The organism is Mitsuaria sp. RG (assembly GCF_028369275.1).
Lineage (GTDB): Bacteria > Pseudomonadota > Gammaproteobacteria > Pseudomonadales > Pseudomonadaceae > Aquipseudomonas > Aquipseudomonas peradeniyensis.
The window spans coordinates 1-57671 of sequence record NZ_JAQMYQ010000004.1; the positions used below are offsets into that span (position 1 = coordinate 1).

42 protein-coding genes (1 of these 42 running past the window's edge) are annotated in these 57671 nt (G+C 66.4%); 21 read left to right on the forward strand and 21 right to left on the reverse strand.

Annotation, left to right across the window (positions count from 1 at the left end; translation table 11 throughout):
- Nucleotides 1-31: 31 nt before the first annotated feature.
- The 4 genes from POF53_RS03490 to POF53_RS03505 form a co-directional block, all read right to left on the reverse strand.
- Nucleotides 32-2425: a TonB-dependent siderophore receptor gene (locus POF53_RS03490; protein ID WP_254465092.1), complete on the reverse strand. Its 2394-nt coding sequence runs from the start codon at nt 2423-2425 to the stop codon at nt 32-34.
- Nucleotides 2426-2548: 123 nt separating this feature from the next.
- On the reverse strand, nt 2549-3532 hold the full coding sequence (locus POF53_RS03495; protein ID WP_232854865.1) for a FecR family protein: 984 nt from the start codon (nt 3530-3532) through the stop codon (nt 2549-2551).
- Complete coding sequence (locus POF53_RS03500; protein ID WP_232854864.1) at nt 3529-4062, reverse strand: RNA polymerase sigma factor; 534 nt, start codon at nt 4060-4062, stop codon at nt 3529-3531. The genes POF53_RS03495 and POF53_RS03500 overlap by 4 nt, the downstream gene beginning before the upstream one ends.
- Nucleotides 4063-4216: 154 nt before the next feature.
- Complete coding sequence (locus tag POF53_RS03505; RefSeq protein ID WP_110735414.1) at nt 4217-4735, reverse strand: dihydrofolate reductase; 519 nt, start codon at nt 4733-4735, stop codon at nt 4217-4219.
- Nucleotides 4736-4801: 66 nt separating this feature from the next.
- Between POF53_RS03505 and POF53_RS03510 the strand changes: the two genes are divergently transcribed.
- Both POF53_RS03510 and POF53_RS03515 read left to right on the forward strand, forming a co-directional pair.
- Complete coding sequence (locus POF53_RS03510; RefSeq protein WP_498966384.1) at nt 4802-6181, forward strand: DUF2868 domain-containing protein; 1380 nt, start codon at nt 4802-4804, stop codon at nt 6179-6181.
- Complete coding sequence (locus POF53_RS03515; protein WP_498966386.1) at nt 6174-7538, forward strand: GTPase/DUF3482 domain-containing protein; 1365 nt, start codon at nt 6174-6176, stop codon at nt 7536-7538. Before POF53_RS03510 ends, POF53_RS03515 begins: the two co-directional genes overlap by 8 nt.
- 144 nt (nt 7539-7682) lie before the next feature.
- Here POF53_RS03515 and POF53_RS03520 read toward each other — a convergent pair whose 3' ends face one another.
- From POF53_RS03520 to tagH, 14 genes are all read right to left on the reverse strand, one after another.
- A complete protein-coding gene (locus tag POF53_RS03520; RefSeq protein WP_498966389.1) occupies nt 7683-8096 on the reverse strand; it encodes a hypothetical protein in 414 nt (137 codons plus the stop codon).
- A gap of 2 nt (nt 8097-8098) precedes the next feature.
- Nucleotides 8099-9001, reverse strand: coding sequence for an Ssp4 family T6SS effector (gene ssp4 / locus POF53_RS03525; RefSeq protein WP_110735424.1), 903 nt, complete (start codon nt 8999-9001; stop codon nt 8099-8101).
- Between the two features lie 140 nt (nt 9002-9141).
- Nucleotides 9142-10071, reverse strand: a complete 930-nt coding sequence (gene tagQ, locus POF53_RS03530; RefSeq protein ID WP_198742332.1) for a type VI secretion system-associated lipoprotein TagQ — start codon at nt 10069-10071, stop codon at nt 9142-9144.
- 78 nt (nt 10072-10149) lie between these two features.
- A complete protein-coding gene (locus POF53_RS03535; RefSeq protein WP_498966392.1) occupies nt 10150-11916 on the reverse strand; it encodes a formylglycine-generating enzyme family protein in 1767 nt (588 codons plus the stop codon).
- Nucleotides 11909-13111: an FtsX-like permease family protein gene (locus tag POF53_RS03540; protein ID WP_498966394.1), complete on the reverse strand. Its 1203-nt coding sequence runs from the start codon at nt 13109-13111 to the stop codon at nt 11909-11911. Before POF53_RS03540 ends, POF53_RS03535 begins: the two co-directional genes overlap by 8 nt.
- On the reverse strand, nt 13111-13815 hold the full coding sequence (locus POF53_RS03545; RefSeq protein ID WP_475860379.1) for an ABC transporter ATP-binding protein: 705 nt from the start codon (nt 13813-13815) through the stop codon (nt 13111-13113). Before POF53_RS03545 ends, POF53_RS03540 begins: the two co-directional genes overlap by 1 nt.
- On the reverse strand, nt 13815-16811 hold the full coding sequence (locus POF53_RS03550) for a serine/threonine-protein kinase (protein ID WP_498966397.1): 2997 nt from the start codon (nt 16809-16811) through the stop codon (nt 13815-13817). The genes POF53_RS03545 and POF53_RS03550 overlap by 1 nt, the downstream gene beginning before the upstream one ends.
- A 7-nt stretch (nt 16812-16818) precedes the next feature.
- Nucleotides 16819-17538, reverse strand: coding sequence for a PP2C family protein-serine/threonine phosphatase (locus POF53_RS03555; RefSeq protein WP_050703375.1), 720 nt, complete (start codon nt 17536-17538; stop codon nt 16819-16821).
- Complete coding sequence (gene tagF / locus POF53_RS03560) at nt 17535-18191, reverse strand: type VI secretion system-associated protein TagF (protein ID WP_232854856.1); 657 nt, start codon at nt 18189-18191, stop codon at nt 17535-17537. Before tagF ends, POF53_RS03555 begins: the two co-directional genes overlap by 4 nt.
- Nucleotides 18188-21694 (reverse strand): type VI secretion system membrane subunit TssM, encoded by a 3507-nt coding sequence (tssM, locus tag POF53_RS03565; RefSeq protein ID WP_498966400.1) that lies wholly within the window; start codon nt 21692-21694, stop codon nt 18188-18190. Before tssM ends, tagF begins: the two co-directional genes overlap by 4 nt.
- On the reverse strand, nt 21691-23007 hold the full coding sequence (locus POF53_RS03570) for a DotU family type VI secretion system protein (RefSeq protein WP_498966402.1): 1317 nt from the start codon (nt 23005-23007) through the stop codon (nt 21691-21693). The genes tssM and POF53_RS03570 overlap by 4 nt, the downstream gene beginning before the upstream one ends.
- Before the next feature lie 178 nt (nt 23008-23185).
- Nucleotides 23186-24520, reverse strand: coding sequence for a type VI secretion system baseplate subunit TssK (gene tssK / locus POF53_RS03575; protein ID WP_203648699.1), 1335 nt, complete (start codon nt 24518-24520; stop codon nt 23186-23188).
- Between the two features lie 15 nt (nt 24521-24535).
- Complete coding sequence (tssJ, locus tag POF53_RS03580; RefSeq protein ID WP_186712079.1) at nt 24536-25036, reverse strand: type VI secretion system lipoprotein TssJ; 501 nt, start codon at nt 25034-25036, stop codon at nt 24536-24538.
- Between the two features lie 49 nt (nt 25037-25085).
- Complete coding sequence (gene tagH / locus POF53_RS03585; RefSeq protein ID WP_498966405.1) at nt 25086-26459, reverse strand: type VI secretion system-associated FHA domain protein TagH; 1374 nt, start codon at nt 26457-26459, stop codon at nt 25086-25088.
- Nucleotides 26460-26856: 397 nt separating this feature from the next.
- Between tagH and tssA the strand changes: the two genes are divergently transcribed.
- The 18 genes from tssA (at nt 26857) to POF53_RS03675 (ending at nt 49650) form a co-directional block, all read left to right on the forward strand.
- Nucleotides 26857-27897: a type VI secretion system protein TssA gene (tssA, locus tag POF53_RS03590; RefSeq protein ID WP_232854850.1), complete on the forward strand. Its 1041-nt coding sequence runs from the start codon at nt 26857-26859 to the stop codon at nt 27895-27897.
- A gap of 73 nt (nt 27898-27970) precedes the next feature.
- Entirely contained in the window at nt 27971-28486 is a 516-nt protein-coding gene (gene tssB / locus POF53_RS03595) for a type VI secretion system contractile sheath small subunit (RefSeq protein ID WP_023632506.1), read from the forward strand.
- 11 nt (nt 28487-28497) lie between these two features.
- Nucleotides 28498-29991 (forward strand): type VI secretion system contractile sheath large subunit, encoded by a 1494-nt coding sequence (gene tssC, locus POF53_RS03600; protein ID WP_046857484.1) that lies wholly within the window; start codon nt 28498-28500, stop codon nt 29989-29991.
- 148 nt (nt 29992-30139) lie between these two features.
- Nucleotides 30140-30628, forward strand: coding sequence for an Hcp family type VI secretion system effector (locus POF53_RS03605; protein WP_023632508.1), 489 nt, complete (start codon nt 30140-30142; stop codon nt 30626-30628).
- Between the two features lie 72 nt (nt 30629-30700).
- Complete coding sequence (locus POF53_RS03610) at nt 30701-31135, forward strand: type VI secretion system amidase effector protein Tae4 (protein WP_280080608.1); 435 nt, start codon at nt 30701-30703, stop codon at nt 31133-31135.
- On the forward strand, nt 31132-31542 hold the full coding sequence (locus POF53_RS03615) for a hypothetical protein (RefSeq protein ID WP_498966410.1): 411 nt from the start codon (nt 31132-31134) through the stop codon (nt 31540-31542). The genes POF53_RS03610 and POF53_RS03615 overlap by 4 nt, the downstream gene beginning before the upstream one ends.
- Nucleotides 31536-32051, forward strand: a complete 516-nt coding sequence (tssE, locus tag POF53_RS03620; protein WP_038707176.1) for a type VI secretion system baseplate subunit TssE — start codon at nt 31536-31538, stop codon at nt 32049-32051. The genes POF53_RS03615 and tssE overlap by 7 nt, the downstream gene beginning before the upstream one ends.
- On the forward strand, nt 32048-33910 hold the full coding sequence (tssF, locus tag POF53_RS03625; protein WP_234561217.1) for a type VI secretion system baseplate subunit TssF: 1863 nt from the start codon (nt 32048-32050) through the stop codon (nt 33908-33910). Before tssE ends, tssF begins: the two co-directional genes overlap by 4 nt.
- The gene (tssG, locus tag POF53_RS03630) at nt 33907-34923 is read left to right on the forward strand and encodes a type VI secretion system baseplate subunit TssG (protein ID WP_498966413.1); all 1017 of its coding nucleotides are present in this window, start codon (nt 33907-33909) and stop codon (nt 34921-34923) included. Before tssF ends, tssG begins: the two co-directional genes overlap by 4 nt.
- Complete coding sequence (gene tssH / locus POF53_RS03635) at nt 34916-37591, forward strand: type VI secretion system ATPase TssH (protein WP_498966415.1); 2676 nt, start codon at nt 34916-34918, stop codon at nt 37589-37591. The genes tssG and tssH overlap by 8 nt, the downstream gene beginning before the upstream one ends.
- Nucleotides 37592-37602: 11 nt before the next feature.
- Nucleotides 37603-39540 carry a type VI secretion system Vgr family protein gene (locus POF53_RS03640; RefSeq protein ID WP_498966417.1) on the forward strand — a complete coding sequence of 646 codons (1938 nt, stop codon included), beginning with the start codon at nt 37603-37605 and terminating at the stop codon, nt 39538-39540.
- A gap of 12 nt (nt 39541-39552) precedes the next feature.
- Complete coding sequence (locus POF53_RS03645; RefSeq protein ID WP_498966419.1) at nt 39553-39987, forward strand: DcrB-related protein; 435 nt, start codon at nt 39553-39555, stop codon at nt 39985-39987.
- Between the two features lie 9 nt (nt 39988-39996).
- Nucleotides 39997-44403, forward strand: a complete 4407-nt coding sequence (locus POF53_RS03650) for an RHS repeat-associated core domain-containing protein (protein WP_498966421.1) — start codon at nt 39997-39999, stop codon at nt 44401-44403.
- A gap of 2 nt (nt 44404-44405) precedes the next feature.
- Entirely contained in the window at nt 44406-45191 is a 786-nt protein-coding gene (locus tag POF53_RS03655; protein ID WP_203648742.1) for a hypothetical protein, read from the forward strand.
- Between the two features lie 124 nt (nt 45192-45315).
- A complete protein-coding gene (locus tag POF53_RS03660; RefSeq protein ID WP_203648744.1) occupies nt 45316-45918 on the forward strand; it encodes a hypothetical protein in 603 nt (200 codons plus the stop codon).
- A 69-nt stretch (nt 45919-45987) separates the two neighbouring features.
- A complete protein-coding gene (locus POF53_RS03665) occupies nt 45988-47130 on the forward strand; it encodes an ankyrin repeat domain-containing protein (protein ID WP_203648746.1) in 1143 nt (380 codons plus the stop codon).
- Between the two features lie 39 nt (nt 47131-47169).
- Nucleotides 47170-47835 (forward strand): hypothetical protein, encoded by a 666-nt coding sequence (locus tag POF53_RS03670; RefSeq protein WP_050703356.1) that lies wholly within the window; start codon nt 47170-47172, stop codon nt 47833-47835.
- 150 nt (nt 47836-47985) lie between these two features.
- Nucleotides 47986-49650 (forward strand): FMN-binding glutamate synthase family protein, encoded by a 1665-nt coding sequence (locus POF53_RS03675; RefSeq protein ID WP_232854840.1) that lies wholly within the window; start codon nt 47986-47988, stop codon nt 49648-49650.
- 30 nt (nt 49651-49680) lie between these two features.
- Here POF53_RS03675 and POF53_RS03680 read toward each other — a convergent pair whose 3' ends face one another.
- Nucleotides 49681-51003, reverse strand: a complete 1323-nt coding sequence (locus tag POF53_RS03680) for an OprD family porin (RefSeq protein WP_232854839.1) — start codon at nt 51001-51003, stop codon at nt 49681-49683.
- Nucleotides 51004-51657: 654 nt separating this feature from the next.
- Here POF53_RS03680 and POF53_RS03685 point away from each other — a divergent pair.
- Nucleotides 51658-53748, forward strand: a complete 2091-nt coding sequence (locus POF53_RS03685; protein ID WP_498966426.1) for a TonB-dependent receptor — start codon at nt 51658-51660, stop codon at nt 53746-53748.
- Nucleotides 53749-54352: 604 nt separating this feature from the next.
- On the opposite strand, the gene aguA is transcribed toward POF53_RS03685, so the two are convergent.
- Together aguA and POF53_RS03695 are read right to left on the reverse strand one after the other, a co-directional pair.
- Nucleotides 54353-55459: an agmatine deiminase gene (gene aguA, locus POF53_RS03690; protein ID WP_254465337.1), complete on the reverse strand. Its 1107-nt coding sequence runs from the start codon at nt 55457-55459 to the stop codon at nt 54353-54355.
- Between the two features lie 244 nt (nt 55460-55703).
- Nucleotides 55704-57671 carry the 3' portion of an aminotransferase gene (locus tag POF53_RS03695; protein WP_498966429.1) on the reverse strand. Its footprint extends 933 nt past the window's final position, so the window shows 1968 of its 2901 coding nt (coding positions 934-2901); its start codon lies beyond the right edge, outside the window; it ends in the stop codon at nt 55704-55706.

Consider the following 57671-nt stretch of genomic DNA (forward strand, 5'->3'; position numbering starts at 1 on the left):
AGGGCTGCAAAGCAGCCCCGGCGATCCAGGCTCAGTACGCCGCCCGCAACGACAACGTGAAGTTGCGCGGCTCGCCATAGAAGTTCGAGCCCCACGCACTGTCCACACGCTCGTAGTACACCCGGTCGAACAGGTTGTTGGCGGTCAGCGTCGCCGACAGATGCTTGTTGAAGCGATACCCCACCTGCGCCGTGGCCACGCTGTAGCCGCCCTGGACGAAGTCCACGCCATTGCGCGTGTAGTAGGTGGAACTGACCACCCGCACGCCGCCACCGACACTGAACCCTTCCAGCGGCCCATCGGCGAACGCATAGCGCGTCCACACGTTGAAGTTGTGCTTGGGCGTGATGCTGATGCCCTGATAGTCGGCCTGGCGCCCCGACTCCAGCCGCGTGAAGGCGTAGCCGGTGCTGACGCTCCAGTTGTCGGTCAGGTTGCCGGACAGCTCGGTTTCCCAACCCTGGCTGCGCACCTTGGCCTGGGCCTCGTAGAACGGCGTCTGGCCGATCTGCTGGGCGCGATTCTCGTCGTAGATGCGAAACACCGACATGCTGCCGTTCAGGCGACCGTCGAAGAACTCGCGCTTCAGGCCCAGCTCGTACTGCTTGCCCTCGCGCGGCTCCACCGTGCTGTTGCCGCCGGCCATCTGCGTCTGCGGCTTGTAGACGGTCGTGTAGCTGGCATACGCCGACAGCTCTGGGGTGAGCTTGGCGACCAGCGCACCGTAGGGGATCACCTTGCGCCGAACGCTACTGTGTGGGTCGGAGAATTCGTTGAAGAACGGGTTGGCGTTGTGGCCATCGCTGTCGAACCAGATCACCCGGCTGCCGAGGATCACGTCCAGCCAGTCGTTGGCACTGACCTTGGTACGAGCATACAGCCCGTACTGGTTCGACTTGGACGAGTTGCCGTTGTCCATCACGTAATCGATCCTGGGGATGTCGATGCTGCCCGGGTCGAACACGTTGATGTCGAACCACTCCCGGCCACCGTAGCGGAAATCCTTGTCCACATGCTGGTAGTCGGCACCCACCGTCAGCTCGTGGGTGCGCCCGAACGCCTCGAACGGTCGCGTCACGAAGCTGTCCAGGCCCAGGGTCTTGATGTGGGTGTAGTAGTTGTAGGCCACCGCCGAGCTGGCACCGGTCTCGGGGTTCACCGAACCATCGGTCCAGGTGAAGTCGCGCGTTGGCGTCTCGGCGTCGCGGTAGGTCAACGAAGTCTTGAACTGGCCGCCGTCGTCCAGCGCATGATCGACCTCGAAGAAGCTTTCCCAGACCCGCTCGTCCAGTTCGTTCCACTTGGCGTCGACGAAGGTCGAGCGCTTGACGTCGAGCAGCTTGCCGCTGTCGTAGGCCGGCAGGCCGAACGCGGGCACCGACTTGTTGCGCTGGTAGGCGCCGCCCAGGGTCAGGGTGGTGGCCGGCGACAGGTCGTATTCCAGGCGCCCGTACATCATCGGGCGCTCGTTCTGGGCGTAGTCGACGAAGGCCTGGTTGTTCTCGTAGGCGGTGATGAAGCGCCCGCGCAGGCTGCCGTCGCTGTTCAGCGGCCCGGTGACATCCACCGTGGAGTGGTAGCGGTCATAGGTGCCCGCCGACAGCTCGCCGGACAGGGCGAACTGCCCCAGCGCGCGCTTGCGCACCAGGTTGATGGTGCCGCCGGGCTCGCCCGCGCCCTGATACAGGCCGGACGGCCCGCGCAGCACTTCGACGCGGTCGTACATCGCCAGGTCGAAGGCCGTGGCCATGTCGCCCTGCCCGGTGGGCTGGGTGACACCATCGACCTGCACCATGTCGACCGGGAAGCCGCGCATGTACACGTCATTGAGGTTGGAGCCGGTGTTGTAGCTCTTGATCGTGGTGCCGGTCACCTGCCGCATGGCATCTTGCAGGCTGTTCATGTTCTGGTCGTCCAGGCGTTGGCGGGTCATCACCGAGACCGACTGCGGGATATCCTTGAGCTTCTGCTCGCCCTTGCCGATGGTCAGCGCACCCGTGGTGTAGGAACCCGAACCTTCGGTGGTGGCGCCCAGCTGGCTGCTGTCGATCTTCACCGCACCCAGTTGCAGTGGGTTGTCGCCCGAGGTGCGCTGGCGCTCCAGGGTGACGCTGTCACCGTCGATGTAGGCGGCGCTCAGGCCGGTGCCCTGAAGCAGGCGGGCCAGCGCCTGGTCCTGTGGATAACTGCCGCTCAGCCCCGATGAGCGCAGACCCTGGGTGAATTCGCCCGGTACCAGGACCTGGATCCGTGTGACCGCACTGAAGGCCGCCAGGGCCGAGTCCAGCGACTGCGCCGGAATGTCGAAACGGTAGACCTGCGCCTGGGCGGCGGCCTGGGCCTGGGCCTGTCCAGGTCCGGGCAGCGCGGTGCTGCCAAGCGCGATGGCAAGGCCGAGCACGGCCCGAGTGGCGGTGGTTTTCATCAGTGAGGCTCCCCGAGATCATTCAAGTCATCGACTGGCGCGGCACTGTCTGAGAGTGCTTATTATTTGCGCCTACGAAATCAAGGACGTCGGTCGAGCGGGAATCCCCGAAAATATTTTCAGTCAGCCTTCACGAAGGATGCGCAGGTAGGCCGTGTACTGTTCGGCGCGCACGCCCAAGGTGTGGGTCAGGGCCTTGAGCACGGCATCCGGCTTGTCGATGTCGAACACCCCGGAAACCTTGCGCTGGCGCAGGCCGTCGCCCAGCACCAGGGTCTGCCCGGGCCAGTAGCGGTTGAGCTCGGCAACCACTGCGCCCAAAGGCTGCTGGCTGAACACCAGTTGCCGCTCACGCCAGGCGAAAGCCCGTCCAGGCTCGAAGCCATGCACCACACCCGGCCCGCTGGCCGTGTACTCCACCGCCTGCCCGGGCTCGAGGAACACGCCCTGGCCGGCGCCGGCACGGACCTCGACCTTGCCCTGGGCCAGTTGCACACGGGTCTGTCCATCCGCCTCGGCGACGCTGAAACGCGTGCCGACCACCCGCACCCAGCCCTCGCCGGCCCGCACCACGAACGGCCGGGCCGGGTCGCGGGTCACCTCGAACCAGGCCTCGCCGCGCAACAAACGGACACGCCGCTCGTCCGCAGCCAGCTCGACCTGCAGGGCGCTGTCGGTGTTGAGCTGGATCCGCGAGCCGTCCTCCAGCTGCAAGCTGCGCGTCTCGCCAGTGGTGGTGGCGTAATCGGCGCGCCAGCGGTCTGGCCAGGGTGTTTGGACGACCAGAACTCCCAGCAGCAGCACGGCCGCGGCAGCACTCGCCAGCTTGGGCCAAGTGCGCCGCCGGGGAGCACGCCAGGCGGTCTGCTGCTGCTCGCGCAGGCGCCTGGCCGGGGCTTGCAGGGCGCCCAGCAGGTCGAGCACTTCCTCCCAGGCCTTGGCATGAGCCTGCCCCTGCGCCCGCCAGACGGCGAACGCCTGGCGTTCGGCCAGGGTGACGTCCTCGGCGTGCAGGCGGTAATACCAGGCCGTGGCTTCGGCGAACAGGCGCTCGCTTTCGGGCAGGTCGCTCATGGGATCGGTCGCACTCTCGGGATGACGGCTCATGGACGTTGCCCCCTCGCGTCACCGGCCAGCCGAGCCTGGATGAAGGCACGGCAGTCGAGCAACGCCCGCCGCAGCTGGTACTCGACGCTGCGTGGCGTGACCTGCAGGCGCTCGCCGATCTCGCGGTAGGTGCAACCGTCAACATGATAGAGCAGGAAGATGTGCCGGGTCGCCTCGGGTAGTGCCTGGATCGCCGCCTGCATCAGCGCCTGTTCCTGCTGCGCGGCCAGCTGGTCTTCGGCACCGGGTGTGTCACTGGCCAGCTCCTCGCTGGGCTCGCCGCCATCCAGGCGCTCGCGGCGAATGGCCTGGCGCTGATGATCGCGCACCAGGTTGCTGGCAATCGTGAAGAGGAAGGCCGGCAGGTTGTCGATCTGCTTGTCGGCGGGCAGCCGCGCCAGACGCAGGAAGGACTCCTGGGTCAGGTCGGCGGCCACCTGGGTGCTGCCGGTGCGCCGTGCAACGAACGCCTCGAGGGCCTTCTTGTGCTCGGTGAACAACCGGGCGATCTGCTTGTTCCACGAAGACACGGCACATCCTGGCTCTGAGTCTCAAGAGGAGCGAACGCTAGCAGAAGATGATATTTGTTCGCAATTGTAACTACCGCGCTTCACCACGGCCGCCCAGCGCAAACCTGTAGGAGCGGGCTTGCCCCGCGATGGGCTGCGCAGCAGCCCCAGGTTTTCAGACCTTGTCCCAGACTTCGAAGTGATAAACCGGCCCCTGCCCCTCGGCAGGTTGCGGCTCACTCGAGCTCAGTTGCCACTGTCCGCGATCGAACGCTGGGAACCAGGCATCGCCCTCCGGCGACAGCTCCACCCGGGTCAGGTACATCCGGCTCACCAGCCCTTTATCCAGCGCCTGCCCATACAGCTGCGCGCCACCGATCAGCATCAGCTCGCCGACGCCCTGCTCCCGCGCCCACTGCTCGGCACGCACCAGGGCTTCCTCCAGCGAAGCGAACACCTCGGCACCTTCCAGTTGCAGCCCGGACTGACGGCTGACGACGATATTCAACCGCCCCGGCAGCGGCCGGCCCAGCGAATCCCAGGTCTTGCGCCCCATGATGATCGGCTTGCCCAGGGTGGTGGCCTTGAAGTACTTGAAATCCCCCGGCAGGTGCCAGGGCATGGAGTTGTCGATGCCGATCACACGGTTCTCGGCGAGCGCCGCGATCAGGCTGAGGGGGAGTGATGTGTTCATGCCGGCGAGGATAGCACCGGGCGCGTGGGTTATGCTTCTCCCCTGACCTGTGCAATGGAAGAGCTTGTGACGGCACCGACTCCACTCGACAAGCGCTGGCTCACCGAAGCGGTGCGCCTGCGCGAGGAACACGCCGGTCCCCTGGAGGACCAGGAAGCCAACCGTCGCGCCCGCCAGCAAGGCGGCGACCTGGCCACGCGCATCGAGGCCCGCGCCCTGTGGCTGGCCGAACGCGACGGCATGGACACGGCACTGCGCCACTGGAAGCAGGGCGCGCGCCTGGCGTTGCTGGCGCTGATGGTCCTGGCCGTGCTCAGCGGCGCCGGCCTGGGCCTGGCGGCCCTGGGCGACGGGCAGCGCCCGGTGAACGTATTCTGGGCCCTGGGCAGCTTGCTTGGGCTTAACCTCATACTGCTCTTCGGCTGGACCGTGGGCTTCTTTTTCGCCGGCGAGCAAGGCGCAGCGCTGGGCCGCCTGTGGCTGTGGCTGAGCGAGCGCCTGGCCCGTGACGCCAAGGCCGCGCAACTGGCCCCGGCGCTGCTGGTGCTGTTGCAGCGCCAGCGCCTGAACCGCTGGTTGCTCGGTTTGCTGGTACATGGCTTGTGGCTGCTGGCGATGCTCGCCGCGCTGGGCATGCTCCTGGCCCTGCTGGCGACCCGGCGCTACGGGTTCGTCTGGGAAACCACGCTGCTCGCCGCAGAACCGTTCATCACCCTGACCCAGGCCCTTGGCGCCCTGCCCTCGCTGCTCGGTTTCGCCGTGCCGGACGAGGCGATGATCCGCGCCAGCGGCGACACCCTGCCGGCACTCGACCTGGCCCGCCAGGCCTGGGCCAGCTGGCTGCTCGGCGTGGTGCTGGTCTTCGGCCTGCTGCCGCGCCTGGCGCTGGCCGCGCTGTGCCTGTGGCGCTGGCGCCAGGGCCGCGAGCGGCTGGCGCTGGACCTCAACCTGCCCGGCTACGCCCAGCTGCGCGACGCGCTGATGCCGCGCAGCGAACGCATCGGCGTGCAAGACCCCGCCCCCGACACCCTGCCGCGCTTCGAAGCAGGCCAGCTGGAAAGCGGCAGTAGCGGCGCCTTGCTGGTCGGCCTGGAGCTGGACGACCAGCGCCCATGGCCACCCACCCTGCCCCGGTCGGTCACCCACGCCGGCGTGCTCGACAGCCGCGAATCACGCAACAAACTGCTCGAGCAACTGAGCCGCTTCCCTCCGGCGCGCCTGGCCATCGCCTGCGACCCGCGCCGCTCGCCGGATCGCGGCAGCCTGGCGTTGCTCGCCGAGCTGGCGCGCAATGCCGGCGCCACCCGCATCTGGCTGCTGCAGGCACAACCGGGCCAGGCCCTGGACGCGGCACGCCTGGGCGACTGGCACGAAGCCCTCGACCGTCTGGGCCTGGCCCACGCCGACACTTCGCCCGTGACCTGGCTGGAGCATGGCCATGACTGAGCCGCTGAAACTGGCCGTGGTCGGCCACACCAACGTCGGCAAGACCTCGCTGCTGCGCACCCTGACCCGCGACGTCGGCTTCGGCGAGGTCTCGCACCGACCCAGCACCACCCGCCATGTGGAAGGCGCACGCCTGTCGGTGGACGGTGAGCCGTTGCTGGAGCTGTACGACACCCCTGGTCTGGAAGACGCCATCGCCCTGCTCGACTACCTGGAGCGCCTCGAGCGTCCGGGCGAGCGCCTGGACGGCCCAGCCTGCCTGGAGCGTTTTCTCCAGGGTAGCGAGGCGCGCCAGCGCTTCGAACAGGAAGCCAAGGTGCTGCGCCAGCTGCTGGCGAGCAACGCCGGCCTCTATGTGATCGACGCCCGCGAACCGGTGCTGGCCAAGTACCGCGACGAACTGGAAGTGCTGGCCGGTTGCGGCAAGCCGCTGCTGCCGGTGCTCAACTTCGTCGCCAGCAGCCAGCACCGCGAGCCCGAATGGCGCGAGGCCTTGGCGCGCCTGGGCCTGCATGCGCTGGTGCGTTTCGACAGCGTGGCCCCACCCGAGGACGGCGAGCGCCGCCTCTACGAAAGCCTGGCACTGCTGCTGGAAGATGCCCGCCCGGCGCTGCAACGGCTGATCGACGACCAACAGGCCCAACGCCTGGCCCGCCGCCACAGCAGCAAGCGCCTGGTCGCCGAGCTGCTGCTCGATTGCGCCGCCTGCCGGCGCAGCGTCGAGGCGGAGCCTGCCGCCGAGGCGCGGGCCATCGAAGCCCTGCGCCAGGATGTGCGCCAGCGCGAACAGCGCTGTGTCGAGGCGCTGCTCAAGCTCTATGCGTTCCGCCGCGAGGACGCCAATGCCGGTGACCTGCCGCTGCTTGACGGCCGCTGGGGCGACGACCTGTTCAACCCGGAGACCCTGAAGCTGCTCGGCGTGCGCCTGGGCAGCGGCGTGGCGGCCGGTGCCGCGGCGGGCGCGGGCGTGGACCTGTTGGTGGGCGGCCTGACCCTGGGCGCCGCCGCGCTCGCGGGCGCCATCGCCGGCGGCGCCTTGCAGACCGCGCGCAACTACGGCTCGCGCCTGATGGGCAAGCTCAAGGGCCAGCGTGAGTTGACGGTGGATGACGCCGTGCTGCGCCTGCTGGCGTTGCGTCAGCAGCAGTTGATCACCGCCCTGGAAGGGCGAGGCCACGCAGCGCAGGACAGCATTCGCCTGGCGCCCGCGGACGACAAGGGCTGGCGCGAGGGCAAGCTGCCCGAGGCGCTGCGCAAGGCCCGGGCGCATCCGCAGTGGTCCACGCTCAATACCGGGGCGCGAGTCAGCCAAACCGAGCGACAGGAGCAACTGGAAGCCCTGGTGGCGGACTTGTAATCCGATCACAGGGCCAGCCCGCTCCCACCAGATCAGTACAGGACCGTCCTTGTAGGAGATTACCCAGCCCTTCAAGCTGCGCTGTCGCGCAGGGAACAACGTTATAAGCATCACCCGCGTGGGAGCGGGCTTGCCCCGCGATAGCTAGCGCCGCGCCATGCGCAACGCCACCAATTGCCGCCGCATCTCCCGATGCCGCTGGCTGTTGAACACCAGCAGCGCGAGTAATGGCAGCGCCAGCAGGATTGCCAGCAAGACAGCATTCACACCACTACCGAGCAAGCTCAACGCCATCAGCAAAGCGACAGTCGGCACAGGGAGCACCACCCATACAGCCCAAGTGAAGCCCCGGACCATCGCGAAATGCCCGGCGCACAGCAGCAAGACCAGCACTGCGCTGGATATCATGGTGAACGACGGATTGTCCGGATGATTGCGCCAGTGACTGTCAATCCACAGGGTCGCTGACAACGCCGTCGACATGAGGCAAATGAAAAAGCCCAGCAAGAACGTCGGAAAGTAACGGCGCATGAAGGTCTGGAACGCTGCAGGTTTCATCGTTACTCGACCTCCTCGTAAAGCCCCACGGCGATGCTCTGTACCGTGGCACTGCCAGCCAGGCCGAAGGTAGCGCCGAGCGAGTCACGCATCAGGGTCTTCGTGGCGTGGCTGATCTCGGTCGGGGTGTAGCGCTTGGTCATGGTCCCTGCCGCCTGCCGCAACTTGATCTGCTTGGCCGTCAGGCTCGGATGCCTGATAGACAGCAGCTCGTCGGTCAGCGCCTTGCGCTGCTGACGGCTGAGACTCCTGGACAACTCCAGCCAGCTACGCCCGGTCGCGGCCTTGTGCACCTGCAGATACTTCAACGTGCTCAGGCCCGACGCGCCGACACCCAGCAGCGAGACGCCATCAAGCACCTTCGAGGCGGCCTGGTACCACTCGCTTTCATCGAGGGCATCGTTGGCCGCCGGATTGGTCACTTCGCGTACCGTGCGCATCACACCGATACCGCACTGAATGCTGCTGGCGGTGGCTGCGGCGCCACCGATGTAGGTCAGCACCAGGCTGGTGCCACCGGAAAAGGGCGCGGCAATAGTGCCACTGAACACCACGAACCAGCCGATCACCGCGCCTGCACAAGAGAGGGTCGTGTTGACCGCCTCCTTGACCACCCGCGACTCGCGCGGATTGTGCTGCAATTGCTGGGTGTACTGGTCAGGGGTCTGGTATTTCTTGATCTCGCGCAGGATCACGCGCTTGGGACGGATACTGCAGATCGGCTGGAACTCACGCAGGGTGACGACGTTGTAGTCGGCGTCGATGTACACCACACCAGCACCGACGATACGCGGATCAGCGTCGATGGCCGCGAACATCTGCGGCAGGTTGATCCGCCCCTGGATGCGCTGGCGTGCGAGGAACTGGGAGTTGTTGGCCAGGGAGTTGACCAGAAGATCTGTCACGGGGTGGTTTCCTTACACAAACAGCAGCTGTATCGCGTTCTCTGTGGGAGTGGGCTTGCCCGCGATTGCGCCGGTACATTCACCATCGCAATCGCGGGGCAAGCCCGCTCCTACACAGGTCGGCGAGCGGCTTTAACGGATCACACGTTCGGGCACGGCACCGGCGCCCAGTCACCCATGTCCGGGTTGCGGCACATGGCGTTAACCTGGTCGGTACCGGCCTTGGCCACCTGCTGGGCCTCGGCTTTCTTGCCGTTGGCGTTCTGCAGGGTCTTCTCGGTGGCCACGGCTTCCTGCGGCACGTCCTTGGTCACCTTCTTGGCCGGCTGGACCTTCTTCACGTCCTTCTTCTTGCCGGTGGTCGCCACTTTCGGCGGCTCGGCCACGGCAACCACGTCGGTGCGCGCGACGCCAACCTGCTTGAGGTCCTGCTCGTAGGCCTGGGTGTAGTTGTTCAGGTTTTCACCCAGACGCCCGTTCACAGTGGTCAGCAGGTTGTTCGACTCCTGCAGGCCGGCGACGATCTCGGCCAGGCGCTTGCGCCCCTCGGTGTCGTTGATGCGGCCAGACTTGCGGTTCTGGATCAGGCTGGCGAACTCGCGCTGGTAGCAGGACTGCGACGACTTGGCGTAGGCCGTGGTGCGGTCCAGGTCAGCGGCGCTCTTGTCGATATCGGTGGCGTACGAGGCGATGCGCTGCTTGTCGTCGCTGATCTGCTTCTGACGCTCGGTGTAATAACCGGCCGCGCCACCGACCAGGGCGCCACCGGCGGCACCGATGGCGGCGTTGCGACCACGGTTTTCCTTGTCGACCAGGGCGCCGGTCAGGGCACCGCCGACCGCGCCGAGCAGCGCGCCGGTGGCGACCGAGCGGGTCATGTCACCGTCGGTGGAGCGCAGGTGCTGCACGGGCTCGTAGCAGTTGGGGTAGTACTCGACCTTGGTCGTGGCGCCGACCTTGGACACGGGCGAGCTGGCGCAACCGCTCAACAGCACGGTGCTGAAACCGGCTGCCAGCAGCAGCGCGGTACGGGCCTGGGATGCAGTGATCAGGGGTTTGCGGGTGAACATGGTCTGGTTTCTCTTCTTGGGTTTCTCGGTATCCGGGGGCTTCGTGCCACCCGGGAGTCCTTTCTGTCGAAGCTGTCCTTAGGGTCGCGGGGCGGCCGATGCCAGCAGCTCCTTGAGGATCGTCGCCGGATCGGCCCGCCGGTTCTGGCGGTACTCCCCGACGTGGCGGACGAACAGGGTGGCGCGGGTCACCAGGCTGTTGCCCAGGACCGGCTTGCGATTGAGTTCTTCCTTGACCCGCTGGAACTGCGCCTGGATCACCGCGTCGGTGTAGCGCGTGCCGCTGGCCAGGTTGTCGATGTAGATCGCGACGGCGCCGTCGAGGGCGGCGCGGCCATTGGAGATGGCGGCGCCGTACATGCGCGCGCTGGTCTGGTCGCCCGAGGCCTCGGCCTTGGCCTGGGTGGCCTGCAGGTTGGTCAGGCGGATGTTGTAGTTGTTGACGGTCTCGGCCACCAGGGCGGCGGACTGGATCAGGTTGCCGGCGGCCTCTTCACGCTGACGGGCGATCAGCGAGACGTTGCGCTTGAGCTCTTCGTTGACCAGGCCGAGCTCGGCCTGCTGGCGCGGGTCGGTGGCGGCGGCGATGATACTGTCCAGGCGCTTGGTCGGGTCCTGGGCGGCGTCGATGTCGTCGGTCAGGCCGGCCAGCCGGCCTTCCTTCTGCCACTGCTCGAAAAGCTCCTGGTAGCGCGAACGCGGCGCCGACAGGGCGCCGATGGCTACGCGAAAGCCAGTAGTCTCGTTGCGCTGCTCGGTGCCGTCGGCGCCGAACAGCGGGTATTCGCGGCGCATGCCGGTGAACAGGGTGCCCTCGCCCTCGAGGTAGTTGCCGCCCTTGACCACGAAACCACCGTAGGCACCCTGCAGACGCCCGGCGTTGACCAGCTGGAACGACTCCTGGACCATCTCGGCGGCGTTGCCGATCACATCGAACAAGCCCAGCGGGTTGGGCTGCCTGGTACCGATCGGCATCAGCCGCGCCGCCTGCCCGGTGCCACCGGCGACCTGGTTGAACACCGCGAAGTCGGCCAGCGGCCCTTCACTGTCGGCACCTTCGACCTTGCGCGGGAACAGGCGCCCTTCCAGCTCCTGGCGGCTGACCGCCGAACCGCCACGGGCGGCGAACTCCCACTCCACTTCGGTGGGCAGGCGCACGAAACCGGTGCCACCGTCCTCGGCCTTGCTGCCACGGCCACTGACCGGCAGCAGGTCGCGATGGTGCTTCATCAGCCAGGCACTGTAGACGGCGGCGAAACGTTCGGCCTCGAAGCGCGACAGCTTGACCTTGGGCAGGCGGCCCGCCGCGTCGTTGCTCGCCTCGCAGGCCGGCGCCGCGTCGCCGCCGGCCAGCGACGGCGCCTGGGCCATCACCTGGGCGTACTGGCGGGCGGTCACTTCGTACTTGCCGATGAAGTACATCATCGGCGTAAGCGGGCTGCCTTTGTCAACCTTCGGCAGGCTCGGGCCGACCGCCTTCTGCCACTGCGGCGCCAGGTCCTGCAGGCTGAACTGGCCGTTGATGAAATCGCGTCGGTAACCGGAGATGAATGACTGCTTGTAGCCGGCCTCGCCTTCGCTGAACGGGTAACCGAGGTTGACCTCGCGGTCATCGAGGCTGCCCTGGGCCAATACGTAGACGCTGCGCAGCACCAGTTCGCCGCCACAAGGCAGCGGCAGGCTGACATCGCCCGGCAACGGCTTGGGATTGTCGAACTTGCTGTCGGCCCCGGCCTGGGGCTGCCCGGCCGGCTTGGCCGTGTCGTCGCCATCGGCCGGGGAGCAGGCTCCCAGGCTCAGCGCGGTGAGGATCAGGGCGGCAGCCCCGAGGCGGCGATCAGACATCACGTATTCCTTGGCAGGCCTCGATGCGCGCCACCCGCCAGCCGCCCAGGGCGGCGGCGGCAGTGCTGGCCAGCAGCACGGCACACAACGCAACGAGGTAGTGCATGGGCAGCAGGTGGCTGGCGAACTCGCCGGGCACCTGCATGAAAAGTCGGTTCAGGCCGTGCTCGGCCAGCAGGTACAACAACCCCGCCACGGCGGCAGCCAAAAGGCCGCTGTAGAGCGCCTGGAGCACAACGAACAGCAGCAACGCGGCGGTGCCGAAGCCCAGCAGGCGCAGCACCGCCAGCTCGCGCTGCTTGCGCTCCACCGCCGCCACCGCGCCCGCGGCGATGGCCGCCACGGCGCCGGCCACGGCCAGGCTGGCGATGATCCAGAACACCAGGTCGAGGTTGCGGCTGAGCGACTGCACCTGGGCGATCTGTGCGGCCTGGGTCGAGACCAGCAGCTTGCGTTCGGCGAAGAACTGGCGCAGCGGCTCGACGTCGGTCAGTTCGCGGGCGTACAGACGAAATGCCGGGTACACACGTTGCGCCACGCTGCCCTGCGCCTCGCCCTGCCACTCCAGTGCCGGCACCGCGCGGCCATCGCGGTAGTCTTCGACAGCCTCGAGCAACTGCAACGATGCGAACAGGCCATCGCGCTCGAACGCGGCCAGGGGCAACACGCTGAGGACCTGCAGGCGCGTCTGGCGCCATTGCATCTGCCCGGCCTGCTGGCGGCTGAAGCTGGCCTGCAGCTCGTCTCCGGCCCTGGCGCCGAGCTTTTCCGCGGCGGTAAAGCTCAGCACCACCTGTTGCAGCCCCGCCGGAGGAGCGACCTGCGCCAGCAAGGGATCGCCCTCTGCGGTGGGCAGCATTTCAACCGTCAGGCCACGCCCGTGGGCGGGCAACAGCAGTTCGGCGGTGGCGGCGATCTGTCGGGTACGCGGGATGGCGAAGGCCACTCCCGGACGCTGTGCCAGTTCGTCGATGAACTCGGCGCGAAAGCGTCCACCGCCCAGGGGAATGATCTCGCGCACGCCCGGGTCGCGCTGCAGGCGCTCGGTCAGACTGCCGACCAGGCCGAACTTCAGGCCGAACAGCACCAGCAGCGGCGCGATCACCGCCACCAGCGCCAGCACGCCGCACGCCGACAGCCGCGCATCGTTGCGGTAGTCCTGCCAGGCCAGCCCGGCGATCAGCAGCGGGCGCATCAGGCGGCCCTCTCCAGGGTTGCCGTGACGCCGCCGTCGGCCTCGCGCCGGCAGGCCATGCGCAGCACCGTCAGCCCGGCCTGGCGGGCCAGGCCTTCGTCGTGGGTGGCGACCACGCAGGTCACCTGGCGCGCTTCGGCCTCGCGCAGCAACAGCTGCATCACCCGCTCGGCGTTGACCGGGTCAAGTGCTGCGGTCGGCTCGTCGGCCAGCAGCAGCGTCGGGGCATGGACCAGGGCACGGGCGCAGCTGACCCGCTGGCGCTGGCCAAGGGACAGGGCGGCGGGTTTCTTGCCCAGTTGATCGTGCACGTCCAGCGCTTCGGCCAGGCGCTCGACGCTGCCGTCATCGTCGAGCCCCAGCAATTGGCGCGGCAGACGGATGTTGCCGCGCACATCGAGAAAGCCCAGCAGCCCGCCCGCCTGCAGCACGTAGCCGAGGTGCCGACTACGCCAGCTGGCCAGGCGGTCGAGCTGTCGGCCGCGCCACAGCCCGGCGACATCCTCGCCGCCAAGGACGAAACCCTCTGCCGCATCCGGCGCCAGCACCAGCGCCAGCAGGTCGAGCAAGGTGCTCTTGCCGCAGCCGCTGGGGCCGACCAGCGCCACCCGCTCACCCACGGCCAGGTGCAGCCGGTCGACCTGCAGGCTGTAACGCTGGGCACCCTGCCCGCGCGTCTTGCGCACCCCGTCCAGGCGGATCATCACGGCAACGTCGACAGCGGGACACGGTACAGGGCGTCACCCGGCTCGGCTTTTCCGAAGCGCACCCAGTTGGCCATGTCGTTGTGGAAGGTCTCGTACAGGCGGATCTTCGAGTCCAGCTCGTCGATGAAGTCCTCCTGCTCGGCCACCGACAGCGACAGCCACAGGTCCTGGGTCATGCTCAGGGACTTGCTGCGGTACGGCAGGCCATCGAGGTACTCGCCGAGCACCCCGCCCTGGGCCAGGTTGGCGCCCTTGCGCAGGGCGCCGGGGTCGCGGCTCATGTAGGCGCTGGCGCTGGCGATCTCGTTGAAGAAATCGCCCGGCGAGCTGCGGGTCTTGCGCGCGGCATCGACGATCAGCTTGAGCGACTGCTGCAGGTCGTTGAGCTGCAGCTTGGTGAGCATCACGCACACCTGCAGGGTCGGCAGCGTCGGGTTGGTCAGGTCGCGGTCGGCGGTCCAGGCGCTGACCAGCTGCGGCGCCTGGCTGGCGCCATGACGGCCAAGGAAGTCCATGTGCATGGCGTAGCCGATGGCCTGGGACTTGGCCGCCAGCCCCGAGGCCGAGGTCAGCAGCGGCACCGGCTGTGGTTGCCGGTTGCGCACCTGGTGCACCAGCTCGGCGAAGGTCGAGCCAATCTCGCGCACGCGCTCGCCGAACGCGCCGACCTCGCCCCCCGGCACGCCGACGTAGAGATCGCCGATCTGCGGGTTGCTGTCGGCAGTGAGCACGCGGTACTGGCTTTCGGCCGCGCCGTGGTTCTTCACCCCGGCCGGGGTGCGCAGGTGCAGGGCGTAGATCTTGATCTGCTTGCTCAGCGCCGCCTGGCGCACTTCGGCCTCGTTCATCTGGGTGCTGCTGAATGGGTCATTCTTGCGCAGTGCGCCGGCATCGCTGACCAGCAGGATGAGGCGTCCACCGTAGCCGGACCAGTCCATGCCCTCGACGGCCTGCATCACCCCGGCGAAGGCGTCCTCGTTGAACGAATGGCTGGAAACGCTGGTGGCCCTGACCTGCGAGGCGGCCTTGAGGAAGCGCGCCGGATCCCGGCCCTCCTCCAGGCTGACCAGGGTCTTGCTCAGGTACTCGAGGCCCGGGGTGCGCTTGACGCTGTTGCGAAACCCCACCAGGCCGAAGCTGACGCTGTCCAGCTCGCCCCGGGCCGCCAGTTGCTGCTGCAGCTCGCTGACCACCTGGCGCACACGGTCGATATAGGGCTGCATGGACACCGAGGTGTCCACCACCAGGACGATGCCGGTGCGGAAGCTGTTGTCGCCGACCGCCGCCACGCCGGCCGCCTTGGGCGCGCTGTCGCGGGCACTGGCGCCGGGGTCGATCGAGGCGATGTTGAGCAACTGCACCGGCTGGCCGCCGACGTCGAAGCTTTCGCGGTAGTCGAAGATCGGCATCAGGTAGAACTGGTTCTGCGGCACGGCGCTGGCCGTCGGCTCCAGGGCCACCACCTGCGGCACCTGGTCGGGGTGGTTCTGTGCCTTGAGCAGGCTGTCGCGGGCCTGGGCGGTGTCGTCGAGCAGGTGCTGCACATCGTCCACCTGGCGCATGAACATCACCGGCGAGCGGCCCGAGCGCTCGGTGAACTTGAGCACCAGGCTCTGTTTCCAGTCGCTGGTCTGCGCGGCCGGCAGCCAGCCATCGCGCTGGCCGTCGCTGGCGGCGCCGACCTGGACCCAGGCCTGGCCGCCGACATCCTTGCGCTGGTAGACGTAGAGCACGGAGAAGGCCGGCAGTTTCTCGCCCGAGGCATCGCCGGGCTCGGCCACCAGCTGGGCGTCGGGCTTGGTCAGCACACGCTGGAACAGGGTCTTCTTGCCGGGCATCAGCAATGGACGGCCATCGTCCGAAGCGGCAACAGGCGTGATCTTGGGTTCGGCGGGGGCCACGCTGGTGGCGGGCGTCTGCGCCACCGGCGTTTCAGGCGCGGGCGCGTCACTGCCGCCGAGCAGCCAGAAGAAAGCGCCCCCCAAACCCAGCGCCGCCGCGATCGCCACCGCCAGCACGGCCTTGGCCGGTTTGTTCGATCCGGACTTCACGACGGGCGCGGGCTTGGGTTCGGGCCGCCGGGCAGGCTCGCCCACGGGAAGGGCCTGCGGAATGTCGATGGACACCGGTTGCGGGATGGCTGGCGGCGGGAGCGGCAGCGGGCGGACCAATGTGCTGTCGTTGTCCTCGACCGGTACCTGCACCGTCAGGCGGTCCAGCGCGGCCAGCAACGCCGCCGCGTCGGCAAAGCGCTCGTTGGGATCCTTGGCCAGCAGGCCACGCAGGATGTCCTGGTAGCGGCCGTGCTCGATGGGCAGTTCCGGCAGCGGCTCGGTCAGGTGCGCCAGCGCCGTGGACAGCGCGTCGGTGCCGCTGTACGGCAGCTTGCCGACCAGGATCTCGTAGAGCACCACGCCCAGCGCATACAGGTCGGCGCGGCCGTCGATCTCCATGCCGCGCGCCTGTTCCGGGCTCATGTAGCTCGGCGTGCCGACGGCGAAGCCGGCCTGGGTGAACTGGGTGCGGTCATCCAGTGACTTGGCGATGCCGAAGTCCGACAGCACCGCAGTGCCGTCGGCGCGGAACAGGATGTTGGCCGGCTTGACGTCGCGGTGCACCAGGCCCTGGGCATGGGCATAACCCAGCGCCTGGGCGATCTGGCGCACGTAGGCGAGGCCCTGCTCGGGCGTCAGCCCATCGGCGATGCGCTCCTTGAGCGTGCCGCTGGGCAGGTACTCCATGGCCATGTAGTACAGCTCGCCGACATTGCCGATGTCGTGGATGGTGGCGATGTTCGGGTGCGCCAGCCGCGCCAGGGTGCGTCCTTCGCGCAGGAAGCGCTCGCAGAAGGTCGGGTCGGCGGCCAGGCTCGCAGCCATGATCTTCAGCGCCACCTTGCGTTCCAGGGAACGCTGGGTGGCGAGGTACACGCTGGCCATGGCGCCCTGGCCAAGCTCGCGATCGATGTCGAATCCGGGGATCTGCATGTCCATGTTGTCTTCAGTTCACCTTGACGACCACAGCGGTGATGTTGTCCGGCGCGCCACGGGTCAGCCCCAGGTGCACCAGGCTGCGGACCACCTCGTAAGGGTCGGCGTGGCCGAGCACTTCGGCGATCTCGTGGTCCTCGGCGGTCTTGTTCAGGCCATCGCTGCACAGCAGGTAGGTGTCGCCGGGCCGCACCTGCAGGGCCACGGCCTGCAGGTCGAGGTCGTCCTCGACGCCGATGGCGCGGGTGACGATGTTGCCGCGCGGGTGCACCCGCGCCTCGGCCTCGTTGAGCAGGCCGCTGTCCTGCAGCTCCTGGACGTAGCTGTGGTCATGGCTGAGGCGCTCGATGCGGCCATCGCGCAGGCGGTACAGGCGACTGTCGCCGGCCCACAGGCCAATGGCCTGGTCGCCACGCGCCGCCAGCACCACCACCGTGCTGCCCATCATTGCCACGCCGCGGCGCACGGTTTCCTCGCGCACGATGCCGTTGACCCAGGCCAGGCCATCGCGCACCTCGCCGCTGAAGTCGTCGAGCGAGTCGAGCATCGGCAGGCTGCGCAGGCTGTCCATGGCCAGGCTGCTGACATAGTCGCCCGCCGCATGGCCGCCCATGCCGTCGGCCACCGCCCACAGGCCAGCCCAGGTCAACTCCAGGCAAGCGTCCTCGTTGATCTTGCGCACCATGCCGACATGGCTGTAGCTGGCCGCTGTGTACTGCATGTCGGTCATTCGGTCCGCGCCTCGCTACCCAGTAGAAACCCGGCGAAATCCTCGCTGCGGGGCAGACCCGCGCAGCGCATCAACCCCGGGGCGATACGTTCGGAACCCCTGCCCCACCAAAGGCTCATGCCCTCACAGGCGCATTCGGCCAACGCCAGCGCACGCCCCTGCGGCGTGGTCGCATCCAACCGCTGCACCCCACCGACAGTCACACGCGGTCCCTGTAGGAGCGGCCTCGCGCCGCGAAAAGGCTGCAAAGCAGCCTCAAAACCCTCAAAGGCCGCCCCAGGCTCAAGCGTCGCCAGCAATGCCACCTCGACCGCCTCAAACCACTCCTCGGCCCCGGCCACCACAGGCGCCAACGGCTGCTCCGGCTCCAGCACCTGGGCCACGGTCAGCGGAAAATACCGCCCGACCCGGTCGATGCTCGGCATCAGCACACCAATGACCGCCTCGGGCCCGCACAACCCCGGCGCCAGGGCGAATCGCCACAAGGGGCTGACCAGGTAGGCCTCGAGCCAACGCTCGCCCAGCGCCTGCTGGCTGGCCTGCATCCCCGCCGCCAGCCACTGGTCCCAGGGCTGGATGAAGCTGTTTGGAAGGCCGCGGCTGACGAAGTCGCCGCGGCTGGCCAGTTTTCCGTAGAAACCCACGTCGTTCACAAGTGCTCCGGCAGGCTGAAACCGCTGAGCACTCGGCTGCGGAACGGGTTGAAGGCGCTGCTGGCGCGCAGCTCGTAGGACACGCTGGCGCCATCGACGCGCAGGCGCAGGTTGAAGCGTTCCGGCGAGCTGCCGGCCACCAGGTCGGACTGGTCGAGCAGGCGGAACCAGGCCCAGGGGCCTTCCACGGTCAGGCCGGAACGTCCGGTGGCCGAGGGCGGCGAGATCGACAGGCGCACCACGCCGATGCTGTTGGGGTTCGGCCACTGCAACGCCACCGGCCGGCTCGGTCCGTGGTCGTAGCTGACCTGCTGGCCATCGAGGTCAAGTAGGAACTGGGTGATGGTCGCATCCATCGCCACCGGCTTGAGCTCGAAACGCACGCCCGGCTGCACACCGTTGCTGTTGCGGAAGAACGCATCGCGGATGCTCGCCGCGCGCTGGAAGGTGTACAGCACGTTGCTGTTGATCCCCAGTTTCTGCGCCGCGCCCGGTTGCCAGCTCCACGGCGTGCTCGAGGTGTTGACGTAGGGTTGCAGGTACTTGCGGAAGTAGTTGTCCATCACCCCGCCGACGCCGAAGAACAGGCCGAAGTCCTCCAGGGTGGCGTCCCGCGCGCTGCCAGCCACCAGCGGATAACGGCCGCTGAGGGACTGGCGGTAGACGTTCACCACTTCGCTGGTCCAGGCGGCGTTGAGCTGGTTGCGCACGCCGCCCATGACGATGTTGTGGGTCGAGCCGAGCACCGAGCCCACCAGGTTCTGCACCACCTTGGGCTGGCGCGCGGCGCCCAGGGCGACACGCTGCGCGGCGGCCTGGGCCTGGTTCTTGGCCTCGCCCAGCAGCGCGTCGCCGCTGGCGCCGACCATGGCACTGACCTGCACGTACAGGGCGTTGAGGTCGGTGAGCAGGCCGTCGATGGCCGCAGGCTGCCCTTCGCCGGTTTCCACCAGCGCAGCCAGTTCGGCGAAGTGCGCGGTCACCGGGTCCACCTCACGGGCAGCCGGGTTGTCGCTCGGCAGCGGCGCATCGCCGAGCAGGCCGCCGAGGCGCTGGCGCAGCTGGTCGACACCGGCCTGCTCGGCCTTGGCCTGGACCTTGTCGAGGGTGGTCGGCTGCGCCAGGTTGGTCTCCTTGGCGACCGCCTGCAGCAGTTTCTTCATCGGCGAGGTCGGCCCGGACAGCACCCGCAGCACATCGGCGGCCTGGCCGACGCTGGTGATCGGCACGAAGTCCAGGTCCGCCAACAGCGCATCCCAATGACGGATATAGTCCTGGTAGTACAGCTGCAGCACATCGTCGGCCAGGCGCTTGGCATCGCCCGATTCGCTGGCCTCACGGCCCAGCACCCAGCGCTCCTCGGCCAGGGTCTCACTGTGGGCCAGGCTGGCGGCGAGGAACGCCTTGCGGTAGCCCTCGACGGTGAAGATACCCGGCAGCGGCTCGCTCAGCGGCTTGCCGTTCTTGAAGCGGAACACCAGCGCGGCGTCGCGACCGGCGGCGTCGCTGACCCGGAAGTCGCCGACCCCGGCCGGCAGCTTCTGGCGCTTGACCCGATCGTAGACGCGCTGGGCAACCGGCAGCTGCTGCAGCTGGCGACGGGTGTCGTCGATCAGGCGCTGGTCAAGACGGGCATTGGGCGGGCGCTTGTCGAACAGCGCCGCCAGGTGCTGCTCCAGGGCCTGGCGCAGGTCCGGAGCGAGGTCGCGGGGCAGGCTGCGCTCCCAGTCGAGGGTGACCCAGGCCTTGATGAACTCGGCGTCGTAGTGTTCGCCGTCGGCCAGCATCAGGTAGGCCTTGAGCCCCTCGTAGAGATAGTCGGACGGGCCGCCGGCGTACAGCTGCTCCTCGATGCGGGTAACCAGGCGCGGGGCGAAGATGGCGATCAGCAGCTTGCGGTAGACGCTGTCCGACTCGCCTTCGAGCATGTCGCCCTGGTACAACCCCAGGCCCTCGGCCCAGCCGGGCGGATCCTCGGCCAGGCGGCGCACGCCGTTGAGCAGCGGCAGCACGTCGACCACGTTGCGCTGGGCCGGGCTCAGCTCCTGCACGCTCCTGCCCAGTGGTTTGAGACGGCCGTCGACCTCGGCGATGTACTGCTGGTTGGCCCGGTAGCTCAGGGTCCACAAGGTGCCGACCACCAGCACCAGGGCCACGCTCAGGGCCAGGGCGCCGCGAGCGATCCACTTGCGCCGCTGCTCGACCTTGGGGTTGCTGCCGACCAGCCCACGCTCGGCGAAGGCCACGGCGCTGAACAGCTTCTCGATGAAATAGCTGCGCCCGGTGCCGTTCTGCCGCGCCAGGTGGGCACGGTCCAGGCCCATGCTCTGGGCCATGCTGCCGATCAGGCGATCGATGGGGCTGCCTTCCTGGGTGCCACTGGTGAAGTACACACCGCGCAACAGGGCGCGCGCTTCGAAGGCGTTGGGCTTGAAGATGCCGTCGAGGAAAGTCTTGAGGTTGCCGCGCAAGGCGGCGAACTGCTGGACGAAACCGTAGACCAGGTCGCGCCGCGCCGGGTCGCGTTCCTGTTGCAGGCGCTCCACCAGACGCTGGTTGAGGCGCTGCTCGAGCAAGGCGAACTCGCTGCCGAACTGGGCCAGCGGGCCATCGCCGTGCAGGCCGTCATCCAGGGGGAAGGTCATGCCCCACACCTGGGCGCGCTCTTCCTTGCTCAGGCTGTCGAAGAACTCCATGAAGCCCGGCACCAGGTCGAGCTTGGTCAGCATCAGGTAGATCGGGAAGCGCACGCCCAACTGGCTGTACAGCTCCTGGATGCGGGTGCGGATCGCCGCCGCGTGGGCGGCGCGCTCGGCGTCGCTGCCCAGCAGCAGGTCGGACAGGCTGATGGCGATGAAGGCACCGTCGATGGGCCGACGTGAACGCTGGGTCTTGAGCAGGTCGAGAAAGCCCAGCCAGGCCGCCTTGTCCACCTGGGCATGGCTGTCCTGGGTGGTGTAGCGGCCGGCGGTGTCCAGCAGCACGGCCTGGTCGGTGAACCACCAGTCGCAGTTGCGCGTACCGCCCACGCCACGGATGGCGCCCTCGCCCAGCTGCGCCGCCAGCGGGAAATGCAGGCCGGAGTTGACCAGCGCGGTGGTCTTGCCCGAGCCGGGCGGACCGATGATCACGTACCACGGCAGCTCGTACAGATTGCGCCGCTCATCACCGCCCAGGCGCGCCTTCTTCAGCAGCGTCAGGGCCTCATCCATGCGCTGGCGCAGGGTCGCCAGCTCTTCGGCGGTGGCAACGCCGGCAGGGTCAGGCGCGGTCTCGGCAGCCAGGCTCTGCATCACCTTGGCCGCCTGGCGCCGGGCCTGGACGATGCGCCACACGCGGTAGGCAATCCACACCGCGAACAGCAGGACGATCAGCACCAGGCGCGGCGCGACCGGCACCAGCGCATCGAGCAGCGGACCGAGGAACCAGATGATCAGGCTGAGGGCGAGCAGGCCCAGCACCGGGACCACCCAGCGAATGACAAAACTGAAAAACGCCTTCACTCGACGCCCTCCGCCAGAACGGTGATTTCAACCCGGCGATTCTTCGCCCGGCCCTGCGCGCTGTCGTTCGACGCCAGCGGCTCGGTGTCGCTCAGGCCCTGGGCGCTGAAACGCCCGGGCTGGCCGGTGCGGGCGGCGAGCAGGTTCTTCACCTCCTCGGCACGGGCCTGGGACAACGCCCAGTTGGACGGGAAGCGCAGCGTGGCGATGCGCTGGTTGTCGCTGTGGCCAGTGACTTTCACGTTGCCCTTGACCTTGGCGACGGCTTCGGCGATGCGCAGCATGAGCGGTTCGAAGTCACCCTTGATGCTGGCGCTGGCCGAGGCGAACAGCTCGTCGCCGCGGATGGTCACCACCGAGCGGTCCACCGCATCCTCCACGGCGACCCGGCCGGCCTTGATGTCCTCAGCCAGGAAGCCGGCCAGACGCGGGCGCTCGACAGGCTTTGGCTGCACCACCGGGCGGTCCATGGCCTGCACCGGGATCTCGCCCAGGGCATGGATGCCACGGAACACCGGTTCGGCGTCGGCGGCCAGCTTCAGGCGCAGACCGAACAGCACCAGCAACAACAGCGCGAGGGCCAGGGCCAGGCCGACCCAGGGCGGCACGAACTGCGCCAGGCGGTCACGGGTCACGGTGACGCCACGCCAGTGCGGCGAAAGCTCGCGCTCGATATCGCCACGGGCGCTGCGGATAGTCGCAGCGGTGCGCTCGCGCAGGGCCTCGAGCTGGGCACGGCCACCGTTCATCACCCGGTAGCGGCCTTCGAAACCAAGGCTGGTGCACAGGTACAACAGCTCCAGCAGGTGCAGGCGCTCACGCGGACTCTGCAGGCAGTGCTCCATCAGCTGGAACACCTTCTCGCCGCCCCAGGCCTCGTTGTGCACGGTGATCAGCAGGCTCTGCTTGCCCCAGTCGCTGGCGCTACCCCATGGCGTGCTGAGCACTGCTTCATCGAGCGCGGTGCACAGCGCGTAGCGCGCCAGCAGCACCTCGTTGCGCGCGACCCCGGCGGCCTCGGCGCGCTCCTCGAACTGGCGCAGGTAGGCCAGCAGCTGCGCTCGCAGGCTGGCCGGCGCCGGGTGGGCAATGGTATTGCGCAGGCGGGTGAGCAGCGCCAGCAGCGGGCCGGCCGCCTGCTCCAGCGAGTTCAGGCCCGCCGCCTGGCCCGGCGCCAGCGGTTCGACCGGCACGTTCAGGGGCGGTGGCGGCGCCGCCTGCGCAGGTCCGGGCGCGGCCGGTTGCGGGCCTCGGCCACCGGGGCGCGGCATGAACTGGGTGCGGTCATTGGCCAACGGATCGTCCGATTGCATCGCGGCTTAGTCTCCGGTCCTTGGATAGAGGGTGGAATTGGGGGCCGCGTTGCGGCCCTTTCGCGGCACAAGGCCGCTCCTACAGGCGTTCGCGCTCCCCTGTAGGAGCGGCCTTGTGCCGCGAAAGGACCGCAACGCGGTCCCGGCATTCTCAAGTCGAGCACCCGGCATCACGGCATCACCCCCGAATCGCCCAGAAGGCCAGGTTCAGGCCGGGGAACTCGCCGGCGACGTAAAAGGCGAAACCACCGGAATGCTGCAGCTGCTTCCAGTGTTCGCTCCCCCGGTCGAGTTCGAAGTAGGTGGAACCGGCATGGAACGGAATCTGCCGTGGCGCCACCGGCAACGGCAGCAGGCCGATGCCCGGCAACTGCAGGTTGACCAGGTCGCGGATGTGCTCCACCGCGCCGATTTTGCTCTGCTGGCCGAAGCGGCTGCGCAGGGTCTCGCTGGGCACATCGGCGCGCACCACCAGGACGAAGCTGGCGCTGTCGAGCAGGCTGCGGTCGGCCAGCATGCCGACATGGATGCCGTAGGCCTTCTCGACCAGCGGGATGGCCACGGCCTTGCTGTCGATCAGCATCGACAGGGCCTCGCGCAGGGCGGCCAGCACCGGGGCGAAGGTGGCCGCCAGGTCGTCGTGCTGGTACACAGGATATGCCTCGGGGCGGCGACCTTCACGGGTGAAGGTGGCGAACTCGCCGGCCAGGGCCACCAGCTCGCTGTACAGCCGCTCGGGGTGCAGCGGCGTCAGCTGGTTGAGGTGCTCGACCAGCGGCTGGGCGCGGTTGACCAGTTGCAGCAGCATGAAGTCGGCGATCTCCGAGGCACCGCCGTTGGCCGAAGCCACCACGCGCCCGGCCAAAGCCTCGCCGCGCTGGTGCAGCAGGCCAAGCAGTTCGCCACGGAACCCCGACAGCAGGTTGCTGGCGGTCACGTCGAGCAGCGGCGGGATGTAACCGTCATCCAGCACCAGGGCACGGTCGGCGCGCTTCTCCCGGATGCGCACCACGCCCAGTGCGGCATAGTCGCTCAGGCCGTCCTCGGCGCGCAGCAGGCGCAGGGCGCGGCTGCCCAGGGCCAACGGCGCGCGGTTCTCGAACGGGGCGTTGTCGTCGCGGACTTCGCTGATACGGCTGACATAGCGCGCGCCGTCGGGCGTTTCACCGTCGTCGACGGTATCGCGGGCACCGGCGCGCTTGAGCGGCAGGCCCAGGTAGATCACGCCGTTGCGCAGGTCGTCGGGAATTTCCAGCGGCGCAGGCGGCAGGTCGTCACGCGGGATATCGAACGGCGTGCCGTCCGGCAACAGGCCACGGGCGCTGAGGATCGCCAGCTTGCCCTGGGCCAGCAGGCCCTGGTCGACCAACAGCTCGGAAAAACCCCAGGCGGCGGCGCTGAGCGGCCGGTTGCGGGCGTCGACGAAATTTTCCAGGTAGCGGTCGTGCTGCTGGAAGTGCTGGGTGGTGATGAACATCCCTTCCGACCAGACCACGCGATTGTTCCAGGACATGGGTTCTCCGATTGCCTAGCGGGCAGGCTCAGGTTGTGGGGTGGCCACGGCGCTGCGCACGGCGCGCACATCGAGGCTGATCTGATAGTCACGAGGCGGCACCGGCAGCACGCTGCGCCACTGGGCCTGGTCGACCTCGCGGTAGCCGACCACCAGGCCGACCTGGCGCGTGGCCGGGTCGAGCGGACGCTCAAGGCGCAGTTGCTCGCCGGGCTGGAGCAGGACCTCGTCCTGGTCGATCAGGTCGGCGGCCAGGGTGGCCTGGGCACGCTCGGCCAGGGCGAAATAGTCGGCGCGGGCGAAGGCGGCGCTGTTCTTCAACTCGTAGATGCGTACCCGCACCGGCGCGGGCGTGCCACCAGCGCCCGGGTTGAGCCCGGCCGCGGCACTGAAGTACAGGGTGATACCCGTGGCCGCCGGCGCCGCGTCGGTAACGGCGGGCTCGACCGGGCTGTCCTTGCTGCAGGCACTGAGCAGCACCATGGCCAGGGCTGCGATCAGTCTCGTTGCACTCATCCTCGTCCTCATGACGTCCTGTGTTCTTCCTGTGCTCCAGGCGTTAGCCTCAGGAGCGTTGAATGCGTTGGCTATGGGCCTCGTAGGCGCGACTGAACTCGCGACCGAACAGGTCCTGGAAGTCGTCTTCGGCTTCCCGGGAAATCTGGCTGTAGAGCTCGGTGAACTGCTGCCAGCAGTGGGCCTGGCGCGAACCGCCGAACAGCTTGGCCAGCCCGGCGGCGGGCGCCAGGCGCTGCTCCAGGCGGGCCGGCTCGAAGCGCTCGAGCAGGTGCTTGATGGCCGCCTCGACACCCGCCATCACCGCCAGCTGGTGGGCGCGCAGGTCGTCGAAACTGTCGCGCACCGCCTGGTCCGGGGCCATGAACGCCTGGTTGCCCTCGCGCAGCAGCAACAGCAGCGCTTCGTCGGCGTTGGGGGCGAACTTCAGCGGGTTATTGCGCACCGGGGCGATGGTGGTCTGCTGCATGCGGAACTCGCCCTTCAGGCTGCTGCGCGCGCGCAGCACGTCGATCAGACCCTCGACCATCAGGCGGTAGCTGCGCCCGACCGCCTCCATCTGCGCGGCGGCATCGGCCGCGTCGATGCGCAGGTGCTCGATGCCCGCGCCACGCAGGAAGGCCTGCAGCAAGGCATCGCCGGCGCCAACCGGGTCGGGCGCAGGTGCCGACACGGCGGTGGGCGCCGGCATAGGCGTGACGACCGGTGCCACCGGCGCTTCCGGCTCTGGCAGGGGCGGCGCGATGACAGGCGCAGGCTGGAGAGCAACGACCGGCGTTTCGTCGAGCAGGTTCCAGTCATCGGGGATCATGCCCGGCGCGGCGGGCATGGCGGCCGGCACTGGCGCAGGCGGCGGCGCCACTGGCGTGGGCGGACGGAAGTCATGCTGCTGGGCGGGGACATGATCCGGCTGGCTGACCGGAGGCACAGTGGATGGGCCAAGAAAGTCGAACAGGTCCGGCAGGGTATCGTGGCTCGACGCCCCCTGCAGGAATGCGGCCGGCGCGCCGACGATGGGCGCGCTCGGGGCGGCCACCTGGTTGGCCATCAGGGCTTCGAAACTGTGGGCTTGCGGCTGCCCGGCGAGCGGAATCGACAGGCCTGCGTCGATGCGCGCCTGGATTTCGTAATCGCCAATTCGAATAACTTCGCCATCCATCAGCGGCTCGCTGTTACCGCGACGCAGGCGAATACCGGCATGCACCAGTTCCACGCCGTTGGTGCTGTTATCGGTCAAGTAATAGCGGCCATCCTTGAACTGGATCACACAATGTTTCGAAGAAACAAGGCGTTCCGGATCGGGAAGTACCCAGTCATTATCCGCCGCACGACCTACGCTGATGGCACCGTTTTCCAGCAACTTCTCCGGGCATTGCCCAGGGGTGATCTTGTGATAACTGGTAATGGTCAGGCAAAGTGCCATCACGCCTCCTTGCATATATATGAAACACTCACACATCCATTTGAGTGGATTCGCGAGCCCGACCCCGCTTTCCGGTTAAACCCTTGTAAATACTGGGCCTCACACCGAAATTCGCTTCCCGGAAAGGTCGTATTAAACCCTATCGGCAAGGCACTTTGATGGCACCTGACCAATGGACACGAATACCTGCCAACTGGTTCACAGTCGCCCTTCGCGGCGCGTAGCTTACCTTGACAGCAATTTGGAAATAAACCATAAATGCGCAACTTAAGAGTGCCAAAGTGATATCACGGTGATATCAACTTCGCATTCTTTGACAAGTTTGTGCGCCATTTCACATTTGCAACTTGGCGCAAACGACGCCCTCACCAAGGGCCGATATGGAGATCGATTTCTGGTGAACTCACCGCAGCTGCTCGCCGCTGTTTCCGCAGACTTTCCGTGCGGCGACGACCTCGAATACGATGCCGATTTCCTGCAACTGGAACGTGATGCCCAGGGCCGCCCCGAGCGTGTGATGGGCGACGCCGTGCAGCCGGCCGAACCGCCGCAGTGGCGCGCCATCGAACAGTCCTGCACAGGCCTGCTGCAACGCAGCAAGGATCTGCGCATCACCCACTTTCTGGTCCAGGCCAACCTGGCCCTGCACGGCCTGCCGGGCCTGGCCGCGAGCCTCGAACTGATCCGCGATCTGCTGGGCGAATACTGGCTGCACCTGCACCCGCAGCTGGACGCCGCCGACGACAACGACCCTACCGTGCGCGTCAACGCCCTGGCCGGACTCACCTGCGACACCAACATCGCCCTGCTGCGCGACGCCGTGCTGGTGCGTTCGCGCACCTTCGGCCCGGTCACCCTGCGTGCCGCCCTGCATGCGGCGGGCGTGCAGCACTTCGCCAGCGAGCAGTTGAGCGCCGAGGAACTGGCCGCCGCCCTGCGCGACGCCGACCCCGAGCAGCTCGCGCAATGTCGCCAGGCCCTGCAGCTGGCCCGCGAAGCCCTGGACACCATCGAGGGCCGGGTCAACGACCAGGTCGGTTCGGCCAGCGGCGTTGACCTGTCCGCCCTGCGCCAGCCGCTGCGCCAGGTCCAGCAGGTGCTGACCGACTACAGCCCGGAAGGCTCGGCGCCGGTCAGCGCGAGCATGGACGAAGTGACGGCGCCCGGCGCCAATGACGACCCGCAGCCCGCCGTCGCCGCGCCACGTGCCGCGGCTGTCGCGGCGCGCCCCGGCGAGGTGAACAGCCGCGATGACGTGCTGCAGAGCCTCGAGCGTGTGCTCCAGTACTACGCCCGCCACGAGCCCTCCAGCCCGCTGCCGGTGCTGCTGCGCCGGGCGAAGAAGCTGGTCGACGCCGACTTCGCGACCATCGTCCGCGACCTGATCCCCGATGGCATGTCGCAATTCGAGAACCTGCGTGGCCCGGAACACGACTGACGTCGTTCCGGCCGCCTAAACACCGACGCCCGCAACAAACAGAGCCGCCGTACCGGCGACCAGGAGGAACAACGTGGCGAAAGACAGCTCCCAGAAATTCATCGCGCGCAACCGTGCGCCGCGAGTGCAGATCGAATACGACGTCGAGCTGTACGGCGCCGAGAAGAAGGTCCAGCTGCCCTTCGTCATGGGCGTGCTCTCGGACCTCGCCGGCAAGCCCGCCGAGCCACTGCCGGCCGTGGCCGACCGCAAGTTCCTGGAGATCGACGTCGACAACTTCGACTCGCGCCTGAAGGCCATGAAGCCCCGCGTGGCGTTCAACGTGCCCAACGAGCTGACCGGTGAAGGCAACCTGAGCCTGGACATCACCTTCGAGAGCATGGACGACTTCAGCCCCGCCGCCGTGGCGCGCAAGGTCGATGCCCTGAACCAGCTGCTCGAGGCCCGCACCCAGCTGGCCAACCTGCTGACCTACATGGACGGCAAGACCGGCGCCGAGGACATCATCCTCAAGGCCATCAAGGACCCGGCCCTGCTCCAGGCCCTGGCCAGCGCGCCGAAACCTGCCGACACCGAGCCGAAGGCCTGAGGAGACCGACCATGAACGATCCGTTGCGCGACAGCCAGGCCCCGCAGGCGGCCACCCAGGACCCGAGCGAGTTCGCCAGTCTCCTGCTGCAGGAATTCAAGCCCAAGACCGAGCGGGCCAAGGAAGCCGTCGAGAGCGCCGTGCGCACCCTCGCGGAGCAGGCCCTGGCGCAGACCAGCCTGGTGTCCAACGATGCCATCGGCTCGATCGAGCAGATCATTGCCGCCATCGACGCCAAGCTCACCGCCCAGGTCAACCAGATCATCCACCACGATGACTTCCAGAAACTGGAAAGCGCCTGGCGCGGCCTGCACTACCTGGTCAACAACACCGAGAGCGACGAGCAGCTGAAGATCCGCGTGCTCAACATCTCGAAGAACGACCTGCACAAGACCCTGAAGAAGTTCAAGGGCACCGCCTGGGACCAGAGCCCGGTGTTCAAGAAGCTCTACGAAGAGGAATACGGCCAGTTCGGTGGCGAGCCCTACGGCTGCCTGGTGGGCGACTACTACTTCGACCAGTCGCCACCCGACGTCGAGCTGCTGGGCGAAGTGTCCAAGGTCTGCGCCTCGATGCACGCGCCGTTCATCTCCGCCGCCTCGCCGACGGTGATGGGCATGGGCTCGTGGCAGGAGCTGTCCAACCCGCGCGACCTGACCAAGATCTTCACCACCCCGGAATACGCCGGCTGGCGCTCGCTGCGCGAATCGGAAGACTCGCGCTACATCGGCCTGACCATGCCGCGCTTCCTGGCGCGCCTGCCCTACGGCGCCAAGACCGACCCGGTGGAGGCCTTCGCCTTCGAAGAAGACACCGACGGCGCCGACAGCAGCAAGTACACCTGGGCCAACGCCGCCTACGCCATGGCGGTGAACATCAACCGTTCGTTCAAGCACTACGGCTGGTGCTCGCGTATCCGCGGCGTGGAATCCGGCGGCGAAGTCGAAGGCTTGCCGGCGCACACCTTCCCCACCGACGACGGTGGCGTGGACATGAAGTGCCCGACCGAGATCGCCATCTCCGACCGCCGCGAGGCGGAGCTGGCGAAGAACGGCTTCATGCCGCTGCTGCACAAGAAAAACACCGACTTCGCCGCCTTCATCGGCGCCCAGTCGCTGCAGAAGCCGGCCGAATACGACGACCCGGACGCCACCGCCAACGCCAACCTGGCCGCGCGCCTGCCGTACCTGTTCGCCACCTGCCGCTTCGCCCATTACCTGAAGTGCATCGTTCGCGACAAGATCGGCTCGTTCAAGGAAAAGGACGAGATGCAGCGCTGGCTGCAGGACTGGATCCTCAACTACGTCGACGGCGACCCGGCGCACTCCACCGAGACCACCAAGGCCCAGCACCCGCTGGCGGCCGCCGAAGTGGTGGTCGAGGAAGTCGAAGGCAACCCGGGTTACTACAACTCGCGCTTCTACCTGCGCCCGCACTACCAGCTCGAAGGGCTGACCGTGTCGCTGCGCCTGGTGTCGAAGCTGCCTTCGGCCAAAGGGGCCTAAGCCTGAACGGGGCCGCTGCGCGCCCCATCGCGGGACAAGCCCGCTCCTACAAAGGCTGCACAAATCCTGTAGGAGCGGGCTTGTCCCGCGATGGGCTGCACAGCAGCCCCAATAGCACCGCCAACCGACTGGAAATTCCGAGGACATCATGGCTGTAGATATTTTCATCAAGATCGGCGACATCAAGGGCGAGTCCCACGACAAGGCCCACAAGGACGAAATCGACGTGCTCAACTGGAGCTGGGGCATGTCCCAGTCCGGCAACATGCACCTGGGCAGCGGTGGCGGCTCGGGCAAGGTCAACATCCAGGACCTGTCGATCACCAAGTACATCGATAAATCCAGCCCCAACCTGATGGCCCACTGCTCCAGCGGCAAGCACATCGACAAGGTCAAGCTGACCGTGCGCAAGGCCGGTGGTGAAAGCCAGGTCGAGTACCTGATCATCAACCTCGAAGAGGTGATCATCAGCTCGCTGAGCACCGGTGGCTCGGGCAGCGACGACCGCCTGACCGAGAACGTGACCCTGAACTTCGCCAAGGTCACCGTCGACTACCAGCCGCAGAAGGCCGACGGCACCAAGGAAGGCGGCCCGATCAAGTACGGCTGGAACATCCGCTCCAACGTCAAGATCTGACCGACCGCGCCCGCGCCGCCCCAGGCGGCGCGGGCGCCCTTCCCCACGCCTCACCCGCCCACGGTGAACATCATGGCCAAGCCTTCTTTCATCAACCTGTGGAATGCCTATCCGAAAGTGTCCTCGCCCTGCGATGGTCCGTGGGACAACCAGTGCGCCATCCGCATGAGCATCGCGCTCAACGGCGAGATGAGCCTCAAGGTCAACAAATCGACCTATACCGAACCCAAGTGCGCCCATGGCCATGCCCGTGGCGCCGAATCCCTGGCCAACTGGCTGGAGCGCCAACTGGGACGCCCGCAGCGCATCGGCGGCAGCGCCCAGGAGCGCGACAAGCTCAAGGCCAAGACCGGGATCATCTTCTACAAGGACTGCTTCGCCCGCACCGGGCAAAGCCAGGAAAACCGCACGGGCGACCATATCGACCTGTGGAACCGCGGCCTGACCAAGGGCTTCTCCGATCAGAACTACCAGTCGAAACAGGTCTGGTTCTGGGAGCTGGCATGAAGCGCGTGGCCTTGGCCGGCGCCCTGCTGCTGGCCCTGAGCGCCTGCGCCGACGCCGAACTGCTGAACCAGGCGAACCTGGGCGGGCAGACCGTGAAGCTGACCGAGAACGCCGGCCAGTGCGTGCTCGATCGTGGCGAACAGCGTCTGGCGCTGGACATGCCATGGCCCTGCGGCCTGAGCCCCGATCGCGCCGGCAAGGCCCGGGTCGAGCAGTTCGACGGTGTGCCGATCGTGCTGGTGACCCATGTACAACCACACCCGACGCTCAAGGGCGAATGCCTGAAGACCTCGCGCGCCGTGCGCCTGACCCCGGCCGGCCTGGAAGCCTCGACGCCGGCGCCGAGCGCGTCCTGCGACACCGGTTTCGAAGACCAGAAAATGTTCACAGGGATGTTCCAGTGGTAGCCGAGATCGCCACCCGCGACCGCCTGCAGCCCTCGCTGCTGGATCGCCTGACCGACGACGACCCGGGCAACCCGCAGGAAGCCCCCGACAAGCGCGTGCTCAGCCTGCAGCAGCTCAAGGCCTCGGTGCTGCGCGACCTGGCCTGGCTGCTCAACACCACCTCGCTGCTCGACACCGGCGCCACGCTGAATTCCCCGGCCGGCGCCTCGGTGATCAACTACGGCCTGCCGGCCCTGGCCGGCAACAGCGCGTCGAACATCGACCTCAACGCGCTCGAACGCATCATCCACCAGGCCATCGCCACCTACGAGCCGCGTATCCTCGCCCATACCCTGAAGGTGCGCGCCCAGGCCGCGCCCGGCGAGATGAACGCCAACGCCCTGAGCTTCGAGATCGAAGGCGACCTGTGGGCCCAGCCGGCGGCCCTGCCGCTGCTGTTGCAGACCGACGTCGACCTGGAGTCCGGGCACGTGCGCGTGGCCCCCGCCGACCGCCGGAGACGCGCATGAACCCGCGCCTGCTCGAACTGTACAACCAGGAACTGCAGCACATCCGCGAGGGTGCCGCCGAGTTCGCCAAGGAATACCCGAAGATCGCCGGGCGCCTGACGCTGTCCGGGATCGAATGCGCCGATCCCTATGTCGAGCGCCTGCTGGAAGGCTTCGCCTACCTCACCGCGCGGGTGCAGCTGAAACTCGACGCCGAGTACCCGACCTTCACCCACAACCTGCTGGAAATCGCCTACCCGCACTACCTGGCACCGACCCCGTCGATGACCGTGGTGCAACTGCAGACCGACCCCGACGAGGGCTCGCTGGCCGCCGGTTTCCAGCTACCCCGCGACAGCGTGCTGCGCGCCAACCTTGGCCGTAACTCGCAGACGCCGTGCGAATTCCGCAGCACCCAGGACGTCACCCTGTGGCCGTTGCAGGTGGCCCGCGCCGAATACTTCGGCAACCCCGGCGCCGTACTCGGGCGCCTGGCCGCCAGCGAACCGAAGGCCCGCGCCGGCCTGCGCCTGACCTTGCGCAGCGGCGCGGAAATCCCCTTCAACAGCCTGCCGCTGACGCACCTGCCGCTGTATCTCAACGGCGCCGACGAAACGCCCTTCCGCCTGTACGAGCAACTGCTGGGCAGCGCCTGCGCGGTGTTCGTGCGCCAGCCCGGGGCCGACTGGGTCGAGCGCATCCCGGTCGAGCAGGCCTTGCTGCCGTGCGGCTTCGACGACCGCGAAGCGGCGTTGCCGGTGGTCCCCCAGGCGTTCCAGGGCTATCGCCTGTTGCAGGAGTACTTCGCCCTGCCGCAGCGTTTCCTGTTCGTCGATTTCGCCGGGCTGGAGCGCGCGGTCAAACGTTGCGATGGCCAGGAACTGGAGCTGCTGGTGCTGTTCGAGCGCTTCGACGCCGCGCTGGAAAGCAGCGTGGGCAGCGCGCAGTTCGTGCCGTTCTGCACCCCGGCGATCAACCTGTTCCCGCGCCGGGTCGACCGCATCCACCTGACCGACCGGGTCCACGAGCACCATGTGATCGCCGACCGCACCCGGCCTACCGACTTCGAGATCCACTCGCTGCAGCAGGTCAGCGGCCACGGCACCGGGCCGGACCAGGCGTTCCTGCCGTTCTACGCCGTGCGCGACCCGTCGCGCTACGGCCGTGACCAGGCCTACTACATCGTCCGCCGCGAGCCACGGGTGCTGTCCAGCGAGCAGCGGCGCAACGGCACGCGCTCCAGCTACATGGGCAGCGAGACCTTCGTCAGCCTGGTCGACGGCCACCAGGCGCCGTACCGCCACGACCTGCGCCAGCTGGGCATCAGCGCGTTGTGCAGCAACCGCGACCTGCCGCTGTTCATGAACGTCGGCGACGGGCGCAGCGACTTCAGCCTGGCCGACAGCGCGCCGGTGTCCGCCGTGCGCTGCCTGGCCGGCCCCAGCCGACCGAAGGCCAGCCATGCCCACGACAACCGGGCCTGGCGCCTGATCAGCCAACTGTCGCTGAACTACCTGTCCCTGGCCGAACAGGGCCAGGGCGCCGCCGCCCTGCGCGAACTGCTGCGCCTGTACGGCGACCAGCAGGACAGTGCCCTGCAACTGCAGATCGACGGCCTGCGCGAGGTCAGTTGCAAGCCCTGCACCCGGCGCCTGCCGATGCCTGGGCCGATCGTCTTCGGCCGCGGCCTGGAGATCACCCTGACGTTCGACGAAAACGCCTTCCGCGGCACCGGTGTGTTCCTCCTGGGCGCGGTGTTCGAGCGTTTCCTGACCCGCTACGTGTCGATCAACAGCTTCACCGAAACCGTGCTGCGCACCAGCGAACGTGGCGAGATCATGCGCTGGAAAGCCAAGCCCGGCCGCAGGCCGACCCTGTGAACACGCTTCAGTCCATGCAGGCAGAGCCCTGGGAGTACGACTTCTTCCAGGCGTTGCGCCGCCTCGAGGCGGAAAATCCCGAGCTGCCGCGCTTCGGCCATTCGCTGCGCCTGGCCGACGAGCCGGTGCGCCTGGGCCAGCGCCTGGATTGCGGCTTCGCCCCGGCAACGCTGGCCTCGGTCACGGCCAACGAAGATCAGCCGGCGCGCCTGGAGCAGTTCTTCTTCGGCCTCGGCGGCCCCAACGGCCCACTGCCGCTGCACCTGACCGAGTACATGCGCGAACGCCAGCGCAACCACGCCGACCCGACCAGCAAGCGCTTCCTCGACATCTTCCACCATCGCCTGCTGAGCCTGTTCTACCGCGCCTGGGCCGAAGCCCGGCCGACCGTCAGCCACGACCGCCCCGGCGACGACTACTGGGCCGCGCGCCTGGCCGCCCTCAGTGGCCGCGGCCAGCCGGAACTGCAAGGCCAGGGGCCGCTGGCCGACACCGCCAAGCTGCACTGGTCCGGCCACCTGGCGGCGCAGACCCGCTACCCGGACGGCCTGTGCAGCATCCTGTCGAGCTATTTCGGCGTGCCGGTGCAGCTCGAGGAATACGTCGGCCAGTGGCTGGAGCTGCCCGAGCGCAGCCAACTGGGCGTGCGCGCCAACCGCCTCGGAGTGGACCTGTGCCTGGGCCGTTACGTCTGGGACCGCCAGCACAAGTTCCGCTTGTGCCTGGGCCCGCTGACCCTCGACCAGTACCACGCCCTGCTCCCCGGCGGGCAGGCGTTTATCGAGTTGGCGGCCTGGGTCGCCGAGTACCTGGGCCAGGAACTGGACTGGGACCTCAACCTCATCCTCGCGCAGGGCCAGGTGCCCGCGCTGCAACTCAATGCCGGTCAGCGCCTGGGGTTCGACACCTGGCTCGGCCGCCCCTCGCACGATGCACGCGACCTGAAGCTGGCCCGGTACTACGCCGACCAGCCAGTCGCCGCGCCCCACACAAGGAGTCAGGACCATGGGTGAAATCAGCCGCGCCGCGCTGTTCGGCAAACTCAACAGCGTCGCCTACAAAGCCATCGAGGCGGCCACGGTGTTCTGCAAGCTGCGGGGCAACCCCTATGTCGAGCTGGCGCACTGGCTGCACCAGCTGTTGCAACTGCAGGACAGCGACCTGCACCGCATCATCCGCCAGTTCAACGTCGAGCCGGCGCGCCTGGCCCGCGACCTGACCGACGCCCTGGACCGCCTGCCACGGGGCTCGACCTCGATCACCGACCTGTCCTCCCAGGTGGAAGAAGCCGTCGAGCGCGGCTGGGTCTACGGCAGCCTGATGTTCGGCGAAAGCCAGGTGCGCACCGGCTACCTGCTGATCGGCATCCTCAAGACCCCGAGCCTGCGCAACGCGCTGCTGGGGCTGTCCAGCGAGTTCGCCAAGCTGAAGATCGAAGCCCTGAGCGAGCGCTTCGACGAATACGTCGGCGACTCGCCGGAAAACAACCTGGCCGCCAGCGACGGCTTCAGCGCCGCCGCGCCGGGCGAGGCCAGTGGCGCCGTGGCCCCGGCGGCGATGGGCAAGCAGGAAGCGCTCAAGCGCTTCACCGTCGACCTCACCGAGCAGGCCCGCAGCGGCAAGCTCGACCCCATCGTCGGCCGTGACGAGGAGATCCGCCAGCTGGTCGACATCCTCATGCGCCGCCGCCAGAACAACCCGATCCTCACCGGCGAGGCCGGCGTCGGCAAGACCGCCGTGGTCGAAGGCTTCGCCCTGCGCATCGTCGCCGGCGACGTGCCGCCGGCACTGAAGGACGTCGAACTGCGCAGCCTGGACGTCGGCCTGCTGCAGGCCGGCGCCAGCATGAAGGGCGAGTTCGAACAGCGCCTGCGCCAGGTGATCGAGGACGTGCAGGCCTCGCCCAAGCCGATCATCCTGTTCATCGACGAAGCCCACACCCTGGTCGGCGCCGGCGGCGCGGCCGGCACCGGTGACGCCGCCAACCTGCTCAAGCCGGCCCTGGCCCGTGGCAGCCTGCGCACCGTGGCCGCGACCACCTGGGCCGAGTACAAGAAGCACATCGAGAAGGACCCGGCCCTGACCCGCCGCTTCCAGGTGGTCCAGGTCGACGAGCCGAGCGAGGCCAAGGCGCTGCTGATGATGCGCGGCGTGGCCTCGACCATGGAGAAGCACCACCAGGTGCAGATCCTCGACGAAGCGCTGGAAGCCGCCGTGAAGCTGTCGCACCGCTATATTCCGGCGCGCCAGCTGCCGGACAAGTCGGTGAGCCTGCTCGACACCGCCTGCGCCCGCGTCGCCATCAGCCTGCACGCGGTGCCGGCCGAGGTGGACGACAGCCGTCGGCGCATCGAGGCGCTGGAGGTGGAACTGCAGATCATTGCCCGCGAAGCCGCCATCGGCGTCAAGACCGAGCAGCGCCAGGCCCAGGCCGACAACCTGCTGACCGAGGAACGCGAGCGCCTGGCCGCCCTCGAGAGCCGCTGGGCCGAAGAGAAAGCCCTGGTCGACGAGCTGCTGGCCACCCGCGCGCAACTACGTGAACAGATCGGCGTGGTCGATCAGGAAGTGGACGTGCAGGGCAGCCATGAACTGCGCGAAAAACTCGTCGACCTGCAGCAGCGTCTGAGCCAGCTGCAAGGCGAAAGCCCGCTGATCCTGCCGACCGTGGACTACCAGGCGGTGGCCTCGGTGGTCGCCGACTGGACCGGCATCCCGGTGGGCCGCATGGCGCGCAACGAGATCGAGACCGTGCTCAACCTCGACAGCCACCTGGCCAAGCGCATCATCGGCCAGGACCACGCGCTGAAGATGATCGCCAAGCGCATCCAGACCTCCCGCGCCGGCCTCGACAACCCGAACAAGCCGATCGGCGTGTTCATGCTCGCCGGCACCTCCGGGGTGGGCAAGACCGAGACCGCGCTGGCCCTGGCCGAGGCCATGTACGGCGGCGAACAGAACCTGATCACCATCAACATGAGCGAGTTCCAGGAAGCCCACACCGTCTCCACCCTCAAGGGCGCGCCACCCGGCTACGTCGGCTACGGCGAGGGCGGTGTGCTGACCGAAGCGGTGCGCCGTCGCCCGTATAGCGTGGTGCTGCTGGACGAGGTGGAGAAAGCCCACCCCGACGTGCACGAGATCTTCTTCCAGGTGTTCGACAAGGGCGTGATGGAAGACGGCGAAGGTCGCCAGATCGATTTTCGCAACACCCTGATCCTGCTCACCACCAACGCCGGCACCGAGCTGATCGCCAACATCTGCAAGGACCCGCAGGCCCTGCCCGACCCTGAGGCCGTGGCCACCTCGCTGCGCAAGCCGCTGCTGGAGATCTTCCCGCCGGCGCTGCTCGGCCGCCTGGTGACCATCCCCTACTACCCGCTCAGCGACGCCATGCTCAAGGCCATCACCCGCCTGCAGCTGGAGCGCATCCGCAAGCGCGTGGAAGGCACCCACAAAGTCGGCTTCGCCTACGACGACGGCGTGGTCGAACTGATCGTCTCGCGCTGCACCGAGACCGAAAGCGGTGGCCGCATGATCGACGCCATCCTCACCAACGGCCTGCTGCCGGACATGAGCCGCGAGTTCCTGACCCGCCTGCTCGAGGGCAAGCCGCTGGCCAGCGTCAGCATCAGCCGCCGCGACAACGACCTGCACTATGACTTCGGCGCCGCCGACTGACAGGACCGACCATGCTGTTCAAGCAGTTCACGCGCCTGGCGCAGATCAACAGCCCCCTGGGGCCGGACAAGCTGATCCTTGCCGAGATGGGCGGCAGCGAGGAGCTCGGCCGCCTGTTCGACTACGAGCTGCAGCTGACCAGCGACGACCCGGCCATCGACCTCAACCAGCTGCTGGGCAAGCCCATGAGCCTGAGCGTGCAGCAGAGCGTCGGCAGCTCGCGGCACTTCCACGGCATCGTCGCCCGCTGCAGCCAGTCGGTGGACCAGGGTCAGTTCGCCGCCTACCGGGTCACCCTGCGTCCGTGGCTGTGGCTGCTGACGCGCACCAGCGACTGCCGGATCTTCCAGCACCTGAGCGCGCCGCAGATCATCAAGCAGGTGTTTCGCGACCTGGGCTTCTCGGATTTCGAGGACCTGCTCAGCCGCAACTACCGCGAGCGCGAGTACTGCGTGCAGTACCGCGAGACCAGCTTCGACTTCGTCAGCCGCCTGATGGAAGAAGAAGGCATCTACTACTTCTTCCGCCACGAGCAGGAACGCCACGTGCTGGTGCTGGCCGACGCCTACGGCGCGCACCAGAAGGCGCCGGGCTACGAGACCGTGCCCTACTACCCGCCGGACGGCCAGCACCGCGAGCGCGACCATATCAACGACTGGCACCTGGCCCAGGAAGTCCAGCCGGGCTCCCTGGAGCTCAACGACTATGACTTCCAGCGCCCCAGCGCGCGCATCGACGTGCGCTCGGCCATGCCGCGCCCGCACCAGGCCGGCGACTACCCGCTGTACGACTACCCCGGTGCCTACGAGCAGACCCAGGACGGCGAGCACTACGCCCGCACCCGCCTGGAGTCGCTGCAGAGCCTGCACGAGCGGGTCGAGCTGCGCGGCAATGCCCGGGGCCTGGGCAGTGGGCACCTGTTCAGCCTGAGCAACTTCAGCCGCCAGGATCAGAACCGCGAGTACCTGATCGTCGCCGCCCGCTACTACGTGCACCAGGAGCGCCTGGAAAGCGGTGGCGGCAGCGGCGCGGCGCAGTTCGAGAGCAACCTCAGCTGCATCGACGCGCAGCAGAGCTACCGCCCGGTGGGCAGCACCCTGCGGCCGATCGTCAAGGGGCCGCAGACCGCCGTGGTGGTCGGCCCGTCCGGCGAGGAGATCTGGACCGACCAGTACGGCCGGGTCAAGGTGCACTTCCACTGGGACCGCCACGACCAGTCCAACGAGAACAGCTCGTGCTGGATCCGCGTATCGCAAGCCACGGCGGGCAAGAACTGGGGCTCGATCCAGGTGCCGCGGATCGGCCAGGAGGTCATCGTCAGCTTCCTCGAAGGCGACCCCGACCGGCCGATCATCACCGGGCGGGTGTACAACGCCGAACAGGCGGTGCCCTACGACCTGCCCGGCAGCGCCACGCAAAGCGGCATGAAGAGCCGCTCGAGCAAGGGCGGCAGCCCGGCCAACTTCAATGAAATCCGCATGGAGGACAAGAAGGGCGCCGAACAGCTGTACGTGCACGCCGAGCGCAACATGGACACCGTGGTCGAGCAGAGCGAGACGCTGTCGGTGGGCATCAACCGCAACCAGACCGTCGGCATGCTCGAGACCATCACCATCGGCCAGGACCGCATCCGCGCCGTGCGCCGCGACGACATGCTGCTGGTCGGCGCCAGCAAGACCGACAGCGTCAGCACCAGCTACCTGATCGAAGTCGGCGAGAACCTGCGCCTGGTCTGCGGCAAGAGCGTGATCGAGCTCAACGCCAGCGGGCAGATCAACATCAGCTGCGAGCAGTTCAGCTTCCACGCCAACGCCGACGCCGAGATCAACACCGGTGGCACCCTGGACCTGAACGTGGGCAGCGGCGCCCAGACCGACCCGAACAACCAGGGCGTGAAAACGGCCATCGACGGCGCGGTGAAGGCCCTCTTCCCCGCCGCCAGCAAGTAACGAGACCGAACCATGAGTTACCGCCTCAACGAATTCCGCTTCGCCCTGCCCGACGCGCAGGTACGCGACACCAGCATCAACATCCTGCGCTTCGAGGCCCTGGGCACCTCGCTGATCGTCAGCCGCAGCCTGCTCGAAGAGGGCGAAACCCTGCAGAGCAACTTCGACGGCCAGTTGCAGCGCCTGCAGCAGCAGGTCAAGGACCTGCAGTTCCAGCCGGCCCGCGCCACCCAGGTGGGCGCGGCGCAGCCGATCGAGGCGATCGAGCTGAGCAGCCAGTTCAGCAAGGGCCAGGAGAAGGTCTACCAGTACCAGCTGGCGCTGGTGCTGCCGGGCACGCGCAAGATGTTCGCCTTGAGCTATGTCAAACCCACACCCCTGGGCGAGGCCGAGGCAACACACTGGGCGGCGCTCAAGCAGTCCCTCGACTTCGACAACCTGGGCTGACACCGCACCATGTCCGACGCACTCTGGGCCGCCCGCGAAGGCGATGCGCTGCTGCACACCTCGGTGATGGCCGACATCATCGGCGGCGTGCTGGAAGTGGCCGCCAACGTCGCCATCGGCGCCCTGGCCACCGCCGCGGTGGCCGCGGCACTGGGCATTACCGTGGTCACCGGCGGCCTGGGCTGCTTCGTGCTCGGCGCGGTGGTGGGCCTGGTGGTCGGCGTGGTCATGGCCAAGACCGGCGCGGACACCGGGCTCAGTCGATTATGCGAGGGCATCGGCAACGCCCTGTTCCCGCCGACCGTGCAGGCCACCATCGTCAGTGGCTCGCCCAACACCAGGACCAACGGCAAGCGCGCCGCGCGCGCGGCCGGCGTGGTCACCGCCCCCTCGGCCCCGGCCAGTGGCGAGGGCGGTGGCGCGCAGGCCGAGGAACAGGAAGAGACCTTCCTCGACATGGCCAAGGGCTTCTTCTCGCAGATGTGGCGGCCGACCGTCGCCAGCCCCGCGGCCAACACCCAGGAAGCCCCCGACGACAAGGTGCTGTGCACCAAGCACCCGCCGATGCCGCCGCAGTACCTGGCCGAGGGTTCGAGCAAGGTGCTGATCAACGGCCACCCGGCCTGTCGCAGCGGCGATCGCAGCACCTGCGAGGCGGTGATCGTCGATGGCGGACTGGTGTCGGACAACGTGCGCATCGGCGGCGGGCCGATCGTGGTGCGCGAGATCCGCAGCGGCAAGACACCGGGGATCGGCCTGGCGATTACGGCGTTGATGATGTTGCGGGGGCGGGGGGGGAAGTTTTATAGCAAGTTTGGGTGCATGCTCGTCGGAGGCGTGGTCAGCTTTGCCAGCAGCCAGGTAACCGCCGCCCTGACTTCGGCCATCGTCGGCTCGCCAAACCCTGTCCACGCGCCTACTGGCGCGAAGATCCTGAGCGACGAACACGACCTCGACTTCACCCTCCAGGCCATAATCCCACTGGACTGGCAACGCTACTACAACAGTCGCGACGAACGCCGCGAGGGTCTGTTCGGTGCCGGCTGGAGCGTCCCCTATGAAGTGTCTGTGAGGGTCGAGCACGACCGCTTGCTGTATACAGACGAGCAAGCTCGCGTCATCGACATGGGCATGATCGCCCCCGGCGACGCCGTCTTCAGCGCTGGCGAAGGCATCAGCGTGCGACGCGCCCTCGATGGCGAGCTGCTGATCGAAGACATCAGCAGCGGCCTCTATCGATTGTTCGAACCCAGTCCGCAGGACGCCAACCACCTGCGCCTGGCGAAACTGGGGGATCGCAACGACAACCGCATCCACCTTGATTATGACGATCTCGGGCGCCTGACGTGGCTGCGCGATACCTTTGACCGCGTGCGGATCAAGCTGCACTACAGCGACGCCTGGCCACGTCGGGTCAGCCACATCGAGCGGGTGTTCGTCGAAGGCGATGCTGAAACACTCGCCAGCTATCGCTACGACGCCGCTGGCGATCTGGCCGAGGTCCACGATGCACTGGGGCAATTGCAGCGTCGATTCATGTATGACGAAGGTCGGCGCATGGTCGGCCATCAAACAGCCAATGGCCTGCTTTGCCATTACCAGTGGCAGAAACTGGACGACTGGCGGGTGATCCGGCACTGGACCAACGCCGGCGACGAGTATCACTTCGAATACGATATCGAGGCTGGCATCACCTGCATCACCGACCCGCTGCTACGCACCAGTGTGCGGCGCTGGAACGCGCAGTTCCAGATCATCGAGTCGAGCAACGCGCTGGGCCAAACCTGGCGCTTCCACTGGAACGATGAACGTCAACTGCTTGCCGCTACCGATCCTGAAGGCGGTGAATGGCGCTTCAGCTACGACGAATCCGGCAACCTGTGCGAAACCATCGATCCGTTGGGACGCAGTGAATCGACCCAGTGGCTCGAGCATTGGGCGTTGCCTCGCAGTGAAACCAATGCCGCCGGGGCAACCTGGACCTATCGCTACGACCAGCACGGCAACTGTATTCGCGAAACCGACCCCTTGGGCGAGGTGACGCGCTACCGCCATGACGAACATGGCCTACCGCTGGAAACCATCGACGCCACGGGCAAGCGCCAACGTCAGCGCTGGAACGAACAAGGTCTGCTGATCGAGCAGGTGGACTGCTCAGGCTACGCCACACGGTTGCGCTACGACCGGCGCGGCCATTTGCAGAGTCTGACCAACGCCCTCGGCCAGACCAGCCACTTCCAACACGATGCCTTGGGACATCGGATACGCCAGGAGCTGGCGGATGGGCGCATTGTCCAGTACCGGTACACCGCCTCGGGTCTGCTCGAATGCTTCATCGATCCGCTCGGCAACACCGAGCATTTTCGCTATGACCTGAATGGCCAGCTCATCGAGCAGCGGGACAACCTCGGCCGTCCGACACTCTTTACCTATGACCGTTGCACACGGCTGGTGGCACTGACCAACAGCAACGGTGAGTCCTATCGTTTCACCTGGGATGAGGCGAACCGCCTGGCCGTGCATGAAAATCTGGATGGCAGTCGCAAGGCCTACCAGTACGATGGACTGGGCCAGATCATCGCCATGGACTTCATCCCGGCGCCGGGCGCCGGAGAGGCGCCGATCCATCACTGCCTTCGGCGTGACGCCGCCGGCAGGCTGGTTGCGTTGCTTACCGAGGACGACAGCACTACCTACAGTCTCGATCCGATGGACCGGTTGATGGAGGTGATCAGCGAGGATCGTCAGGGGAATGTGCAACGCGTCGCGTTCGAGCATGATGCCTGCGGACGCCGCACTGCCGAAAGCAACAGTGCCGGAAGGCTGGAGCACACCTACGACGCACTGGACAATCGCTTGCAGACGCGGCTGCCCGATGGCCGCCAACTGAACCGCCTGGTGTATGGCTCGGGACACCTCCATCAGATCAACATCGACGGGCAGGTGATCTGCGATTTCGAGCGCGATCGCCTGCACCGTGAGGTCTCGCGAACCCAGGGACGGCTGCTTACCCGTAGCCAATATGACCTCAGTGGCCGGCCGAGCGCCCGTCTGCGCTGGGGCGCCGACCACAACGAACACCTGCCCGCGCCCTGGCAGCAGCGCTTCGACTTCGATGATCGCGACAATCTGGTGCTCTACCTGCGCCAGCAACCCGATTATCAACATCAGCTGCTGATGCATTACGACGCAACGGATCGCCTGCTTGCCAACCAGGGACCGTTGCCAGGCCAAAACGAACAATACCTCTATGACGCTGCGGCAAACCGTGTGCCCGGTGCTGGGCAAGTCGCCCGCCATGACCAGTTGCTCCAACTGGAAGATCGCCACTACCGCTATGACGGTTTCGGACGCCTGTCGGAAAAACGCAGCACGCTGTATGGCGAACAGCATATGAGCTACGACCAGCATCATCGCCTTGTTCAGGTGCGCTCTGTACGCGGCGGGCGCGAGCGCATCGTCAAATTGCACTATGACCCTCTCGGGCGCCGCATCGGCAAGACCGAGCAAGACGATCAGGGCAATCTGCTGGGCAGCACCGACTTTGGCTGGGACGGTCTCAAATTGCTGCAAGAGCGCTGCAACGGCCACCTCACTTTGTATGTCCATGAACCGGGCTATAGAGTCCTGGCACGTGTCGACGGTCAAGGTGCGCATCAACGCACTCTCCATTACCACAACGCCCTCAACGGTCTGCCCGAGCAACTGACCGACAGTGACGGCACGCTGGCTTGGGAGGGCGAATGCTCCGCCTGGGGCATGACCTTGCGCGAGTGGAGGACTGAGGACTTCATCGAACAGCAGAACCTGCGCTTTCAAGGTCAGTACCTGGACCGTGAGACTGGCTTGCACTACAACCTGTTCCGCTACTATGACCCACAGAGCGGCCGCTTCACTCAGCCCGACCCTATTGGCCTGGAAGGCGGCATCAACCTGTACCGCTATGCGCCGAACCCTGTCGGCGGGATAGATCCGCACGGGTTGGACTGGAGCTATTTCCTTTCCGACGAGAAAGGCAACCCGTATTACAACGGGCGAGCCTCGGACAACGATACGCTCGAAGGCGTGGTACGCCGACATATGGAAACCAAGGGCGCAGACGGCCCACGCTTCAAGGAAGGTGACCGCATCAACCGCGTGACACCGATTGGTACCGACTACGACACGATACGCGGCATCGAGGACTCAGGGATCCGCGAGCGAGAAGTGCTCGGCAGAAAGAACCCGAACGTGCGAGGCAACAAGATCTATGGCATCTCCGACGCCAAGGCGAAAAAAGACCCTGGCCTCGAGCGGATAGCGCTCGCCAACGACTTCCTGAAGGCACGCGGTGTCAGCAAAGTCACGCAACTGCCCGTGCTCGACAGCCGTGGCGCCCTGCCCCCCAAGGCCAACAAAAGCTCCTGCGGGAAATGAACATGAATGCAACTCCTGAACAACTTTGCAAGATCCTCAAGGCCCAGCATCCCAGCGAGCCACCAAGCTCGGCGCTGGTAGCCACAGGCCTGGCGACCGAGACCCGCAGAATGAGCCATGACCAGGTGCTTACCTGGCTGTTCAAGGAGCGAGAGACCGTGGTGAAGAAAGAGGTGGTCGCCAACTTTCTCACCGGTGTCGAGCGCAACCAGGCCTACCTGCGCGCGGCCCTGTCGGCCTATGCTTGCGCGACACACCTGCCGCAACACGCCTTCACGGCGCAGGACCAACTGAACTGTCAGGTCTGCAGTTTCTTCAAGGAGCGCGAAGTCAACTTCATTGCCCTCAACAGGGTGCGTTTTCTGATCGGCGCAGCGCTTTTCGGCAGCCCCTCCAATATTGCGTTCCAGTTGCAGGAGCATAACGCCGGGCCGAAAGAACAGCCGGGCAACCTGGAGCTGATGGTGTCGATCCTGGACCTGATCCGTAACGTGCCTGCCGTGACCAAACCCAAGGACCTGCTCAAGCTGCTGCGTAAACTACCCGGTATCAAGATGAGCGAAGAAGAGGGCCGGGGGTTCCTCGACCTGCTGGGACACTGCGGAATACTGCAGACGCCGGAGCATCCAGGCCTGCTGTACCGCTACACCAACCTCGGCCTGGCGCCACGCAGCGCGCGCTCGTCGGACTGGAGCTACCCGATGGACTTCTGGCGCGGTGAGCATGGTCTCAATCAGGATGCCCTGGACTATTGGTTCAGTGACTATCCCGAGCTGCTCAAGGTTTAAGTCCTTGGCGGCCAATCTGCTCGCTGGGCGCCGCATGGGCAATACAACTGTTGCGCGACCCCCTCATGGCAATGGCTCTATGAAAGACGTTGCGACCAGAACAGCAAGAGCCGTGAAGCCTGATATGAACATCTATTTTGTCAGCAACGCACAAGCACCCTGGGGCGATTGGGGTGAGGTGCTAGCCTACGGCATGATCGCCTGGGACGAAGACACCGACATTGACAGCATCGAGCGTACCGGCCCCTACACACCGCCCGCCTACATCCGCTCTGGCCTGCTGGTACTGACCGAGCCGACAAAGAAGGCGTTGGAGAACTCTGGCCTGAAAGGCATCAGCCGCTTCGAGCATCTGGAAAAGACCCATATTGTCGAACTCGACTGGCAGCAATGGGACGCGGCCAAGGACATCAGCGTCTACCTGGAGCTGGATGGCGAGCCCGAATCGATCATCGAGTCACGCCCCCATGCCCCACAACTGGCAGCACGCATGCCGGCGTTCTGGTGCGCCTACGTCGCTGGCAAGGTCGCCTTGCGCATGGACGAGAGTGTAAAGAGCAATGATCCCTCTCATTACCTGGAGGTAGTCCGTGCTGATGAGCACGCCGACTTCTTCAAGGCCGATGTGCACGGCGGCTATTTCGTCAGTGAACGGGCAAAGAACTGGCTCGAGCAGCACTGCCCGGAAGCATTCCAGTTCGCCTTGATCCCCCTCCCGCGCAAGTGATATTTCCGTGGGGCTGACAAGGGTCTTACTTAACCTGAACCAGACCCTCGGACGGGGAACCGCTATTTGATGATCGGTTGGCAACAACTCTACGAAAAGCATGAGACCAAGCTCGACCGCCTCTACGACGATGTAGAAGAAGGCAAGCTGGAGCGGCTACGTGCGTTCGCACAGAAATACCCCGAGCTTCTGGTGCTGCCCCGCTATGGCGAGGCCGACGAGGAGGGGCTGCTGCACATGGCCGCTCGGGCCGGACAGGCGGCGAGCTGTGGCCTGCTCCTGGAGCTGGGCCTGGCGCCGAACCAGCCGTATGTAGACGAGGGTCATGCCAGTGCTCTTGAACTGGCAGCCAGCGAAGGGCACCTTGAAACCTGCGTTTGCCTGCTCGATGCCGGTGCCTGGGTCGACGGCCTGCCACTAAGCGTCTGCCCACCGCTATACGCAGCGGCCCAGTCGGGCCACAACGAGGTCGTTGCACTGCTGCTGACACGAGGCGCACAGGTCAATCGCCTGCACCGACGCGCCAATGACAGCGCACTGGACGCTGCGCGCGAATGGGGGCATCAGCGCACGGTCGATCTGCTGCTCGAACACGGTGCACGCAGCATCAACGATGTCGAGGACGCCGATGCCGAAGGCGCCGGACAGGCCATTGTCACCTTTGTGCACAATACCGCTGGGTGGGTCCTGCCTACCGCGTTCTGCCCTCCCAGTGAAGACCCTCGCGGCACGCTGCATGTCAGCCTGATCGATGGCAAGACCGACCACAAGCTGCTGTTCACCATCGGCCTGTACCAGGTTGCCCCGATGACCGAGTTGTTCCTCTGCCTGCCAGGTGACTGGGCACTGCCCCAGGCCGGATTGCCGGTGCCAGACGCCTGGTGTTTTCCAGTAGGAATGCTGGCACGCCTCGCCGCCAGAACCTTCGAGCAGGGCCCGGTGGCCGAGGGCATGCTGTTCCAGCGTGACGATCCACAGTTTGCCGACCTGCACTGGCCTTGCGCGGTGGATGCGCTGTTGGCAGTGGACAAGCCCTGGAACAAGCATGGTGAAGGCGAGCGGATTCCCGAACGTGAGAAGGTCACCCTGCTGACCCTGGCACCGGTGAAGTTCACCGGCAAGGGTGCTCCGACCGCCAAGGCCCTGGCCGCGCTCATCGAGCGTAAACGCAAGGCGAGCTGGAAGGTCCTGGCGCTGGAGACGCCGATCTGAAGTGGAACAACCCGTAAGACACAAAGGATGCTATTGACCATGACCTCGCAAAAAATCGTGCTTTCCGGCCAGGATCACGGTCTGGGCCAGATCGGCGGCGGCGCCCGTCTCAAGGATGCCTCGCTATGGCCACGAAGCCCGGACACTGATGAGCCGATGACCCCGCTGCTGACATTGAGCGACCGCTTCCTGCCCGTCACCTTCATTCCACCCGGCATGGCGATCACGGTGTTCATCACCGCGCGTCAGCAAGACGGCGCCTTCAACCGGTCCACCCAGCGCCACTACACTGTCAATCAGCAGAGCGAGCTCGACGAAAAGCGCGCCAATCGTTTTGCCCGGGTCATCCTGCACGAGCTGGCCGACCAGTCGATCGCCCCGCCCGCCGCGGCCTTACTGCTGGACCGAGCCTACATTCAGTTCGAACCCTTCAGCGATGAGGAAGAAGAACAGGAACTGGAGGACGAGGACAGCGGTATCGACCTGAGCAAGCCCGTCGGCAGGCCTTGCTGGCTGCAGGACCCGATCTACGAACCCCAGCGCTTCCTGTTCCTGATGCAACTGCTCGACAGTGATGTGGCCGCCGCCAGCCGGCAGCACGTGGGATTGTTCTCGGACGGTATCGGCTACCTGTATGTCGACAGGCAGGCACGGCGCGGCAAGCAAGGCGATGAAGCCGGCTTCTTCTTCATCCAGTTCACCTGATTGGAGACCGGGGCCCTGGCTACAGTCAAACCTGGCCATGTGCTCTCCAGGCAATTCCGCGTCGAGTAACAGTCTTTTACCGAAACCCCAGGTTTTCCCCCCGCAGCCTTTGCCTATCCTAGGCCGGGTCATCCCGCCTGCGATGGACCCATGAAAGACTCGCTCCCCAGCCGCTATGCCTGCCTGTTCCTGTGCCTGGTCTTCACGATCGCCAGCGCTCCGTTCCTGCCTGCGCACACCTGGCTCTGGCCCTTCACCGTCATCAGCGCCCTGCTCAGCCTGGTCGGCCTCAACGACCTGCGCCAACGCCACCACGCCGTGCGCCGCAACTATCCGATACTGGGCAACATCCGCTACCTGATCGAGACCATCCGCCCGGAGATCCGCCAGTACCTGATCGAGGGCGACGACGACAAGCTGCCGTTCTCCCGCGCCCAGCGTTCGCTGGTCTACGCCCGGGCCAAGAACGAGAGCGCCGAGAAAGCCTTCGGCACCCTCAACGATGCCTACAAGCCGGGCTTCGAGTTCATCAGCCATTCGATGCTGCCGGTGCCGATGGCCGACCCGGCCTCGTTCCGCATCCGCATCGGCGGCCCGCAGTGCCGCCAGCCGTACTCGGCGTCGATCTTCAATATCTCGGCCATGAGCTTCGGCGCCCTCAGCGCCAACGCCATCGCCGCGCTGAACAAGGGCGCGCGCCTGGGACGCTTCGCCCATGACACCGGCGAGGGCAGCATCAGCCCCTACCACCGCGAACACGGCGGCGACCTGATCTGGGAAATCGGCAGCGGCTATTTTGGCTGCCGTACCGAGGACGGCCACTTCGACCCCGATCGCTTCGCCGAACAGGCCCGCGCGCCACAAGTGAAGATGATCGAGATCAAGCTCAGCCAGGGCGCCAAGCCGGGCCATGGCGGGATTTTGCCGGGGCACAAGGTCAGCGCCGAGATCGCCGCCACCCGGGGCGTGCGCGAAGGCGAGGACTGCATCTCGCCGGCCGCCCACAGTGCCTTCAGCACACCGCGGGAGCTGCTGCAGTTCGTCGCCCGCCTGCGCGAGCTGTCCGGCGGCAAACCGGTGGGTTTCAAGTTCTGCCTGGGCCATCCGTGGGAGTTCATGGGCATCGCCAAGGCCATGCTGGCCACCGGCATCACCCCGGACTTCATCGTCGTCGACGGCAAGGAAGGCGGCACTGGCGCGGCGCCCCGGGAGTTCTCCGACAACATGGGCGTGCCGCTGCGCGAGGGCCTGATGTTCGTGCACAACACCCTGGTGGGGCTGAACCTGCGCGAGCGCATCCGCATCGGTGCGGCGGGCAAACTGGTCAGCGCCTTCGACATCGCCAGCGTGCTGGCCATCGGCGCGGACTGGGTGAACTCGGCGCGGGGCTTCATGTTCGCCATCGGCTGCATCCAGTCGCAGAGCTGCCACACCAACAAGTGCCCCACCGGGGTGGCGACCCAGGACCCGCTGCGCCAGCGCGCACTGGTGGTGCCGGAGAAAGCCGAGCGGGTCGCCAGTTTCCACCGCAACACCCTGCATGCCCTGGCCGAGATGCTTGCCGCCGCCGGCCTGGACCATCCCTCTGAACTCAAGCCCAAGCACCTGGCGCGGCGTATCAGCGCCAGCGAGATCGGCCTGTTTTCGCAGCTGCACACCTTCCTCAAGCCGGGCGAGCTGCTCAGCGGCACGATCGACAGCGAGTTCTATGCGCGGATGTGGCGGATGGCACGCAGCGACAGCTTTGCACCGGAGACGGGGGAGATCGAGGTGGCGGCGGCCAGCGTGCGCCGGAAAGAAACAGCCCCGGCATAGGCCGGGGCTGCGGGTCACGCAAGATCAGGATCAGAAGATGCTGATCGGGTACTCGACGAATACGCGGACTTCGTTGCCGTCGTCGGTGTAGTTGTCGGCATAACGAACGGCGTTGTTGGTACGCAGGAAGGAACTACGCAGCTTGATCGACAGATCCTTGGCCGGGCCTTCCTGAACCACGTAGCGAATCTGGTTGAAGATTTCGCGCTCTTTACCTTCACCGTAACCCTCAGGCTTGCCGACGGTGCGAGTGTTGATATTGTCACCCACCACGTAGGCGAGCTTGTAGGTCAGGCCAGGGATACCAAAGGCACCGAAGTCCAGGCCGTAACCCAACTGCCAGGAGCGCTCGTCCTCGGCGTTGAAATCGGACCAGTAGGAGTTCGCCAAGTAGATGGTCGAACCACCATCACCCACGCCACCCGCGTTCTGATACCAGCCATATTGATAGCCGGTGCTGCCGGTGCTGCGCTGGTGCGCCAGGGTGAACGAGTGCGGGCCGTAGGCGTAGGTCGCCGCCAGGCTCCAGATGGTGTTGGAGTCGCCGTTGAGCTTGGCCGCACGCACGTACTTGTTGTCGATGTCCGACTTGTAGCCGTTGAAGTCCAGGGTCAGGGACTGGTCGCTGGCGATCGGGAAGACGTAGTTCAGGCCCAGGTAGTGCTTCTTCATCACGTCTTCGTTGTCGGCGGTGTACAGCGACGCGGTGAAGTTATCGGTGAACTTGTAGCTGCCGCCGAGCACATTGATCGACTTCAGGCCACCGCCATCACGGCGTTCGGCACTCTTACGCGCCTCCTGGGTGAAGCGACCGGCGTTCAGCTCCAGGCCTTGGATTTCCTTGGAGGTGATCAGCGTACCGGTGAAGCTTTCCGGCAGCAGACGGCCGTCGTCGTACTGCAGTACTGGCAGGGTAGGCATCTGGTCACCGTATTTGAGCACGGTGTTGGAGATGCGGAACTTCACGGCTGCACCTGCACGGGCCAGGTCATGCGGACCACTGGCGTTGCCATCGGCGTTCGTGGAGTTGTGCGGTTTGAAGAAATCGACACCCGCGCCACCGTTGTGACCCTTGCCACCATCCAGACGCACGGCGTACAGGCCGAAGGCATCGACACCGACACCCACGGTGCCCTGGGTGAAACCGGAGGAGAAGTTGGCGATGAAGCCTTGGCCCCACTCGATCTGGTCATCGGTACCGTGCTTCTTGTCACGGTTGATGTAGGCGTTACGCAGCAGTACGTTGGCGTGGCTGTCTTCAACGAAGCCCTTGCTTTCGGCCTGCTCATTGGCCTGTGCCTGGGTCGCGGCGATCATCGCCAGGGCGACCAGGCTGATCCTGGTTTTCAACATGTTATTTTCCTTATTTCGTATTCAAAAACGCTCTGCATTAGAACGCCAGGAACCAACGCCCCTTCGTAGGTTCGACGCTATGCGGATCCAAGCCGAAGGCCCGCCAATGGTCTGCAACGGGCCTTGCAGCCGCATGGCCAGAGAATGGCCAGCAGGCGTAGAGCCCGAATCCTAGCCCTGCCTGCTCATACATGTCAAAAAAACGTGAAATGCAGGTTGATATAACCAAAAACAAGGTCGGCGCTGGTGCATTTCCATGCATATCTGCCGTGGGTCAGCGCAAATTTGTCTCTTTTGTGGAAAGCGGGCGAAATCCATAAAAGCGTCATACGGCCATGCTCCTGCAGGCATCCCGAAACCCTGTCGGAAATTGCCCTGAGCAGCGTGGGAGCGGCGGTGCGACTTGCCCCGCGATAGAGTCGGCAAAGCCCACATCACCGTCCAGCCAGGGCGCCATCGCGGGACAAGCCCGCTCCTACAGGTCATCCCCATGCGTATCTGTATGAATATCAAGACAATTCAAAATCAATCCGCATGGATAGCAACATTTTGAAACATATGTAAAGACAACCCTTTACAAATGTCGATGCAACAGTAAATAGCAAGCATTACCATTCGCGCCCAATTTCTCACTCCATTCCTTGGACGCCTTCGATGCCTGCCCCCTGCCGCCTTTCCCCCCTGACCCTGGGCCTGTCACTGCTGTTCAGCGCCGGCCTGGCCAGTGCCGCCACCACGACCCTGCCGGAAACCTCGGTGACCGCCGACAGCACCCGCGAAGAGGACAACCCGCGGGTCAAGGACGTGACCACCGCGACCCGCACCTCGACCCCGGCGCGCTATGTGCCGCAGGCCATCGACTCGGTGAAGACCCGCAACGTGCTGGACTACGGCAGCAGCAACCTGGGCAAGGCGCTGGAAGGCATCCCCAACGTCAGCAGCGGCGCCGACACCCGCTTCGACAGCCTGCGCATCCGCGGCTTCGACGCCAGCAACGACTTCTACCTGGACGGCATCCGCGACGACAGCCAGTACACCCGCGACCTGCACAACATCGAGCGCGTCGAGGTGCTCAAGGGCCCGGCGGCGGTGCTCTATGGCCGTGGCAGCCAGGGCGGCATCGTCAACCGGGTGAGCAAGGCGCCGGAGCACGGCCGCCGCTCGAGCATCGAGGCCCAGGGCGGCAGCCAGGACCTGCGCAGCCTGTACGCCGACCTCAGCGCCGACCCCAGCGACACCCTCAGCCTGCGCCTGAACCTGGGCAACGAAGACAAAAACAGCTTCCGCGACGGCATCGACGGCAACCACCGCCAGCTGTTCGCGCCGTCCATGAGCTGGCAGATCACCCCCGAGCTGAACTGGCTGGTGCAGTACGAGTACAGCCGCTACGACCGCACCCCTGATCGCGGCATCCCCGGCAACCCGCTCACCGGGCGCCCGGCCGATGTCAGCCGCAAGACCACCTACGGCGACACCCAGCGCGACTACATCAACGACCGCGCCGAATCGCTGCGCTCGCGCCTGAACTACGAGCTGAACGACCAGTGGCAACTGCGCCACACCTTCAGCCTGTTCACCCTGGAGAGCGACTTCGACAACACCTACCTGACCGCCTACCGCCCGGCTGCCGGGCTGGTGGATCGCCAGCGCTGGCAACAGGACCTGAGCACCCGCAACCTCTACAACACCGTCGAGCTGGAAGGCCATGTAGAGACCTTTGGTCTTGAGCACACGCTGCTGGTGGGCCTGGAAATGGGCGAGCAACGCCGCAACTCGCTGCTGCACCAGGGCGTCGGCGTGCCATCGGTACCCGTGCAGGGCTCGACGGCCGGCCAGCAGCACAACGGCACGATGCGGGTGTCCAGCAACAACCACACCGACGTCGAGAGCACCGGTGTCTACCTGCAGGACCAGATCCGCCTCAACGACCAGTGGCAACTGCTGGCGGGCGTACGCTTCGACCAGTTCGAGGTGGACACCACCAACAAGCTGCGCGACATCTCGGAAAAGCAGAAGGACAACAGTTTCAGCCCGCGCATCGGCGTGGTGTACACGCCCTGGCAGGACCACTCCTTCTATGCGTCCTGGAGCAAGACCTACTCCCCGGTCGGTGGCGGCCTCATCGGCATCACACCAGGCGCTGCCGGCAACACCAACCAGACCGACCCGGAACAGACCCGGCAGAAGGAGATCGGGGTCAAGAGCGAATGGTTCGACCAGCGCCTGAGCACCACCCTCGCGATCTACGAACTGGAGCTGTACAACCGCCGTACCCGCGACCCGATCAACCCGGAGCTGATCCAGCTCAGCGGCCTGCAACGCTCGCGCGGCATCGAGCTGACCGCTACCGGCAACGTGGTGGGCAACTGGTATGTGCGCGGCGGCATCGGCCTGCAGGACGCGACCATCGTCAAGGACAACAACGGCCAGCAGGGCAACCGCATCAACGACGTGGCCAAGCGCAACGCCAGCCTGTTCGTCACCTGGAAACCGGAGCTGGGCTGGTACGCCGAAACCGGCCTGACCCTGGTCGGCGACCGCTACGCCGACAACCAGAACACAGTGATCCTCCCAGGCTATGGCCGCTGGGACGCGCTGGCGGGCTACCGCACCCATGACTGGGATGTGCGCGCGGCGCTGAGCAACATCACCGACAAGACCTACTACAGCTCGGCCACCAGCGCCGCGCAGATCCAGGTGGGCGATCCGCGCAGCCTGGTGGTGACCGGGACGTATAGTTTCTAAGTTACATGGCCTTTGTAGGAGCGGCCTTGTGCCGCGAAAGGGCCGCAAGGCGGCCCCAGGATTTCAGCGTTCATGCAAGATCGCCGGGGCCGTCTTGCGGCCCTTTCGCGGCACAAGGCCGCTCCTACACACAGGGGATGCGTACTTCTGCTGCACGCCTCACAAACGAAAACGCCACCGCAGATGCGGTGGCGTTTTTTTCTGCGACGGGTTCCTTCCCGATCAATGCCAGACAGCCAGCAGAGCTTCGAGCTCTTCCTCGCTGATCAGGCCTTGAGGGTATCGCCCATCCAGCAGGCGTCGTGGGTCGGTCGTCCTGACCCGATTGTCTCCATGACGTTTCAACCACTGAGCCAGGATTCTGAGCGATCGGTGGCTGGCTGCCGCTGGGGGCAAAGCCGACTCACTTGCTGCGTTCATTTCCTCACGTACTCCCCGGGCCTAGTGAGCGGCTAAGGTACTTCAGGCGCGTTACAGAATGGCGTAGGTCCATTCGTCTGAAGCACGAGGAAAAATCAATACAATTGCTGTGCCATGCCGCCCGACCGATTATCGCGAGCATAAAAAAACCCGTCATCCGACGGGTTTTTCACTCATTGGCCGATCAACGTTTTACCGGTGCCGGCTGCTGCTGGGTCAGGCAGTGGATGTTGCCACCGCCCAGCAGCAGCTCGCGCCCCGGGATCATCACCACTTCGTGATCCGGGAAGACCTTCGCCAGGATCGCCCGGGCCTGGGCATCGGCCGGGTCGTCGAAGCTCGGGGCGATGATGCCGCCGTTGACGATCAGGAAGTTCACGTAGGAACCGGCCAGACGCACCGACGGGTCACGCTCCTGGCTGCCCACCACATGATCAACGCCGTCGCATTCTGCCTGGGTGGCATACAGCGGCCCCGGGATCGGCATCTTGTGCACCACGAACTCGCGCCCTTTGGCGTCACGGGTGTTTTTCAGCACCTCGTAGGCGGCATGGCAGCGTGCATAGTTGGGGTCATTGGAATCATCGGTCCAGGCCAGTAACACTTCGCCGGGGCTGACGTAACAGCAGAAGTTGTCGACGTGGCCATCGGTCTCGTCGTTGTACAGGCCGTCCGGCAGCCAGACGATGGTCTCGACCGCCAGGTGTTCGCGCAGGATGTCCTCGATCTGCTCGCGGTTCAGGTGCGGGTTGCGGTTGCGGTTGAGCAGGCACTCCTCGGTGGTGATCAGGGTGCCTTCGCCGTCGACGTGGATCGAACCGCCCTCGAGCACGAAACCTTCGGTGTGGTAGCGCTGCACGCGCTCCATCTCCATGACCTTGGCGGCCAGCTCCTCGTCGCGGTTCCACGGTGCGTACAAGCCACCGTCGAAGCCACCCCAGGCGTTGAAGCCCCAGTCCACGCCACGCACTTCACCATGGTCGTTGATGACGAAGGTCGGCCCGGTGTCGCGCACCCAGGCGTCATCGTTGCTGATCTCGACCACGCGGATGTTGGGCAGGTCGAGCTGGCGACGGGCGTTGGCGTACTGGCCGGCGGACACCGCCACGGTGACCGGCTCGAAACGGGCGATGGCCTTGGCCAGGGTCACGTGCGCGGCCTGCGCCGGCTTGCCACCCAGGCGCCAGTTGTCCGGGCGCTCCGGCCAGACCATCCACACCTGGGTCTGGGGGGCCCACTCGGCGGGCATATGGAAACCGTCGGCGCGGGGAGTCGAGTTGAGCGTTTTCATCGATGGCCTCTGATGGCAACTGTCGGTGGTCCAGGGCCCGCTGCGCGCGCCTTTCGCGGCACAAGGCCGCTCCTACAAAGAAAATGTGTGGGACCTGTAGGAGCGGCCTTGTGCCGCGAAAGGACCGCATCGCGGTCCCGGCTACGGTAAAGCGGACATTTATAAACGATAAATATCGACTTTAGAAGTTATCGACAAGACCGTTTTCGTATAAACGACGCACAAAATCCGATAAAAATCGATATCACAAACCTTCACCCAGGATCCGCTCCACGCTGTCGACAAAGTAGTCCACGCTGGCCCGCGTGGTGCACATCGGCGGTTTGATCTTGAGGATGTTCAGGTAGTCGCCGGTCGGCTGCATGAAGATCCCCAGGTCGCGCAGGCGATCGCACAGGATCATGGTCTCCTCGGTCGCCGGCTCCAGGGTCTGGCGGTCGCGCACCAGTTCCAGCCCCAGGTAGAACCCGGAACCGTGGGCGGCGCCGGCCAGCGGATATTTATCGACCAATGCCTGCAGGCGTGCCTTGAAGTGGCGGCCGACGTCACGGGCGTTGTCCCACAGCCCTTCGTCGCGCATCACATCCAGCACCGCCATGCCGATGCGGCAACTGACCGGGCTGCCTCCGGCCGAGGAGAAGAAATAGCCCTCGGCCTCCAGTGCCTCGGCGATCTCGCGCCGGGTGATCACCGCGCCCAACGGCTGGCCGTTGCCCATGCCCTTGGCCATGGTGATGATGTCCGGCACCACGCCCTGCTCCTCGAAACCCCAGAAATACTCGCCCAGGCGCCCATAGCCGACCTGCACCTCGTCGGCGATGCACACCCCGCCGCGCTGGCGCACCTTGGCATAGGCCTCACGCAGATAGCCCGGCGGCAACGAGATGCCCCCGGCGTTACCGTACACCGGCTCGCAGATCATGCCGGCCAGCTGGCGGCCACGGGCGTCGAGGTCGGCCAGCTTGGCATCGACATCACGCAGGTAGTCGGCGGCGCTGTCGGCGCCCCGGTAGCGCCCGCGGAAGGTGTTCGGTGCCTCCACCGGGTGTACCCAGTCCGGACGGGTCTCCAGAGCCTGGGGGTTGTCGGCGATGGAGGTGGAGATCGCGTCGGTGGCCACCGACCAGCCGTGGTAGGCCTCCAGCACGCTGAGCAGGTCGCGCCCGCCGCTGTAGGCCCAGGCCAGGCGGATCGCCAGGTCGTTGGCCTCGGTGCCGCTGTTGACCAGGAACACCCGGTCAAAGCCTTCCGGGGCCACTTCCAGCAAGCGCTCGGAGAACTCGGCGATGGCCGCGTAGTGGAAGCGCGAGTTGGTGTTGAGCAGCGACCACTGGCGCGCCGACTCGGCGACCATGCGCGGATGGCCATGGCCAAGCACCGCGACGTTGTTGAGCATGTCGAGGTACGAGCGGCCCTGCATGTCGATCAGGTAGTTGCGCCAGCCGCGCTCGATATGTGGCGGCTGGGCGTAGTAATGCTTCTGCGAGCGGGCGAAGCTGGCATCGCGACGGGCCAGCAGCGCCTGCGGGTCGGCCAGCGGCTCGGCGTCGCAGTCAAAGCCCAGCAGGGAGCGCGGTGACGGGCACAGGGCCAGCCAGGCGGCGGCATGGGACGGGGTGGCGAAGAACGGTGGGCGGGTATCGGCATCCAGGCACAGCTGCACGCTGAGGAAGCCACAGGTCGCGCCCAGCGCCTGCCCCTTGAGCAGCGCCTGGCCATCGGCCGGCGTCTCTTCCAGGCCAGCGAGCCACAGGCTCCAGTGTGCGGTTCGCAGGCAGCCACGACCATCCCCGGTGCGCTGCCAGATACCGGCCTCGGGTGCTTGCAGCGCGCTGCCGGGCAGCAGGCTCAGCTCCACGCCCAGGGCACAGGTGGCCGGCTCTTCGGGCCGATCGATATGGGTTTGCGACAGGCGGTACTGCCCATGGAGGCTGCACGCCGGCCCCGGCTGGGCGGCGAGCAGGCGCTGGTCGAAGCCCGGCTGCTCCCAATTGCCCACCTCGCAGAGGGGGCTGAGCACGCCCAGGTCGACCCGGGCGACCGGCTGCCCGGCAAGACTCGGCAGCAACGCGGCGCAAGCGCTCATGTCCGGCGTCACGGGCACCTGGCCCGCCGCCTGCAGGATCGCCGCCTCCATCAGCGCGGCGGGCACGGCGCAGGCGGTGTCGAAGATCTCCCATTCATGGTCGATGTTGTCGCGGGTGTACTGGTT

Excerpts from the sequence above, each read along its gene's own strand:
- POF53_RS03645 (WP_498966419.1), top strand. The coding sequence starts at position 39,553 with ATGAGTTACCGCCTCAACGAATTCCGCTTCGCCCTGCCCGACGCGCAG.
- POF53_RS03660 (WP_203648744.1), top strand. The coding sequence starts at position 45,316 with ATGAACATCTATTTTGTCAGCAACGCACAAGCACCCTGGGGCGATTGG.
- tssH (WP_498966415.1), top strand. The coding sequence starts at position 34,916 with ATGGGTGAAATCAGCCGCGCCGCGCTGTTCGGCAAACTCAACAGCGTC.
- POF53_RS03680 (WP_232854839.1), bottom strand. The coding sequence starts at position 51,003 with ATGTTGAAAACCAGGATCAGCCTGGTCGCCCTGGCGATGATCGCCGCG.
- tssF (WP_234561217.1), top strand. The coding sequence starts at position 32,048 with ATGAACCCGCGCCTGCTCGAACTGTACAACCAGGAACTGCAGCACATC.
- POF53_RS03650 (WP_498966421.1), top strand. The coding sequence starts at position 39,997 with ATGTCCGACGCACTCTGGGCCGCCCGCGAAGGCGATGCGCTGCTGCAC.
- POF53_RS03570 (WP_498966402.1), bottom strand. The coding sequence starts at position 23,007 with ATGCAATCGGACGATCCGTTGGCCAATGACCGCACCCAGTTCATGCCG.
- POF53_RS03490 (WP_254465092.1), bottom strand. The coding sequence starts at position 2,425 with ATGAAAACCACCGCCACTCGGGCCGTGCTCGGCCTTGCCATCGCGCTT.
- POF53_RS03535 (WP_498966392.1), bottom strand. The coding sequence starts at position 11,916 with ATGTCTGATCGCCGCCTCGGGGCTGCCGCCCTGATCCTCACCGCGCTG.
- aguA (WP_254465337.1), bottom strand. The coding sequence starts at position 55,459 with ATGAAAACGCTCAACTCGACTCCCCGCGCCGACGGTTTCCATATGCCC.
- POF53_RS03520 (WP_498966389.1), bottom strand. The coding sequence starts at position 8,096 with ATGAAACCTGCAGCGTTCCAGACCTTCATGCGCCGTTACTTTCCGACG.
- POF53_RS03555 (WP_050703375.1), bottom strand. The coding sequence starts at position 17,538 with ATGACCGACATGCAGTACACAGCGGCCAGCTACAGCCATGTCGGCATG.
- POF53_RS03665 (WP_203648746.1), top strand. The coding sequence starts at position 45,988 with ATGATCGGTTGGCAACAACTCTACGAAAAGCATGAGACCAAGCTCGAC.
- tagH (WP_498966405.1), bottom strand. The coding sequence starts at position 26,459 with ATGGCACTTTGCCTGACCATTACCAGTTATCACAAGATCACCCCTGGG.
- tssK (WP_203648699.1), bottom strand. The coding sequence starts at position 24,520 with ATGTCCTGGAACAATCGCGTGGTCTGGTCGGAAGGGATGTTCATCACC.
- POF53_RS03685 (WP_498966426.1), top strand. The coding sequence starts at position 51,658 with ATGCCTGCCCCCTGCCGCCTTTCCCCCCTGACCCTGGGCCTGTCACTG.
- POF53_RS03610 (WP_280080608.1), top strand. The coding sequence starts at position 30,701 with ATGGCCAAGCCTTCTTTCATCAACCTGTGGAATGCCTATCCGAAAGTG.
- POF53_RS03615 (WP_498966410.1), top strand. The coding sequence starts at position 31,132 with ATGAAGCGCGTGGCCTTGGCCGGCGCCCTGCTGCTGGCCCTGAGCGCC.
- tssC (WP_046857484.1), top strand. The coding sequence starts at position 28,498 with ATGAACGATCCGTTGCGCGACAGCCAGGCCCCGCAGGCGGCCACCCAG.
- POF53_RS03515 (WP_498966386.1), top strand. The coding sequence starts at position 6,174 with ATGACTGAGCCGCTGAAACTGGCCGTGGTCGGCCACACCAACGTCGGC.
- POF53_RS03550 (WP_498966397.1), bottom strand. The coding sequence starts at position 16,811 with ATGGACATGCAGATCCCCGGATTCGACATCGATCGCGAGCTTGGCCAG.
- POF53_RS03605 (WP_023632508.1), top strand. The coding sequence starts at position 30,140 with ATGGCTGTAGATATTTTCATCAAGATCGGCGACATCAAGGGCGAGTCC.
- tagQ (WP_198742332.1), bottom strand. The coding sequence starts at position 10,071 with ATGTTCACCCGCAAACCCCTGATCACTGCATCCCAGGCCCGTACCGCG.
- tssJ (WP_186712079.1), bottom strand. The coding sequence starts at position 25,036 with ATGAGTGCAACGAGACTGATCGCAGCCCTGGCCATGGTGCTGCTCAGT.
- POF53_RS03545 (WP_475860379.1), bottom strand. The coding sequence starts at position 13,815 with ATGATCCGCCTGGACGGGGTGCGCAAGACGCGCGGGCAGGGTGCCCAG.
- POF53_RS03505 (WP_110735414.1), bottom strand. The coding sequence starts at position 4,735 with ATGAACACATCACTCCCCCTCAGCCTGATCGCGGCGCTCGCCGAGAAC.
- POF53_RS03675 (WP_232854840.1), top strand. The coding sequence starts at position 47,986 with ATGAAAGACTCGCTCCCCAGCCGCTATGCCTGCCTGTTCCTGTGCCTG.
- POF53_RS03655 (WP_203648742.1), top strand. The coding sequence starts at position 44,406 with ATGAATGCAACTCCTGAACAACTTTGCAAGATCCTCAAGGCCCAGCAT.
- POF53_RS03540 (WP_498966394.1), bottom strand. The coding sequence starts at position 13,111 with ATGCGCCCGCTGCTGATCGCCGGGCTGGCCTGGCAGGACTACCGCAAC.
- POF53_RS03495 (WP_232854865.1), bottom strand. The coding sequence starts at position 3,532 with ATGAGCCGTCATCCCGAGAGTGCGACCGATCCCATGAGCGACCTGCCC.
- POF53_RS03670 (WP_050703356.1), top strand. The coding sequence starts at position 47,170 with ATGACCTCGCAAAAAATCGTGCTTTCCGGCCAGGATCACGGTCTGGGC.
- POF53_RS03640 (WP_498966417.1), top strand. The coding sequence starts at position 37,603 with ATGCTGTTCAAGCAGTTCACGCGCCTGGCGCAGATCAACAGCCCCCTG.